At 68.9% G+C, this 55,065-nt stretch carries 55 protein-coding genes and 2 tRNA genes (2 of these 57 only partly in view); 31 read left to right on the top strand and 26 right to left on the bottom strand.

Annotated features, from left to right (window positions below):
* Positions 1-764, top strand: the 3' portion of a protein-coding gene (locus tag BJP32_RS07210) for a patatin-like phospholipase family protein (protein WP_076223476.1). It extends 397 nt beyond the left edge of the window; 764 of the gene's 1,161 nt are visible here — the last part of the coding sequence; the start codon falls outside the window, past its left edge; the stop codon is at positions 762-764.
* A 19-nt stretch (positions 765-783) separates the two neighbouring features.
* On the opposite strand, the gene BJP32_RS07205 is transcribed toward BJP32_RS07210, so the two are convergent.
* From BJP32_RS07205 to BJP32_RS07175, 7 genes are all read right to left on the bottom strand, one after another.
* Positions 784-870, bottom strand: a tRNA-Leu gene (locus BJP32_RS07205).
* Positions 871-920: 50 nt separating this feature from the next.
* Complete coding sequence (locus BJP32_RS07200; protein WP_326969449.1) at positions 921-2,348, bottom strand: M20/M25/M40 family metallo-hydrolase; 1,428 nt, start codon at positions 2,346-2,348, stop codon at positions 921-923.
* A gap of 101 nt (positions 2,349-2,449) precedes the next feature.
* A complete protein-coding gene (locus BJP32_RS07195; protein WP_024354808.1) occupies positions 2,450-2,689 on the bottom strand; it encodes a DUF3297 family protein in 240 nt (79 codons plus the stop codon).
* 66 nt (positions 2,690-2,755) lie between these two features.
* On the bottom strand, positions 2,756-3,661 hold the full coding sequence (locus tag BJP32_RS07190) for a MotE family protein (RefSeq protein WP_076223475.1): 906 nt from the start codon (positions 3,659-3,661) through the stop codon (positions 2,756-2,758).
* Between the two features lie 100 nt (positions 3,662-3,761).
* The gene (locus tag BJP32_RS07185) at positions 3,762-4,376 is read right to left on the bottom strand and encodes a DUF6468 domain-containing protein (protein ID WP_046651704.1); all 615 of its coding nucleotides are present in this window, start codon (positions 4,374-4,376) and stop codon (positions 3,762-3,764) included.
* Position 4,377: 1 nt separating this feature from the next.
* Entirely contained in the window at positions 4,378-5,436 is a 1,059-nt protein-coding gene (gene fliM, locus BJP32_RS07180; protein WP_046651705.1) for a flagellar motor switch protein FliM, read from the bottom strand.
* Between the two features lie 2 nt (positions 5,437-5,438).
* Complete coding sequence (locus BJP32_RS07175) at positions 5,439-6,101, bottom strand: flagellar basal body-associated FliL family protein (RefSeq protein ID WP_003163663.1); 663 nt, start codon at positions 6,099-6,101, stop codon at positions 5,439-5,441.
* A gap of 179 nt (positions 6,102-6,280) precedes the next feature.
* Between BJP32_RS07175 and flgF the strand changes: the two genes are divergently transcribed.
* The 9 genes from flgF to BJP32_RS07130 all read left to right on the top strand — a co-directional run bounded on the left by flgF (position 6,281) and on the right by BJP32_RS07130 (position 13,292).
* Positions 6,281-7,018 (top strand): flagellar basal-body rod protein FlgF, encoded by a 738-nt coding sequence (gene flgF / locus BJP32_RS07170; RefSeq protein ID WP_003163664.1) that lies wholly within the window; start codon positions 6,281-6,283, stop codon positions 7,016-7,018.
* Between the two features lie 14 nt (positions 7,019-7,032).
* On the top strand, positions 7,033-7,821 hold the full coding sequence (gene flgG, locus BJP32_RS07165) for a flagellar basal-body rod protein FlgG (protein WP_046651706.1): 789 nt from the start codon (positions 7,033-7,035) through the stop codon (positions 7,819-7,821).
* A gap of 16 nt (positions 7,822-7,837) precedes the next feature.
* Positions 7,838-8,647, top strand: coding sequence for a flagellar basal body P-ring formation chaperone FlgA (flgA, locus tag BJP32_RS07160; RefSeq protein WP_076223474.1), 810 nt, complete (start codon positions 7,838-7,840; stop codon positions 8,645-8,647).
* An 11-nt stretch (positions 8,648-8,658) separates the two neighbouring features.
* Positions 8,659-9,384, top strand: coding sequence for a flagellar basal body L-ring protein FlgH (flgH, locus tag BJP32_RS07155; RefSeq protein WP_046651863.1), 726 nt, complete (start codon positions 8,659-8,661; stop codon positions 9,382-9,384).
* A gap of 124 nt (positions 9,385-9,508) precedes the next feature.
* On the top strand, positions 9,509-9,985 hold the full coding sequence (locus BJP32_RS07150; protein ID WP_046651708.1) for a hypothetical protein: 477 nt from the start codon (positions 9,509-9,511) through the stop codon (positions 9,983-9,985).
* Between the two features lie 36 nt (positions 9,986-10,021).
* Positions 10,022-10,525 (top strand): hypothetical protein, encoded by a 504-nt coding sequence (locus BJP32_RS07145; protein ID WP_046651709.1) that lies wholly within the window; start codon positions 10,022-10,024, stop codon positions 10,523-10,525.
* An 8-nt stretch (positions 10,526-10,533) separates the two neighbouring features.
* The gene (locus tag BJP32_RS07140) at positions 10,534-11,049 is read left to right on the top strand and encodes a hypothetical protein (protein ID WP_046651710.1); all 516 of its coding nucleotides are present in this window, start codon (positions 10,534-10,536) and stop codon (positions 11,047-11,049) included.
* Positions 11,050-11,112: 63 nt separating this feature from the next.
* Entirely contained in the window at positions 11,113-12,906 is a 1,794-nt protein-coding gene (locus BJP32_RS07135; RefSeq protein ID WP_046651711.1) for a DUF885 family protein, read from the top strand.
* A gap of 17 nt (positions 12,907-12,923) precedes the next feature.
* Complete coding sequence (locus tag BJP32_RS07130; protein WP_046651712.1) at positions 12,924-13,292, top strand: hypothetical protein; 369 nt, start codon at positions 12,924-12,926, stop codon at positions 13,290-13,292.
* Here BJP32_RS07130 and BJP32_RS07125 read toward each other — a convergent pair.
* Complete coding sequence (locus tag BJP32_RS07125) at positions 13,289-13,630, bottom strand: MmcQ/YjbR family DNA-binding protein (RefSeq protein WP_052747932.1); 342 nt, start codon at positions 13,628-13,630, stop codon at positions 13,289-13,291. The two genes, BJP32_RS07130 and BJP32_RS07125, sit on opposite strands and share 4 nt — an antisense overlap.
* Before the next feature lies 1 nt (position 13,631).
* Positions 13,632-14,282 (bottom strand): peptide-methionine (S)-S-oxide reductase MsrA, encoded by a 651-nt coding sequence (gene msrA, locus BJP32_RS07120; RefSeq protein WP_046651713.1) that lies wholly within the window; start codon positions 14,280-14,282, stop codon positions 13,632-13,634.
* A 146-nt stretch (positions 14,283-14,428) separates the two neighbouring features.
* Here msrA and BJP32_RS07115 point away from each other — a divergent pair.
* The 3 genes from BJP32_RS07115 to BJP32_RS07105 all read left to right on the top strand — a co-directional run bounded on the left by BJP32_RS07115 (position 14,429) and on the right by BJP32_RS07105 (position 16,220).
* A tRNA-Ser gene (locus tag BJP32_RS07115) sits at positions 14,429-14,518 on the top strand.
* Between the two features lie 428 nt (positions 14,519-14,946).
* Entirely contained in the window at positions 14,947-15,381 is a 435-nt protein-coding gene (locus BJP32_RS07110; protein WP_040344483.1) for a hypothetical protein, read from the top strand.
* A gap of 332 nt (positions 15,382-15,713) precedes the next feature.
* Positions 15,714-16,220 carry a helix-turn-helix transcriptional regulator gene (locus BJP32_RS07105; protein WP_128719413.1) on the top strand — a complete coding sequence of 169 codons (507 nt, stop codon included), beginning with the start codon at positions 15,714-15,716 and terminating at the stop codon, positions 16,218-16,220.
* Positions 16,221-16,238: 18 nt separating this feature from the next.
* Here the strand turns inward: BJP32_RS07105 and BJP32_RS07100 are convergent, their stop codons facing one another.
* Positions 16,239-17,099 (bottom strand): hypothetical protein, encoded by an 861-nt coding sequence (locus BJP32_RS07100; RefSeq protein ID WP_046651717.1) that lies wholly within the window; start codon positions 17,097-17,099, stop codon positions 16,239-16,241.
* Positions 17,100-17,306: 207 nt separating this feature from the next.
* Here BJP32_RS07100 and BJP32_RS07095 point away from each other — a divergent pair, with 207 nt between their 5' ends.
* From BJP32_RS07095 to BJP32_RS07070, 6 genes are all read left to right on the top strand, one after another.
* Positions 17,307-17,837: a hypothetical protein gene (locus tag BJP32_RS07095; protein ID WP_143255436.1), complete on the top strand. Its 531-nt coding sequence runs from the start codon at positions 17,307-17,309 to the stop codon at positions 17,835-17,837.
* A 156-nt stretch (positions 17,838-17,993) separates the two neighbouring features.
* Entirely contained in the window at positions 17,994-18,755 is a 762-nt protein-coding gene (locus tag BJP32_RS07090) for a spore coat protein U domain-containing protein (RefSeq protein ID WP_003163693.1), read from the top strand.
* A gap of 142 nt (positions 18,756-18,897) precedes the next feature.
* Positions 18,898-19,782 (top strand): hypothetical protein, encoded by an 885-nt coding sequence (locus tag BJP32_RS07085; RefSeq protein ID WP_076223471.1) that lies wholly within the window; start codon positions 18,898-18,900, stop codon positions 19,780-19,782.
* The gene (locus BJP32_RS07080) at positions 19,779-22,448 is read left to right on the top strand and encodes a fimbria/pilus outer membrane usher protein (protein ID WP_083673918.1); all 2,670 of its coding nucleotides are present in this window, start codon (positions 19,779-19,781) and stop codon (positions 22,446-22,448) included. Before BJP32_RS07085 ends, BJP32_RS07080 begins: the two co-directional genes overlap by 4 nt.
* A 2-nt stretch (positions 22,449-22,450) precedes the next feature.
* Positions 22,451-23,404 carry a hypothetical protein gene (locus tag BJP32_RS16900; protein ID WP_083673917.1) on the top strand — a complete coding sequence of 318 codons (954 nt, stop codon included), beginning with the start codon at positions 22,451-22,453 and terminating at the stop codon, positions 23,402-23,404.
* A gap of 261 nt (positions 23,405-23,665) precedes the next feature.
* Positions 23,666-24,778, top strand: coding sequence for an amidohydrolase (locus BJP32_RS07070; protein WP_233126762.1), 1,113 nt, complete (start codon positions 23,666-23,668; stop codon positions 24,776-24,778).
* Positions 24,779-24,799: 21 nt separating this feature from the next.
* Here BJP32_RS07070 and BJP32_RS07065 read toward each other — a convergent pair whose 3' ends face one another.
* Genes BJP32_RS07065 through BJP32_RS07040 form a run of 6 tightly spaced genes read right to left on the bottom strand, consistent with a single transcriptional unit; the run spans position 24,800 to position 33,243 of the window.
* The gene (locus BJP32_RS07065) at positions 24,800-25,570 is read right to left on the bottom strand and encodes a 2,3-dihydro-2,3-dihydroxybenzoate dehydrogenase (protein ID WP_046651721.1); all 771 of its coding nucleotides are present in this window, start codon (positions 25,568-25,570) and stop codon (positions 24,800-24,802) included.
* Positions 25,567-29,457 (bottom strand): non-ribosomal peptide synthetase, encoded by a 3,891-nt coding sequence (locus BJP32_RS07060; RefSeq protein WP_076223469.1) that lies wholly within the window; start codon positions 29,455-29,457, stop codon positions 25,567-25,569. The genes BJP32_RS07065 and BJP32_RS07060 overlap by 4 nt, the downstream gene beginning before the upstream one ends.
* A gap of 9 nt (positions 29,458-29,466) precedes the next feature.
* Entirely contained in the window at positions 29,467-29,730 is a 264-nt protein-coding gene (locus BJP32_RS07055) for a phosphopantetheine-binding protein (RefSeq protein WP_024353927.1), read from the bottom strand.
* Positions 29,727-30,374: an isochorismatase family protein gene (locus BJP32_RS07050; protein WP_076223467.1), complete on the bottom strand. Its 648-nt coding sequence runs from the start codon at positions 30,372-30,374 to the stop codon at positions 29,727-29,729. Before BJP32_RS07050 ends, BJP32_RS07055 begins: the two co-directional genes overlap by 4 nt.
* Positions 30,371-31,999, bottom strand: a complete 1,629-nt coding sequence (locus BJP32_RS07045) for a (2,3-dihydroxybenzoyl)adenylate synthase (RefSeq protein WP_076223465.1) — start codon at positions 31,997-31,999, stop codon at positions 30,371-30,373. Before BJP32_RS07045 ends, BJP32_RS07050 begins: the two co-directional genes overlap by 4 nt.
* Positions 31,996-33,243, bottom strand: a complete 1,248-nt coding sequence (locus BJP32_RS07040) for an isochorismate synthase MenF (protein WP_076223462.1) — start codon at positions 33,241-33,243, stop codon at positions 31,996-31,998. The genes BJP32_RS07045 and BJP32_RS07040 overlap by 4 nt, the downstream gene beginning before the upstream one ends.
* A gap of 147 nt (positions 33,244-33,390) precedes the next feature.
* Here BJP32_RS07040 and BJP32_RS07035 point away from each other — a divergent pair, with 147 nt between their 5' ends.
* Both BJP32_RS07035 and BJP32_RS07030 read left to right on the top strand, forming a co-directional pair.
* Complete coding sequence (locus BJP32_RS07035; protein WP_083673915.1) at positions 33,391-34,062, top strand: winged helix-turn-helix domain-containing protein; 672 nt, start codon at positions 33,391-33,393, stop codon at positions 34,060-34,062.
* Positions 34,040-35,437, top strand: coding sequence for a HAMP domain-containing sensor histidine kinase (locus BJP32_RS07030; protein ID WP_046651726.1), 1,398 nt, complete (start codon positions 34,040-34,042; stop codon positions 35,435-35,437). Before BJP32_RS07035 ends, BJP32_RS07030 begins: the two co-directional genes overlap by 23 nt.
* Here BJP32_RS07030 and BJP32_RS07025 read toward each other — a convergent pair.
* Positions 35,402-36,472 carry a LysR family transcriptional regulator gene (locus BJP32_RS07025; protein ID WP_233126760.1) on the bottom strand — a complete coding sequence of 357 codons (1,071 nt, stop codon included), beginning with the start codon at positions 36,470-36,472 and terminating at the stop codon, positions 35,402-35,404. The genes BJP32_RS07030 and BJP32_RS07025 overlap by 36 nt on opposite strands.
* A 171-nt stretch (positions 36,473-36,643) precedes the next feature.
* Between BJP32_RS07025 and BJP32_RS07020 the strand changes: the two genes are divergently transcribed.
* Both BJP32_RS07020 and BJP32_RS07015 read left to right on the top strand, forming a co-directional pair.
* Entirely contained in the window at positions 36,644-38,749 is a 2,106-nt protein-coding gene (locus tag BJP32_RS07020; RefSeq protein WP_046651728.1) for a TonB-dependent receptor domain-containing protein, read from the top strand.
* Positions 38,750-38,767: 18 nt separating this feature from the next.
* Entirely contained in the window at positions 38,768-40,189 is a 1,422-nt protein-coding gene (locus tag BJP32_RS07015) for a hypothetical protein (RefSeq protein WP_046651729.1), read from the top strand.
* 49 nt (positions 40,190-40,238) lie between these two features.
* Here BJP32_RS07015 and BJP32_RS07010 read toward each other — a convergent pair whose 3' ends face one another.
* Positions 40,239-41,009, bottom strand: a complete 771-nt coding sequence (locus BJP32_RS07010; protein WP_046651730.1) for an alpha/beta hydrolase — start codon at positions 41,007-41,009, stop codon at positions 40,239-40,241.
* Positions 41,010-41,076: 67 nt separating this feature from the next.
* On the opposite strand from BJP32_RS07010, the gene BJP32_RS07005 reads away from it, so the two are divergent.
* Positions 41,077-42,135 carry an iron ABC transporter permease gene (locus tag BJP32_RS07005; RefSeq protein ID WP_052747940.1) on the top strand — a complete coding sequence of 353 codons (1,059 nt, stop codon included), beginning with the start codon at positions 41,077-41,079 and terminating at the stop codon, positions 42,133-42,135.
* A complete protein-coding gene (locus BJP32_RS07000; protein WP_046651731.1) occupies positions 42,132-42,920 on the top strand; it encodes an ABC transporter ATP-binding protein in 789 nt (262 codons plus the stop codon). Before BJP32_RS07005 ends, BJP32_RS07000 begins: the two co-directional genes overlap by 4 nt.
* 86 nt (positions 42,921-43,006) lie before the next feature.
* Here the strand turns inward: BJP32_RS07000 and BJP32_RS06995 are convergent, their stop codons facing one another.
* From BJP32_RS06995 to BJP32_RS06980, 4 genes are all read right to left on the bottom strand, one after another.
* Positions 43,007-44,077, bottom strand: a complete 1,071-nt coding sequence (locus BJP32_RS06995) for a YncE family protein (RefSeq protein ID WP_046651732.1) — start codon at positions 44,075-44,077, stop codon at positions 43,007-43,009.
* Positions 44,078-44,097: 20 nt separating this feature from the next.
* On the bottom strand, positions 44,098-45,237 hold the full coding sequence (locus BJP32_RS06990; protein WP_052747941.1) for an ABC transporter substrate-binding protein: 1,140 nt from the start codon (positions 45,235-45,237) through the stop codon (positions 44,098-44,100).
* 113 nt (positions 45,238-45,350) lie between these two features.
* Positions 45,351-45,758: a helix-turn-helix transcriptional regulator gene (locus tag BJP32_RS06985; protein ID WP_076223458.1), complete on the bottom strand. Its 408-nt coding sequence runs from the start codon at positions 45,756-45,758 to the stop codon at positions 45,351-45,353.
* Positions 45,755-46,396: a peroxiredoxin gene (locus tag BJP32_RS06980; protein ID WP_076223456.1), complete on the bottom strand. Its 642-nt coding sequence runs from the start codon at positions 46,394-46,396 to the stop codon at positions 45,755-45,757. Before BJP32_RS06980 ends, BJP32_RS06985 begins: the two co-directional genes overlap by 4 nt.
* Before the next feature lie 92 nt (positions 46,397-46,488).
* On the opposite strand from BJP32_RS06980, the gene BJP32_RS06975 reads away from it, so the two are divergent.
* Genes BJP32_RS06975 through BJP32_RS06960 form a run of 4 tightly spaced genes read left to right on the top strand, consistent with a single transcriptional unit; the run spans position 46,489 to position 49,988 of the window.
* Positions 46,489-47,445, top strand: coding sequence for an MBL fold metallo-hydrolase (locus BJP32_RS06975; protein WP_076223454.1), 957 nt, complete (start codon positions 46,489-46,491; stop codon positions 47,443-47,445).
* Positions 47,446-47,493: 48 nt separating this feature from the next.
* Positions 47,494-47,907: a TIGR01244 family sulfur transferase gene (locus tag BJP32_RS17645; protein WP_076223452.1), complete on the top strand. Its 414-nt coding sequence runs from the start codon at positions 47,494-47,496 to the stop codon at positions 47,905-47,907.
* A gap of 3 nt (positions 47,908-47,910) precedes the next feature.
* Positions 47,911-49,188, top strand: coding sequence for an FAD/NAD(P)-binding oxidoreductase (locus BJP32_RS06965; RefSeq protein WP_076223450.1), 1,278 nt, complete (start codon positions 47,911-47,913; stop codon positions 49,186-49,188).
* The gene (locus BJP32_RS06960; protein WP_076223554.1) at positions 49,188-49,988 is read left to right on the top strand and encodes a sulfite exporter TauE/SafE family protein; all 801 of its coding nucleotides are present in this window, start codon (positions 49,188-49,190) and stop codon (positions 49,986-49,988) included. The genes BJP32_RS06965 and BJP32_RS06960 overlap by 1 nt, the downstream gene beginning before the upstream one ends.
* 40 nt (positions 49,989-50,028) lie before the next feature.
* Here the strand turns inward: BJP32_RS06960 and adhP are convergent, their stop codons facing one another.
* The 4 genes from adhP to BJP32_RS06940 all read right to left on the bottom strand — a co-directional run bounded on the left by adhP (position 50,029) and on the right by BJP32_RS06940 (position 54,269).
* Positions 50,029-51,063 (bottom strand): alcohol dehydrogenase AdhP, encoded by a 1,035-nt coding sequence (adhP, locus tag BJP32_RS06955; protein WP_040344490.1) that lies wholly within the window; start codon positions 51,061-51,063, stop codon positions 50,029-50,031.
* A 67-nt stretch (positions 51,064-51,130) separates the two neighbouring features.
* Positions 51,131-52,648, bottom strand: a complete 1,518-nt coding sequence (locus tag BJP32_RS06950) for an aldehyde dehydrogenase family protein (protein WP_076223449.1) — start codon at positions 52,646-52,648, stop codon at positions 51,131-51,133.
* A gap of 148 nt (positions 52,649-52,796) precedes the next feature.
* Positions 52,797-53,768: a GAF domain-containing protein gene (locus BJP32_RS06945; RefSeq protein ID WP_076223448.1), complete on the bottom strand. Its 972-nt coding sequence runs from the start codon at positions 53,766-53,768 to the stop codon at positions 52,797-52,799.
* Between the two features lie 75 nt (positions 53,769-53,843).
* Positions 53,844-54,269 (bottom strand): Rrf2 family transcriptional regulator, encoded by a 426-nt coding sequence (locus BJP32_RS06940; protein WP_003163721.1) that lies wholly within the window; start codon positions 54,267-54,269, stop codon positions 53,844-53,846.
* Between the two features lie 124 nt (positions 54,270-54,393).
* Between BJP32_RS06940 and BJP32_RS06935 the strand changes: the two genes are divergently transcribed.
* Both BJP32_RS06935 and hmpA read left to right on the top strand, forming a co-directional pair.
* On the top strand, positions 54,394-54,723 hold the full coding sequence (locus BJP32_RS06935) for a DUF1971 domain-containing protein (RefSeq protein ID WP_083673930.1): 330 nt from the start codon (positions 54,394-54,396) through the stop codon (positions 54,721-54,723).
* Positions 54,724-54,778: 55 nt separating this feature from the next.
* Positions 54,779-55,065, top strand: the 5' end (the start) of a protein-coding gene (gene hmpA, locus BJP32_RS06930) for an NO-inducible flavohemoprotein (RefSeq protein ID WP_046651741.1). 916 nt of this gene lie beyond the right edge of the window; only the first 287 of its 1,203 coding nucleotides appear in the window; it begins with the start codon at positions 54,779-54,781; its stop codon lies beyond the right edge, outside the window.

Below are 55,065 nucleotides of genomic sequence, written 5' to 3'. Positions count from 1 at the left end.
TGAGCCTGCGGCGGCTGGCCTCGACCCTGACCGGCAGCCTGTTCCAGGGCGAGGCGCTGGACGCCCTGATCCACCCCTTCGTCGACGAGGCGCTGATCGACGCCGTCGCGACCGAGCATCGCCGGGGGCGTCGCCTGCTGGTGGCGACGACGGACCTGGACAGCCAGAAGGCCTGCATCTGGGACATGGGGACGATCGCCTGCCACGGCGGCGAGGAGGCGGTCGCCCTGTTCCGCGAGGTTCTGGCCGCCTCCGCCAGCCTGCCCGGCCTGTTTCCGCCGCGTCGTTTCCCGTGCGAGGTCGACGGCGAGCCGTTCGAGGAGATGCACGTCGACGGCGGGGTCGCCGCGCCGCTGTTCCTGATGCCTGAGGCCCTGTTGCGCTGGAAGCGGGTCGGACGGCGCCTGCAGCGCAGCCGGGTGCATATCCTGGTCAACACCGTGCTGGAGCCGGAGTCGCGCACCACGGCCCAGAACGTCGCGGCGGTGCTGACCCGCAGCTTCGACGCCATGCTGCGGTTCTCCTATCGTCAGGCGCTGGGCGTCGCCACGACCTTCTGCGCGGCGCAGGGCCTGCCCATCAGCGTCGCGGCCATCCCGGACGAGCCCGAGCAGGGCGGGATGCTGAGCTTCGACACGGCGACGATGCAGCGACTGTTCGAGGCCGGACGACAACGCGCGCGCGGCGGCGATCTATGGCGCTCGCCCGTCGTCGAACCGCGCGGGTTGATGTCATGGCTGGAGCGGCTGTCGCCGCAGACCTGAAGGCGATCGTCAGAACGGCTGGTGCGGGCGGCCGGGGTCGAACCGGCAAGGGCTTTCGCCCGACGGATTTTAAGTCCGTTGCGTCTACCAGTTTCGCCACGCCCGCTAACCGGACGGGCTGTATAACCAGCCCGCTCAATCCCGCCAAGACGCGCCTTAACGCGTCGACGCCTGCGCCGCGCGCGCGGCCCGGAAGTCCACGTCGGAATCGGCGATCAGGCGCACCAGGGCCGCCCAGGCGGCGACGTTCTGGGTCATCTGGGCCGGGTCGATCTTGTCCAGGGTGTCGTCGGCGGTGTGGTGCAGGTCGAAATAGCGCGTGCCGTCCTGACGCAGGCCGAAGACCGGAACGCCCGCGCGCGCCAGGGGGCCGATGTCGACGCCGCCGAACAGCTCGGCCTCGCCCGACAGCACGCCCAGCGGACGCAGGACGCGCTCGGCAATCTTGGCGAAGTCCGTATTCTGCGAGCCGGGCGGCAGGCCCAGGGCGTAGACGCGGTCGGCGCCGAAGTCGCTCTCGCCGGCGATGACGTGCTTCTCGACGCCCGCGCCGATGTTGCGGACATAGGCGCCGCCGCCGTTGCCGTGGTCGGTCGGCTGGGCGACCTCTTCGGAGCCGTACAGCACCACGCGGATCGTGCGCGCCGGACGGCCCTGCTCGGCGATCAGCTTGGCCGCGGCCAGGGTGATGGCGCCCCCCGCCGCGTCGTCGATGGCGCCGGTGCCCAGATCCCAGCTGTCCATGTGCGAGCCCAGGACGATGATCTCATCCGGGCGCGAGGCCCCGACGATGTCGCCCATCACGTTCTGACTGTGGGTCTCATAGGTGTGGGCGGTGGACTTCAGGCGCAGGCGCACCGTCTCGCCCATGCCCACCAGCCGCGCGATCTGATCGGCGTCCGGCGCGCTGAGCGCAAAGGCGGGCAGCGGCACCTTGCCCTCGACATAGCGGGTGGTGCCGGTGTGCGGCATGCGGTGTTCGTCCGATCCGGCCGAGCGCATGACGAAGGCGACCGCGCCGCGCTTGGCCGCCTCGGTCGGGCCGACGCCGCGAATGCGCGACAGAGGGCCATAGCCCGAGCCGTCCTGCATCCGCACCATCTGGCCGCCGTCGACCACGGCGATCTTACCGGTCAGCGATCCGGCAGGCGCGGCCAGCAAGGCGTCCAGACCGTCGAAGAAGACGACCTCGGCCTCAACGCCCTCGGCCGGCGTGGGAATGGAGTGGCCCAGCGCCGCCACGACCAGCTTCTGAGGACGTGCGCCCAGAATCTCGGCGCTCTCCTCGCCGCGCTCCCAGCCGATCAGGGGAAATTGTTCGATGCGGACGTTCTGGAAGCCGTGGGCGCGCATGTAGTCGGCGGCCCAGGCGGAGGCGTCCTGCTCGGCGCGCGAGCCCGCCGGGCGCGGGCCGAAGCGGGTGGTGATCTGGGTGACGTAGTCGAGGGCGATATTGCCCTTCAGCGCCTGATCGCGCACCTGTTCGGCGGCGCGGATGGCGCGGGCGTCCTGCGCCATGACCGGCGCGGCGACAAGGCCGAGCGCCACAGCGCTGGCGGCCATCAGACGGATAGTGAACGACAAGAGCGCCTCCCAGACTCAAACGACAGGCGCGGACCCTAGCGGGCGAAGACTGCGACCGAAAGTCTCAGCTTCGCCGCTGGGCCGAAATCAAAGGCTCGAAATCACTCGCCCTTGATGAAGGGCTCGACCGGGCCTTGCAGCTTGACGGTCAGGGCCTTGCCGCGACGGTCGACGCGGTTGCCGACGGCCAGACGGACCCAGCCTTCCGAGACGCAGTATTCCTCGACGTTGGTCTTTTCCTCGCCCTTGAAGCGGATGCCCACGCCGCGCGCCAGAAGTTCGGCGTCGTGGAAGGGGCTGTCAGGATCGACCGAGAGGCGGTCAGGCAGGGCGTCGGACATGGAAAGGTCTCGCGAAAAATCGAAGCAGGCTGAATAGCCGCGCAAGGCCTGTGCGACAACCGTCGCCTATTGCACCGACTGACGGGCGGGGGCTGGGGCGTCGGCGGCAGCCGGGGCGTAGGGGCGCGGGCCGGTCTCGGCGGGCGCAGGGGCCTTGGCCGCAGGCTGGGCGGCCGGCCGAGCGGCGGGGCGGTTGGCGGCGGGCGTCGGCGCGCGGCGCGGCGCCGTCTGCTGAGCGGCGCGGGTCGGCGCGGGCGCGGCGGCCGGCTGAGCCGCCGGTTGAGCGGCGGGCGCCGGGGCGGGCGCGGTCGCAGCCTCAGTCGGAGCCGAAGCGGCGGCGGCGCGGGCGGCGTACTGCTGGGCCTGGAAGCGCTTGGCCAGCTTTTCGGTCAGTTCGCGCGCGGCGGCGGGCTGCATCTGGGCCATGATGGCGGCCAGGGTGCGCGGGCGCATGGCCGAGGCCACCGGCAGGCGCACGCTGTCGTCCAGGGTGGCGAAGACGGCCGCCGCCTCCTTGGGCCGCATGGCGGAATAGACGGCGACCAGACGATCAGCCTCGGCCTTTTCCTTCTCATCGACCTGGCCGACCAGGGCGCTGATTTCGCCCTTGAGGGCCTCCAGCGCCTGCAGCTTGGCGTCCAGCTTCTGCTCGGCGGCCACCATCAGCGGCAGGGTGGTGGCGAAGTCGGCGTCGCGCGCGTCCAACTGGTCGCGACGCTTCGACAGCGACTGGATGATCCGCAGTTCAGCCGGAGAGATCCCCGCCTGCTGGGCCAACTGCTCGGGCGTCAGGGCGCAGACGGCGGCGGGCTTGGGCGCGGGCTTGGCCCCCTCGCCTTCTCCGGCGACCGCTTCCTGGGCCCAGGCGGTCGCGCCCTGGAACAGCTCCGGCGCCACGCCCGCGGCGCGCACGGCCACGACGCCGCCGATGGCGACGGCGATCAGGGGCAGAAGGCGGGGCAGCTTGCTCATCGGTCAAACTCAGCGAACGGTTCGGCGCCACGCGCCGGGCAGGGAAAACACTTGGCCCCTCAAGTCGTCCGAGGCCGCGCCTCGGACATAGGGGCTGACATCAGGCGGCGAAAAGGTCGTCGTCCAGACTACGGCGGGCGCGGTTTAGGCTCTGTTGCGCAGCATGGTTAGCGGCCAGGGCCTGCATCACCGGCGAGGCGCGCTCGGGGACAGGCGCGGGCTTCGGCGACGGCGCCTTCATGACCGCGCGGGCGCCCTCGATGCGCTCCATCAGCGAGGCCATGCGGCGCGCGCGCGCCTCGTCGTCCAGCAAGGGGGCGACCGACGAGGCGCGGACGGTCTCGCGCTCGACCTCCATCATCGGCTCCATGTCGGCCAGGGCCTTGGCGGCGGCGCGACGCTCGTCCTCGCGCGTCTCGATGCGGCTCTCGGCCGGGCGGGCAGGCGCGCGGGCGATCAGCACCTCCAGCTCCTGCTTAACCGCGCGGGCCTTGATGATGCGGTCGTGCAGCAGGTCCGTCTCCTGCCCCGAGGCGCGCAGGGTGGCCAGCGCCTGTTCGGCGCGCCCGGCGGCGCTGTTCAGCTCGGTCACGGCGGCGGCGAAGGCCAACTGCCCCTCGCGCAGGGTCTTGAGCTTGCGCTCCAGCTTGATGCCGTAGCCGATGGCCGCGACCAGCAGCAGCATGAGGATGGAGTCGAGGATGATGCCGGTCATGTCAGCTGTTCTCCCTGGCGAGGCGGGCGGCGGCGTCGGTGCTGATGGGGCCTTCGACGCGGACGGCGATGTGCTGCCCCTTGCGGCCCATGCGGCCGGTGGTCAGCGGAATGGAGCCCGCCCGCACCGACACTTCGGACTCAGGCGTGACGTTCAGCATCAGGGTGTCGCCGACCTTCAGGTCCAGCACCTTGGACAGGGGCATCTGCTGCTCGTCCAGCACGCAGCGCACCTCGGTTTCCGTGGTCCAGAGTTCGGTGGCCAGGTGGCCTTCCCAGATGTTGTCGCGGCCGAACTTCTCGCCCATGAACTGCTGCAGCAGCATCTTGCGGATCGGCTCCAGCGTCGAATAGGGCAGCAGCAGCTCGACCCGGCCGCCGCGATCTTCCATGTCGATGCGCAGCTTGACCAGGATGGCGGCGTTGGCCGGGCGCGCGATGGCGGCGAAGCGAGGGTTGGTCTCCAACCGATCCAGGTTGAAGTGAACGGGGGTCAGCGGCTCGAACGCCTGGCGGGCGTCGTTCAGGATGACCTCGACCATGCGCTGCACCAGCACCCGCTCGATGGTGGTGTAGGGCCGCCCCTCGATGCGCAGGGCCGCCGTGCCGCGACGCCCGCCCAGCAGCACGTCCACGATCGAATAGATCAGGTTGGAATCGACCGTCAGCAGGCCGTAGTTGTCCAGCTCCTCGGCCCGGAACACCGCCAGGATGGCCGGCAGCGGAATGGAGTTCAGATAGTCGCCGAAGCGGATGGAGCTGATGGTGTCGAGGCTGACCTCGACGTTGTCGGAGGTGAAGTTGCGAAGGCTGGTCGTCATCAGCCGCACCAGGCGGTCGAAGACGATCTCGAGCATCGGCAGGCGCTCGTAGGAGACCAGGGCCGAGTTGATGATGGCGCGGATGCCGCTGCGCTCGGCGTCGTCGCCGCCGCCCATGTCGAAGCCCAGCAGGCTGTCGATCTCGTCCTGGTTCAGCACCCGCTCGGACAGGGCTGCGCCCAGATCGACCTCTCCGCCGAAGGGGTCCAGTTCCGTCTCGGGGACCAGGGCGTCGGTCATGACTACTGGACCAGCATTTCTTCGATCAGCACGGCGTCCACCTTGCCCGGCGCGGCGATCAGATTGACCCGGCGCAGGATCTCGGCGCGCAGCTGATACGACCCGGCCGACCCGGCCAGATCCTCGGGGCGCAGTTCGCGCAGGAAGCCCTGGAACATGTCCTGCATGCGCGGCGCCTCAGCCTGAAGATGCGAGGCGACGGCGGCGTCCTTCATCTCCAGCGTCAGGCGCAGCTTCAGATAGGTCGGGCGTCCGTCGGCCGACTGAATGTTCACGATCATGTCCGGCAGGGTGTAGAAGGTCACGCCGTCGGGGCCGGCCGCGATCTTGCCCGCGCCCTCGGCCGCCTCGCCTTCCTTGGCGCCGCCCCCGTGGCCGCCGCCTTCCTTCTTCTCTTTCTTCTCTTCCTTGGCCGGAGCGGCATGATCGCCCGCCGCCTCGGCGGATTTAGGCTTCATCAGCAGGAAGGCCGTCGCCCCGCCGCCGCCCAGCACCACCAGGGCCGCCGGGATGATGATGAACAGCAGGGGGATCTTCTTCTTGGCGGGCGCGGCTTCGCCGTCCTCGCCCTCGGCGCCGGGCGCGCCGTCGCTCACGGCGGGCAGGTTCGCGTCGTCGCCGGTCGGCGCTTCGCTCTTCTTCTTGCCCAGCTTCAGTTTCAGCATGCGTAAGCCGCCCCGATCCTCACATGCCGGGTGTGGCCCTGTTTTGGTTAACGAGGCGTTTACGATCGGCAAATCCTGCCGGGCGCCGCAGGAGCGAAAACCGCTCAAATCCCCATTCCACGGGCGTTAACCCTGTTGGCACGGTCGTTGCGACGGGAAACGGCGAAAGGAGCCCGCTCGTGGAAAACGCCGCCTATATCGGACTGTCGCGCCAGATGACGCTTCGCCGCGAGCTGGACATCGTGGCCAACAACGTCGCCAACGCCGACACCACCGGCTTCAAGGTCGAACAGCTGATGGTCGGGACCGAAGTGGGCCAGCGCGCCCGCAACGACAATATCCGCCCCTCGGCCAGCTTCGTGCTGGACAAGGGCGTGGGCCGCGATTTCGGCCAGGGAACGCTGAAGCAGACCGGCCGCGAGCTGGACTTCGGCATCGAGGGCGAAGGCGCCTTCTTCACCGTGCAGACGCCGAGCGGTCCCGCCTATACCCGCGACGGCGCCTTCGTGACCGATCCCGAAGGGCGGCTGACGACCAAGCAGGGCCTGCCGGTCTTGGCCGACGGCGCCGAGATCGTTCTGGACCCGCAGCGCGGCCCCGCCAGCGTCGGCGCCGACGGCACGATCAGCCAGGAAGGCCAGCCGGTCGGCCGCCTGACCGTGGTGCGCTTCGACGCCCTGTCGGTGCTGCAGAAGTCCGGCGACGGCCTGTACCGCAACGCCTCCAACGCCCAGCCGATGGATGCGACCGACGCCCAGGTCCGCCAGGGGATGCTGGAAGGGTCGAACGTCAACACCCTCGTGGAAATCACCAACCTCATCGAGATCAGCCGCGCCTATGAGCGCGTCACCAAGATGATCGAAAACGCCAACGACCTGTCACGCCGCTCCGTCGAGCGGCTGGGCCGGGTTTCGTAAGGGAGAGCTGAGACATGCGCGCGCTTCGCACCGCCGCCACCGGCATGGCCGCCCAGCAGCTGAACGTGGAGGTCATCTCCAACAACATCGCCAACATGAACACGGTCGGCTTCAAGCGTCAGCGGGCCGAGTTCCAGGATCTGCTGTACCAGAACGTCGAGCGCATGGGGGCCCAGTCCTCGTCGCAGGGCACCGTGGTGCCGACCGGCATCCAGATCGGCTCGGGCGTCAAGGCGGGCAGCGTCTATCGCATCACCGAACAGGGCAGCCCCAACCGCACCGGCAACACCTACGACATCGCCATCCAGGGCAAGGGCTACTTCCAGATCACCCTGCCCTCGGGCGAGCTGGCCTATACCCGCGCGGGCAACTTCACCGTCAACGGCGAAGGCCAGCTTGTGACTGACGACGGCTATGCGGTCGAGCCGGCCATCGCCATTCCGCAGGACGCCCTGGACGTCTCCATCTCCAAGTCGGGCCAGGTTCAGGTCACCACCGCCGGCCAGACCGAGCCTCAGGTCGTGGGCCAGCTGGAACTGGCCACCTTCTTCAACGAGGCGGGGCTGGAAGCCATCGGCGACAACCTGCTGCTGGAGACGGCGGCCTCGGGCCCGGCCACGGTCGGAGCGCCCGGCGACGTCGGCTACGGCAATCTGCTGCAACACTACACCGAGGCGTCGAACGTCGACGCGGTCAGCGAGATCACCGCCCTGATCGTGGCCCAGCGCGCCTATGAGATGAACTCCAAGGTCATCACCACCGCCGACGAAATGCTGTCCGTCTCGGCCCAGGTGAAGAGCTGAAGGAAAGGTCTGAGCCATGAAGCGCGCCCTGATCCTCGCCGCCGCCGTCGCCGCATTCGCCGCCCCCGCGCTCGCCACCCAAGCCTTGGCCGGGCCGGTCAATCTGCTGCCCGATCCGGTCGACGACGACGGCCGCATCACCCTGGGCGAGCTGTTCGACGACGCGGGCGCAGCCTCGAACGTCGTGGTCGGCCGCCGCGCCGGCGCCACCGCCGTGCTGGAGGCCTCGCAGGTCCAGATCGCCGCGCGCCGCGCCGGGCTGGAGTGGAGCAATCCTACCGGCCTGCGCCGCATCGTGGTGCGCGAAGGCGGCGCCCTTTCTGGCGGGGCCCTGCCAGCCGAAGCCTCGGCCCGCCCCGCCGCCGCCAGCGTCGGCGCGCCCGCCCGAGCGGGATCTAGCGTCGAGGTTCTGACCTACGCCCGCAGCCTGGCCGCCGGCGACATGATCCAGCCCGAGGACGTGGTCTGGGCCTCGGTCCAGTCACATCTGGCCCCCGCAGGCGGCCCGCAGGACGCCGAGGCGGTGATCGGTCTCCAAGCCAAGCGCGCCCTGCGCGCCGGCTCGCCCGTCGGTCCGCGCGACCTGGCCTCGCCCCAGGTCATCGCCCGCAACGACATGGTCGAGGTCGCCTATATCAACGACGGCGTCGAACTGACCGTCACCGGCAAGGCCACCCGTAACGCCTCGGCGGGCGAGGCCGTGCCGATCCTGAACCTCCAGTCCAACCGCACCTTCGACGCCGTGGCCGTGGCCCCTGGCCGGGCCGTCGCCGGTCCCGCCGCCCAGATCGCCCGCCGCAACCCGCAACAGTTCGCCGCCCGTTGAGCGAGAGTTCCATCATGCGCCCCATCACCGTCGCCGCCCTGTCCTTGTCCGCCCTCAGCCTGGCCGCCTGCTCCACCGCCATCGAAGCGGTGAAGGGGCCGGAGCTGGCCCCCATCGGCTATCCGGCCGCCCTGGTCCCGGTCGAGCAGGCCTATCTGCCCGAGCCGACCTCGGCCAGCGCCAACAGCCTGTGGCGCACCGGGGCGCGCAGCTTCTTCGGCGACCAGCGGGCGCGCCGCGTCGGCGACATCCTGACCGTCGCCATCGACATCAACGATCGCGCCCAGACCCAGAACACCACCCAGCGCAACCGCACCAACAGCGCCTCGGGCGGCGTCACCAACTTCTTCGGCCTGGAGAACAGCCTGGGCCGCGCCTTCCCCGGCGGCTTCGATCCGGCGAACATGATCGGCACCGAAGGGGCGGTGAACGCCAACGGCTCGGGCAGCGTCAACCGCTCGGAACGGGTCAACCTGACGGTCGCCGCCGTCGTCACCGCCGTCATGCCCAACGGCAACCTGGTCATCCAAGGTCGGCAAGAAGTGCGCACCAACCGCGAGGTGCGCGAGCTGACCGTGGCGGGCATCGTCCGGCCCGAGGACATCTCCAGCGCCAACACCATCCGCCACAGCCAGATCGCCGAGGCGCGCATCAGCTACGGCGGGCGCGGCGACATCAGCCGGATGCAGGCGACGCCCGCCGCCCAGTCCCTGGTCGAACGCTTCAGCCCCTTCTGACCCGCGTTCACCGAAACGTGTGATTCCGGCCGCACCGCATCACTGAATCGCGCGCGATCCAGCGGAGCCGTGAACCGTTAACAAGCGACCCGCGTTTGATCTGTCGAACGCGAGTGGACTTGTCATGCGTAAAACCGTCTTTCCCATCCTGGCCGCCGTGGGCCTGGCCGCCGTCGCGGCCCATGCGGCGACCTATTCTCCGTCCTCGTCCCGCAGCGGCGGCGAGGCCGTTCCCGGCTGGCATATGCTGCACGAGGGGACGATGGCCAAACTGGCCTATGGCCTGCCGGATTCGGACCAACTGGCTCTGATGCTGACCTGCGCGCCGGGCGACGGCGTCGCCGTGGTCTACGGCGACGTCCAGCCGCGCAGCGCGGGGCTGATCCTGGCCTCGCACGAACCTCAGCCCATCGACCCGCTGTCGAACGGCGAGGCCTTCGAGACGCGTCTGCCGCTCGGCGACGCGGCCCTGACCGGCCTGGCGCGCGGCGGCCGCATGGCGGTCCAGACCGAGGCCGGGGACCGCCAGCTGACCGCCACCCGCGCTGAGCGGCGAATGGTCCAAGGCTTTCTTAGCTATTGCGCTTCGGGACATGCCTGACCACAGTCCCCCGTCTTCCTCAGCGGGGGCTGAAACATGACCTCAATGCTCGGCCTGGTTCAGGCCACGTTGCTCTCCTTGGCCGTGCAGACGGCCCCTCAGACCGGGGCGCATCCGCCCGCAGAGCGGCCCCAGGCCGCATCGCCCGCCCGGTCCGCCCGCCCGTCCGAGAGCTGGACCTGGACCCTCTACAGCGGCGACGGTCCCCTGGTCCTGGCCAATGAGATTCCCGACACGCCGCGCCTGCGCACCACCCTGGAATGCGCGCCCGGCTCCAGCGTCGTTCGCCTGGCCTTCCATGACGCGCCCGGCGCCGACGGCTTCGCCGTCATCCGCTCCGGCGGCGCCTCGGCCGAGGTCGAGGCCCGCGCGCGACGCGGACGGCTGGAGGCGACGCTGCGCGCCGACCATCCCGTCTTCGCCGCCTTCTTGGCCTCCGGCCGCCTGACCCTCGCCCTCGGCGATCAGACGACCGCCATCAAGATCGATCGGGCGAATCTGTCCAAGCTGCGCCGCTTCGCTGAACTGTGCACCGGATAAGGACGAGGATGCGCCCTGCCCGCTGGCTGACCGCCGCCGCCTTCATCACCATGAGCGCAGCTTTGACCGCAGCTCTGGGCGCCTGCGCTCCCAGCATCGCCCCGCTGAACACGACCGGCGCGCCCTTGCCCGTCGCCGGCTACGACTGGTTCCTGAACGAAGACCCCGACGAGCCGCGCCTGTCCTATGGCCTGGCCCAGTCCGACGACGTTCCGCTCAGCCTCATGTGCGCGCCCGGCTCGGGCAAGATCGGCCTGTCCCTGGCCGCCGATCAGGCGCCGAACCGTCGCGCCATCACCTTGGAGTCGGGCGGCGACACCGAAACCTTTCCCGCGCGCGTCGAGGCGGCCGACATGCACGACGGCGTCCACCTGGTCGCCACGGCGCCCGCCTCCCACCCCGTCTTCCTGCGTTTTCGCCGCGTCGGCTGGCTGGCGGTGTGGAACGGGGACCAGCGCGCGATGATGGCCGCCCAACCGGGTTCGGAAGGCCGCGCGGCGCGTTTCCTGGCGTTGTGCCGCTGAAGGCTTGACCGCAGCGGCGCGGTCCGCTCCCCTCCCCGCCAGTTCTTGGGAGGGCTTTAGTTCATGCGTCATCTTCTTCTCGCCGCCGGTATCGGCCTGTCGGGCCTTGCGGGCGCCGCCGCCCTGCCTGCCCAGGCCGCCGTCGTTCAAGGCCAGTCGTCGGCCGCCGCCGCGCTGGACGCCTTGCTGGTCGATTACGAAGCCTATCTGCGCCAGATCGACCCCATCGGTTCGGGCATGGACGGCGACCGCGCCGCCCTGTCGCGCCTGCCCGACGCCAGCCGTGCGGGCGAACTGGCCCGCCGCGCTCCGCTGAACGCCCTGAAGGCGCGGCTGGACGCCATCGACCCGGCCGCGCTGGACGAAGCCCAGCGCCTGAACCACGCCTTCGTCGGCTATCTGATCGGGCGCGAGCTGGAGCGGATCGAACTGGACCCGTCGCGTCTGGCCTTTGATTCCGAAGGCGGCCCCGGCCAGCTTCTGGCCTATCTGGCGCCCGCTGCGCGCATCGCCACGGCCGCCGACGCCGAGGCCTGGCTGAAGCGGCTGGAGGCCGCGCCCGCCTATTACGACGCAGGGATCGCCAACACCCGACGCGGGCTGGAGACCGGCCTGATCCAGGCTCGGTCAGTGGTCGACAGCGCCCTGGCCCAGGCCGAGCGCGACCTGAAACCGGGCGCGGCGGGCGACGTCCTGCTGCGTCCGTTCAGCGCCCTGCCCGCCTCCATCCCCGCCGCCCAGCAGGAGCAGTTCCGTACCCGCGCCCGCACCCTGGTCGAGGGGCCGATCACCGCTCGCCGCACCGCCTGGCGCGACCTGCTGCGCGACGAATACGCGCCCAAGGCCCCGCAGGAGCCGGGCCTGGTCCACCGCCCCGGCGGCCGCGACCTCTACGCCTTCCTGGTCCGCAGCCACACCACCACCGACCTGACGCCCGATCAGGTGCACGAGATCGGCCAGCAGGAAGTCGCCCGCATCCGCGCCCGCATGGAGACGGAAATGCGCGCGGCCGGCTGGACCGGCGACTTCGCCGGCTTCCTGACCTTCCTGCGCACCGACCCGCAATTCTACGCCAAGACCCGCGAGGAACTGCTGGAGAAGGCGTCGGAGATCGCCAAGCGCGCCGACGACCGTCTGCCGTCCCTGTTCTCCACCCTGCCGCGCCTGCCCTACGGCGTGCGTCCGGTGCCGGTCGAGATGGAAGAGACCTACACCACCGGCCGTTACAACTCAGGCTCGATGGCGACGGGCGTGGCCGGGGGCTACATCGTCAACACCGGCAAGCTGGACCAACGGCCGCTGTATGAACTGCCCGCCCTGACGGTGCACGAGGCCGTGCCGGGCCACCATCTGCAGGTCGCCTTGCAGCAGGAAGCCGCCGACCAGCCCTATTACCGCCGCGACGCCTCGGTCACGGCCTTCAGCGAAGGCTGGGGCCTCTACTCCGAGTTTCTGGGCGAGGAGATGGGCATCTATCGCACGCCCTATGAGCGGTTCGGCCGCCTCAGCTATGAGATGTGGCGCGCCTGCCGTCTGGTGGCCGACACCGGCCTGCACTGGCTGGGCTGGAGCGAGGAACAGGCCCGCGCCTGCTTCCGCGACAACTCGGCCCTGTCGCCGCACAACATCGAGACCGAACTGCAGCGCTACATCGGCGATCCCGGCCAAGCCACCGCCTATAAGATCGGCGAGATCCGCCTGCGCGAAATCCGCCAAAAGGCCGAGCGCGAGCTGGGCGACCGCTTCGACGTGCGGACCTTCCACGACGCCCTGCTGGTCGACGGCGCCCTGCCGCTGGCCCTGCTGGACGCGCGCATGGACCGCTGGATCGCCGAACAGAAAACCAAGACCCGGTAAGAAAGCCTCCCTCCGACATGAATTTCGTCAAGCGCATCTTCGGCTCGGTGCAGCCGCGCTATCTGATCCGCGCCTATGTGCTCAGCGCAGCCTTCATGACCTTCATGACCTGGATGATGCTGTCGCTGGACGGCGCCGAGCCCCTGCATGACCGCGCCGCCACCTTGGCCGTGTTCGGCGTCGGCGCCCTGCTGTTTCCCTTCTCGAAACTGGTCTGGGACGAGATCAAGCGGGTTATGATGGGCGAGACCGTCTTCTTCATGAACGCCTTCATCCTGATGGTCCTGAAGCTGATAGTGAACCTCTTCCTGTGGGGCTTCTCGATCTTCATCGCGCCCCTGGGGATTCTCTACCTGTGGTTCCGGTCGCGGAACGCCGCCGCCTAAAGCCCCAGTTCGGCCCGCGCCTTCTTCGTCAGCTTGGCGGCGATCAGGGCGTGGGCCGACTTCAGGTGATCGGCCAGTTCATCATCCGGCCACGCGCCCGGATCGACCAGATGCACCCACTTCGCCCGCGCCAGATAGGGGGCCGGCGCCGCCCGCCCCTCCTCGGTCAGCACCGCATAGGCGATGTCGGAGACCTTGAACGACAACCCGCCCTCGGCGCCGACGATGGCGAACATCTTGCCCCCGACCTTATAGGCGTCATGGCCCGGCCCGAACGGGTGATCCATCGTCGCCCCCGGCAAGGCCAGGCAGGCCTCGCCCACGCCAGCGCGGTCCATCCTAAGCCCCGACGCCCAGGCCGATCGGGCAGACCACGCCCGTCCCGCCGATGCCGCAATAGCCCGCCGGATTCTTGGCCAGATAGCCTTGGTGATAGCCCTCGGCGAAGTAGTAAGGCCCGGCCGGTTGGATCTCGGTCGTGATCGCCCCGCGCCCCGCCGCGCTCAGCGCCGCCTGATAGGCCTCGCGCGAGGCCAGCGCCTCCGCCTGTTGCGCCTCGTTCAAGGTATAGATCGCCGAACGATACTGCGTGCCCTGGTCGTTGCCCTGACGCATGCCCTGCGTCGGGTCATGGTTCTCCCAGAAGGCCTTCAGCAGGTCGCCGTATGAAATCTGGGCCGGATCGAACACCACCTGCACCACCTCCGTGTGGCCGGTGCGCCCCGAGCAGACCTCCTCATAGGTCGGGTTGGGCGTGATCCCGCCCGCATAGCCCGCCGAGGTGACCCACACGCCCGGCAGCTGCCAGAACACCCGCTCGACGCCCCAGAAACAGCCCATGCCGAACACGGCCGTCTGCATCCCTGCGGGGTGCGGTCCCTTCAGCGCATGGCCCAGCACGAAGTGGGTCTCATCGGTCGGCAACGCCTCGGCCCGACCGGGCAGAGCCGTCTCAGGCGTGGGCAGTTCAGCATTCTTCTTCAACAACATGGCGCGAACTCCGCGAAAACAGCGTCTTCGCCTATATGGAGGCTTCAAGGGCGCTTGCCCATGGGGTCGTCATGCTCTAATCAGCCCCTCCCGTCGGTCCGCTCCCGACGACTCCGCCCCGGACGCATCCGGGCTTCAGGTGGAATGGACAGGTGGCCGAGTGGTTGAAGGCGCACGCCTGGAACGCGTGTATAGGGGCAACTCTATCGAGGGTTCGAATCCCTCTCTGTCCGCCACCACGGCTTTTTCTGCTATACTTTATTTTGTGTTACTGGATTTTGCCTAACGCCCTGCGTGCGGGGATAGACACAAGTCGTTCTATTTCGTGCTCTAGGATAGCGGGGGCGGCCAGAGCCCGACGCTCTTCAGCTCGCGATGGCGTTCGGCGCTTTTACCTTCTGACGCCCGGGATAGACATGATCGCGCGGACTGGGCATTCAGCTTCCGCCAAACGTCTCGTCATGGCTTTTCACCGCCGCGTCGCGCGCGAGCTGACAGTTCTGATCGCCCGATGAGGAGCTCCCGCCGTGAGCCCCCACCAAGCAGAGATAAAGTAAACAACGGTTCATTATAGTAATTAAGCGCGCACTAAGCCTGTCTGATCGGCAGGCGTTAAGGGCGCCCCCTTTATGGTCTCGTGGCAATCAGGAGCCATGAGGACGCCATGACCAAGTTGATGCGGCTGCGCCGCTGTGCGCTTCTTGTCGCCGTCGCCGCCGGCGTGACGGCCTTCGCTTCGCCGCAGATCGCTGCGGCGGGCCCCAGGGCGGGCGGTTCCTACCAACTGCGCGCGGTCGTACCCGTCGCCTGCTGGGTGCGGCCCGACACCACCGTCGTTGCAGAGACCGGCCGGACAGGGTCCGTTATCGAGGCCTGCAACAGCCCTGGAGGCTTCACCGTCTCCGCCGCCTATCGTCCGCTCAAGGCCACAGAGACCGCCCGCATGACCTATGGCGAGCGATCGCTGAACCTGACGAAGACCGGCAATCTGGAACTGCGTCGCTCCAATATGGCGGCCATCCGCACCATCGCCTACCGCTTCGACGAGGTGCAGCTGGACGAACCTCTGGTCCTGGCCCTGACGATTCAGCCGATATAGGCGAAGTTTTTCGGTTCAGACGCGACAAAGCCCCCCGCCGAAGCCTCGGCGGGGGGCTTTGTCATTCTGCGCGCCGCGCCTCATCGACGCGCATCACAGGCCGCCGATCAAGTTTCAAACTTTACAGTTAACGCCCTCGATTTTACATAATGGCGCTGTTCGTTGATCGCGATAATATCAATGAGCGAGACGGGGCTACGGCCCTGGATTGTCGACGGGGAGGGAACGGGGTGGGCCTGCAGGGAACGGCGGAGGCGTGTCGATTCGACATTGAAGCGATCAATGAGGCCGCCTGCTCAGAAGCCTGGAGCAAGAGCTGCAGCCGTGCGGCCATGATCATCACGCCCAGCCTGCACCTTCTGTGGAGCAATGAAGAAGGGCGCCGGCTTCTCACCATCGACCGCGATCTTGGTGAAGTCGGGGGCCGACTGAGCTTCGCCCAGCGCACAGGCGTGTTCGCCTTCGCCGCCTTTCTTGAGAACCTGGGCGACGAGCCTCGAGCCTGGGTTCTGGCTCGACGCGACGGCGGTGGAGACTGCCTGATCATCCGGGCGGTGCGGATCGCGCTGGGCGAAGCCCAAGCCGTCATCCTGGCCTTCAGCGACACCGCGGGATCGCGCCGCCTGTGGGCGGACTTCGGTCCCGCGCTCGACCTCACCTCGGCGGAAACCACTCTGCTGAAGCGGCTGGTCGACGGCGCTACGGTCACAGAAGCCGCGCAAGACCTCGGCGTGAGCCTGGAAACCGCCCGCACGCACGTCAAACGCGCCTACGCCAAGCTGGGCGTCAGCAGCCGCGAAGAGATGTTCGCCAAGATATCGCCCTTCCGGCTGTCCTGACCCGCCTGCGGCTGACGATCAGGCGGCGGGACACTGCGGCGCCGGATCACGCCGGATGCGCACCACCTCATCCGACCGCTGCTCGCCCGCACGCATCGCGGTCGTGCGGCTGACCTCGGACACCCAGCCGTCCGCTATATGGAGGGTGGCGCGGGTGTCGCGCTTCATGCTGTTCGCGGTCCCGGTCGAGCCAGGCGTTTCGGCGCTGAACGAGCGCGTGAGCAGAAGGCCGCATCCGTCGGCGGTGCGCGAAGCCGATTGCACGCCGGATCGCGCCACCTGGTCCGTATTCTGAAGCGGCTGCTCGACACGGCCTTCCGGCAGAGGCTGTCGGGGCTGCATTTCCGCCAGCAAGGCGACATCGCTCAGCAGCAGGGACAGCAGATCCTCCGGCGGCAAGCGGTCCAGCCCCGCCGCCAGGACATCCCCCTGCTCCTGTTGCAGGCCCAGTTCGCTCAGACGCGTGCGGTACGCCTCCCGCACGGCGGGCCAGTCCGCAAAAGCCACAGGTCGTCCAGAGGCGTCAGCGGCGACGACCACATCCACGCCGACCCAAGCCTGAAGAAGCCGCTCCAGACCGGGATCGCGGCTGTCGGTCAGGGAGGCTTCCAGCAACCGAAACCGGAGGGTCATCTGTTCCGTCGAGGCCGCCAGGGTCTCCAGCTCGAACTTCTGGCGGTTGACCTGACGCGCCTCGCCGCCTTCGGCGTAGGACGTCAGCTCGGTCTCGCTGACGAACACGCGCAGATCGCCGACGGCGTCGGGCCGATGCTGAACCTCAAGGGCCGAGATCGGGGCGTCGGCAGGCCCGGCGGCGGCCGGCGGATCCTGAGGGACGGCCAGCGCCAGGACGTAAAGGGCCGCGAAAAGCATCTTCATATCAGGCTCCCCCAACGACCTCGACACGAGGCTGGGTCGCTCCAATTCGCTCACGCGGCGAATTTCATCGAATAATCATGAAATTAACCATTCTTTCTTTTGGCGCGTACCCCAAATGGGGGACGATTAACAAAAGCCTAACGTGCTCCTTAGCCCTCGAACGAGGGGGCGGCGACATACGCCGGGGAGCAGATGCGAACAGCCTGTTTGCTTGCAGCCGCAATGCTGGTCGCAGCGGGAACGGCGGCCGAGGCCGCCGACGCCGGGCGCAAGTCCCTGGTGCTGGAAGCCGTGGGCCGGATCTCGCCGCGGTGCGATATCGGGGCCTTGGGCGGCGTCGACTTCGGCGACCTGCGGCGCAGCGGACTGGCCGTCGAGACGCGCTTCGGCCTGAGCTGCAACGTCCCCTTCGACATCAATCTGCGCTCCGCCAACGGCGGACTGGCGCATGAAACCCTGCCGCGCGGGCAAGGCCCGTACAGCGGCCTGGCGGCCTATCGCCTGGCCATCAACGTGCCCCTGGAAAGCGGAAACCCGGGCCGCGGCGGACGCGGCGGCTCGGCGACCGGCGATTTCACCAGCCGGCAGCTGCAGGCGGGACAGGTAATCTCGAGCCGAGGCGGGGTCGCTTTCGACGGCGGCCGCCTGAACATCGAGATGATGGAGCCCGAAGGCGCCGGCCTGCTGGCCGGACGCTACTGGGAAACCGTGGAGATCAGCCTCGTGCCGAGGCTGTAGAGACCGGCGATGAACGCGAAGCACATCGAGCGTCGAGTGGATGCCTGGCGCCCCCGCGGGGCAGCTGAGCGGACTGTGCGGAAGCTCGGCGTGTGCGGCGCGGCCAAAGCGGGTGTGACTGGCGCAATCCTGCGCACTTCTTGGAGGAAGACTGAAATGAAAGCCTATCAACTGATCGCCGGCGTCGCTGCGCTGGCCCTCTCCGCGACCGCCGCTTCGGCCGGCAGCTTCAGCCAGAGCGCGGCTCACCTGCCGATCATCGGCAGCATCAGCGGCTCGGGCCAGGGCTCGGCCCTCGTCGGCCAAGGCGCCAACGCCGTGTCGACCTTCTTCGGCGGCGAGGAAGTCGCGTCGTGGATCTCGGCCTCGGGCAGCGTCGCCAACAACATCGGCACCGCCGGCAACGCCCAAGCCAGCTTCACCCTGCGCGGCGAAGTCTCGCAGGACTGCTCCTTCTACTCGGGCAACATCAACACCGTTCTGAACTTCGGCCAGATCGGCATCAACACCCTGGACAACGGCGGCGTTGACGACGCCTTCGACATGGTCAGCGCGGCCAACGCCTCGATCGAGACCAACACCGCGGGCTGCAACACCCGCAACGAAGTGCGCATTACCAAGACCAACGGCGTCGCCGGCATGAAGTCGAACTACGCCGGCGCCTTCGACGGCGCCCAGTTCCAGGCCAACCTGCCGTACAAGGTGGATGCGACCTGGACCGGAGTTCCCGCCGGCGCCGGTTCGGCGACCGCTTCGACGCAAACGCTGACGGTCGACACCACCGAAGCCGGCGACCTGAAGGTCCAAGGCGCCTGGAAGTCGCACTTCAACGTCAACATCAACGTGCCGGTCCCGAGCAAGTCGCTGGTCTCGGGCACCTATCAGGACACCCTGACGATCGAACTGGCCGCCATCTAAAACGGCCCGGCAAGATGCGAAGAAGCCCGCCCGGCCCTGTCGGGCGGGCTTCGAGCATCAGTAGGGCGTCATTTGCGTATCAGCGGCACGAATTCTGCATGACGTCGGTACACGAGTCTGCAGACCGAGGGGGAAGGTGAATATGGGACTAGGGCTGAAACAGCGGGCCGCGCCTCGCGTCGAACGACAGAAAAAGAAGTCCCGCATCGGACTGGTCCTGGCCGCCACCCTATTCCTGGGGATCACCGCCACCGCCGTCGAGGCGATGCGCGTCTCGCCCATGGTCGCGGAAATCTCGTCGCGCGGCGCCGGATCTTCCGCCCGGATCGAGGTGCAGAACCTGGCCGCCAAGGGTCTGCCCTATGAAACGCGCATCACGCGCATCTCCTTCGACGAGAACGGCAAGCTTGTGGAAACCCCGGCCGATGAGGACTTCCTGGTCTTCCCGCCGCAGGGCGTCGTGCCCGTGCGCGGACGCCAGGTGATCCGGGTCCAGTGGGTCGGCGACCCCGACATCGACGTGTCGCGCGCCTATTACGTCGGCATCCGCCAGCTTCCCGTCGAACTGGAGGAAGGCGCCAGCGGCGACCTCGCCGCCCAGGTGCAGGTCGTCTACCATATGAAGTCGCTGGTCACCGTCGCGCCTCCGGGCGCCGCCGCTGACGTCTCGGTCGTCAGCGCCCGCGCAATTGAAATCGACGCCGCCCCGGCCGCCCCCGTCATCGACGAAAGCGTCGGCGGCACGGGCGAGGCCGCCCCGACGCCGAACGCCGCCAAGGTTCCCGGCGTCGAGGTCCGCGTGCGCAACGCCGGCCGCCGCTACGCCCTGATGAGCGGCGCGACCTGGTGGGTCGAAGGGCGTGGTCCCGACGGCGCGCGCACCGAAATCCGCCTGGACGCCTCGACCGTCAACGAGGCCGTCGGCGCCGGCTATCTCGAGCCCCTGAAGGGCGATCGGACCTTCTACCTGCCCACCAGCGTCGCCTTCTCGCCTGATGCGCCGATCAAGGTGCGCTTCAGCCAATGAAGCCTCGGCTAGTCCCTACGGCGATCCTGGCCTCGGTTCTGGTCTCGAACGGCGCAGCGCCCGCCAGCGCGGCGCCGCTGAGCGAAGACGCGCCCATCATCACGGCGCCGCCTCGGTTCGAAGAGCCGCCGCAGGCGCAGACCCCGGCGCAGGTTCAGGCCCAACCTCTGCAGAACCCGCCGCCGGGCGCGGCCCAGAGCGCCGCCCAGACCGCCGCCCAGACCGCCGCCCCGCCGGCAGCGGTCGTGCGTCCTGACATCAATCCCTACAACCGCGACATCACCCTGACCGCGCCGCTGACGTTCAACCGGCGGCCTCTGGGCGAAGTTCCTGTGACCCTGACGCGCGATGATCGCTTCATCGTCGATTCAGCAGGCTTCCTCGAACTGATCACGCCCCTGCTCACCGACGAGGCCGCTGCGGCGCTCACGGCGCGACTGGCCGGCCAACAGGGTTTCGAAGGCGAGGAATTGGCCGCTCAAGGGGTGTCGCTCGAATACGACCCCACAGCCCTGTCGCTGCTGGTGGTGCGCATCGCCCCTAATCTTCGGCGCCTGGAAGTCCTGTTCGAGCGCGGCGGTCCCGAGGCGGAAGGCCTGGCGCCCCTGCCCTTCTCCGCCTTCCTGAACGCGGCGACATCATGGAGCTATCGCCACGCGACCGGCGACGCCCCTGCGCCGAACGTCTATCTGAACGGCGCCGGCCGCTGGCGCGGCCTGGTTCTGGAGGCCGAGGTTCAGGGCCGCGAGACCCTGGGGTCCGGCGACTATGAATGGCTGCGGCGCTACGCCCGTTTCGTCTACGACCAGCCTCAGGACTACCGCCGCTGGACCGTCGGCGATCTCAACCCCGAGTTCCGCGGTCTGCAGGGCTATGCCGACGTGGGCGGCGTCGGCGTGACGCGCCAGCGGCGCCGCTTCGACCCCTATCGTCCGAACGTGTTCCGCCAGGACCGGCAACTGCTGCTGCAGAGCGAGTCCACGGTGCGTATCCTGCGCAACGGCGCCCTGGTGCGGGAACTGCGCCTGGATCCCGGCCAGTACGACCTGTCCAACCTGCCGGTGCAGACCGGGAGCAATGACCTGGAAGTCGTCGTGGTCGACGGATCGGGCGCTTCCCAATCCTATCGCTACAGCGCCTATATCGACTCGATCGACCTCGATCCCGGCGAGTACGAATACGGCGGATATCTCGGGGTGGCCGGACGTCCCAGCTTCGGCCAGCCGGACTATTCGGACGGCGACCTCGCCTTCACGGGCTACTGGCGCAAGGCCTTCATCGACAAACCCGCCCTGGGCGTCGGCCTGCAGGCCAGCGAACGGGTCCAGATGGCCAACGCCCAGACCCAGTTAATCCTGCGCAACGGCTCTCGCCTGAACTTCCAGGTCGGCGCCAGCAACAGCGACACGGCCGGCGGCGGCTACGCCCTTGTCGCAGCCTATGATTTCTATATCGACCGCCCCACGACGTCGGACTTCTTCACGGTTCAGTTCGAACATGTGTCGGAAGGCTTTGCGACGCTTTCGGACCCGGACGCCTCCAACCCCATCGCCTGGCAGGCCTACGGCCAGTACTCGCGCGTCTTCTCCGATCGCCTCTACGGCAGCGTGGGCCTGGCCTACAACAAGTCGCGGGATAGCGCGGGCCTGGGCGATTCCTTCCGCTCGGACCTGACGGCCAACTACGCCATCAACCGTCAGTGGAGCGCTCAGGCGGGAGTGAACTACCTCAAGTACGAAGACACGCCCGGCGGCCGCCGCGACCGCGACGGCTGGGGCTTCACCTTCGCCCTGACCTGGCGGCCGTCCAGCGACGTACGCGCCGACGCGCGCTACGATTCCAACCTGAACAGCGCCTCCGCCTCCTTCTACAAGATCCCGGAGAACCTGGCCGGTTCGATCGGCTATTCCGCCATCGCCACCTATGACGACGGTCCCGCCAGCCTTCTGGGCGGCGTCGACTATGTCGGCAACCGCTTCAACGCCTCGATCTCGCACGCCGGATACGGTCAGGACTTCGGCTCGATCAGCGACCAGCAGGTCACGACCGCCAGCGTCTCTACCGCCATCGCCTTCGCGGGCGGCAAGGCCGCCATCGGCCGGCGCGTCGCCGACAGCTTCGCCATCCTGTACGGCCACCCGAGCCTGGAAGATCGTCCGGTCATCGCCGGCGAAGTCCTGCGCGACGGCCGCTATTCGGCCGCCAGCGGCCCCCTGGGTCCGGTGCTCTATCCCTACCTGGGGTCGTATGTGAACGATTCCGTCTACTACGACGTCATCGACGTGCCCGCCGGCTATGACATCGGCGAGGGCGTACGGCGGGTGCGGCCGGCCTATCGCAGCGGCTACGCCTTCGAGATCGGTTCGGACGCGTTCGTCAGCGCCGTGGGCTCCGTCACCGGGCGCGGAGCCGCGGGCCCGGCGCCGTTGTCGCTGATCGGCGGACGCGTGATCGCCCTGGACGAACCCGACGCCGCTTCCCAGCCCTTCTTCACCAACAGCGTCGGCCGCTTCGCCGTCCAGGGGCTGAAGCCGGGCGGGCGCTATCGCGTCGAACTCTTCACTGACCCCAGGGGCGGCTTCGACTTCACCGTCCCGGCCGACAACGACGGCCTCTACAATCTGCGCGTCGTCCACGTCGACATCGCTGCGCCTGAAGGAGATTGAGCATGAGCGTTCTTCAAAAACGTGCGTCGTCCGCCTTCGCCGGCATGGCGCTGATCGCGTCGCTCGCGGCGGCCGGAGCCGCCACGGCGCAGGCGTCGCGGCCCGCCGCCCCCGGCTGTCAGGTGCGGATCGAGCCGCAGCAGGCGCGATGGGAGATCCGCGGCTATGATCCCTATGGCGACGATGCGGCCTTCGCCACTTTCGACATCGCCTGGTCCAACGACGGCGCGGCCCCCTGCGAGGGCGAGGTGGAAGTCACCACCGTAGGCCAGCCGTTCGGCTTGCGGCCGACCACCGGACCGAGCGGCCGCTGGTCCACCCTGCCCTACAGCCTGACGGACGAGTTTTCGGCGGCGAACCTGACCCCGGTCGCGGGCCGATCCCAAGCCCGCCCAGGCGGCGCGGCCTTGACGCTTCAGCCCGGCGCGCGCGTCCTGCGCCGCTATCGTCTCGAAGTCGATGTCGATCAACTCAGCCAGGACGGCCTGTTCGAACAGCCGGTGCAATTCGCCTTCCGCGCCAAGGACAACCGCATTTCAGCGGACAAGCTGCTGGCGCTTGCGCTCAACGTCCAGCCGTCGGCCGTCATGGGCCTGCGCGGCGCATTCACCCGCACGGACGGCGGCGGCCGGATCGAACTGGGCGAACTGGCCGAAGGCGGGACCAATCTGCCGCTGCAGGTGTGGGTCAAGAGCACCGGCGGCTATCGCGTCGCGGTGTCGTCGCGCAACAAGGGCCGCTTGGTGCTGGCCGAGGACTCGTCCTGGTGGGTGCCCTATCGCCTGAGCCTGGGCAACCGTCCCATCAACCTGGGCACGGGCGGCCAGGTGGAAAGCCGCACGGGCACCGGCCTGGGCGAAGACGCCTATGACCTGCAACTGCAGGTGGGCGAAACCTCGCGCCGCCGAGCCGGCCTCTACTCTGACCTCATCGAGTTGACCGTGGCGCCGATCTAGGTGGGAGCACGGCATTGCCGGGAATTGAATAGCTCATACTCCGCTCGCTCCTGCTCGGGGCGATAAGTCGCGGAAAATGTAGTTTTCGGCTCCGCTCCCTGTCCGCCGCCTCAATCAATATCCGCCTCATCGCCCTGCGCTCAGGGCAGGCGGCCGCTATGTCGTTTCGAAAGCGGCGATGCTAACCTCGTCGCCTCCCCTTTTCGACGGATGCGCGACCCCATGACGCCCTTGCCTGCCCTCGCCGCCCTGGCATCTGAAATGACTGCCTGGCGACGGGATATCCACGCCCATCCGGAACTGTCCGGTCAGGAATCGCGCACCGCAAAGCTGGTGTTCGACGTGCTGGAAGGGCTGGGCCTGAAGCCCGAGGGCGGCGTCGGCGGCGAAGGCGTGGTCGCCGTCATCGAAGGGCGCGAACCCGGCCCGTCCATCGGCCTGCGCGCCGACATGGACGCCCTGCCCATGAACGACGACAGCAACGTCCCCCACGCCTCGACGAGGCCCGGCGTCTCGCACGCCTGCGGCCACGACGGCCATACGGCGACCCTGCTGGGCGTGGCGCGCCATCTGGCCGCCAATCCGCCTGCGCGCGGCCGCGTGGTGCTGATCTTCCAACCGGCGGAAGAGACGGGTCTGGGCGCCGTCGCCATGATCAAGGACGGCCTGTTCGACCGCTATCCGTGCGACGAGGTCTACGGCTATCACAACATGCCGCTGCTGCCGCTGGGCGAGGCGGCGGTCCACACCGGCCCGACCATGAACGGCTATAAGGTGTGGGAGATCGACATTCAGGGCGTCGGCGGCCACGGCGCCGCCCCGCACAAGACCAAGGATCCGGTGCAGGCCGCCGTGCGCGTAGCCTCGGAAATCTCGTCCATCGTCGGTCGTCACGTCGACCCGATGGAGCCCGCCCTGATCACCGTGACCAAGCTTCAGGCCGGGTCGTCGCACAATGTCGTGCCGCACGAAGCCAGTCTGGCGGGCACCCTGCGCGCCACCTCATCCGACGTGATCGAAACGATGTGGCAGAAGCTTCAGGACATCTGCGCGGGCGTCGGCGTCATGACCGGCTGCACCGTCGCGGTGCGCGAGACGGCGGGCGTACCGCCCGTCTTCAACGCCGCCGCTCAGGCCGATGTGGCGGCGGCGGCGGCGGGCGGCGTGTTCGGCGCGGACAAGGTGCATCGCGACCTGAAGCCGTACCCGTTCACCGACGACTTCGCCTATATGTTGCAGATCGCGCCGGGCGCTTACTTCTTCGTCGGACAGGGCGGGACGATGGTCCACCAGACGGCCTATGACTTCAACGACGACCTGCTGCCGAACGTGGCCTCGGTCTTCGCCCGGATCGTCGAGGCGAAGCTGTCCTGAAGGCAGGTCAGGGCGGCGGGATCAGGCGCGCAGCGTGGCCCCGCCGTCGACGTAGAGATCCGTCATGGTGATGTGGGCGGCGCGGTCGGACAGCAGGAAGACCACCGCCTCGGCGATGTCTTCGGGCGTCGCCAGCTTTTGCAGCGGAATGCCCGCCTTGAACGTCTCGGACGAACCGGCGATGACGCGCGCGGCGCCGTCCTCATCGGCCCACATGCCGGTCTGCATCGACGTCAGGGTCGAGCCGGGGGCGACGATGTTGCAGCGAACGCCCTTGGGCCCCAGCTCCAGCCCCAGACAGCGGGTGAACATGGTCGCCGCCGCCTTGGACGCCGCGTAGGCCGCCATCGCATGACGCGGCACGCCCGCCGCGTTGGAGCTGACTGTGACGAAGGCCCCCTTGCCCCGCTCGCCCATCCGACGCGACGCCGCGCGGCCCAGATGGAAGACCCCGTCCGCATTAACGGCGAAGACGCGGCGCCATTCGGCGTCGGAGGTCTGGTCCACCGTCACATTGGACAGGACGCCCGCCACGCTGGCGACGAGGTCGATCGGGCCGTCTTCGGCCTCGATGCGGTCGAACAGGGCCTCCACCGCCGCGCCGTCGGACACGTCCAGCGGCTCGACGCGCACGCCGTTCAGGAAGGCCAGACCCGACAGGGCGGTGGACGGCAGGTCGGTGGCCACCACGCGCGCGCCCTCCTCGACCAGCAGGCGCACCACGGCGGCGCCGATGCCGCCGCCCGCGCCCGTGACCACGGCCAGACGGCCGGACAGTCCGCTGTCTCTCATCGTGTCGTATCCTCTGCGGCGGTCATGCGGGCGTCCAGCGCCGGGGCGATCAGGGCTGTCGCCGCCGGGCCGGTCAGTTGCGGGTGAAGGAAGGGAACTTCGACCACGTCCAGATCGGCCGCATAGGGCCGCCACAGGCCGGGCGTCAGGTCGCGCTCCTTGTGATCCAGCGCTGCGCGGACGTGGGTGGTGCGGCCGCCGAAGGGCTTGTGATGGTGTTCACGCACCAGACGGTTGGTGTCCAGCACCACGCGGATCACCCCGTCCAGCGCCGCCTCGGGCAGGCCGCCCAGGGCGCTGTCGCCCGCCTTCAGGAAAGCGAGGATGGCCGCCCGGCTGCGTAGGTCGGGATACTGGGTCGGGTCGTATCCGGCGATAGCCAGAAGGGCGCGCATGGCGTCGACCGGATCCGGGTCCGGCTCGGCGCGCCAGCATTCGGCCGGATAGGAGTCCAGCATGGCCATCAGCCCGACCTTGACCCCGCGCCGCTCCAGCTCGACCGCCGCCGCCTGGGCGATGATGCCCCCGACGGACCAGCCTGCGATATGCACCGGCCGCGGCGCCCCCAGCGCCAGGATGTGGTCGACATAGACCGACGCCAGCGCGTCGATCCCGTCCGGCAGGGCGTTCTGCGGGTCCAGCGCGGGCGACTGCACGCCCCACACCGTGCGGCGCGGCGACAGGGCGCGCGCCAGCGTCCGATAGCCCCACGACAGCCCCCCCGCCGGGTGGATCAGGAACAGCGGCGGCAGGGCCGGATCGCCCTCGGCCAGACGGATCAGCACGCCCAGCCCGTTGTCGAAGTCCAGCGCCTCAGCGTCGATCAGGGCGGCCAGTTCCTCCACGCGCGGCCGGTCGAACAGGGCGCCCAGCCCCGGATCGCGCCCCAGCCGCTCGCGGATCAACATCATCAGATGCACCGCCAGCAAAGAGTCGCCGCCCAGGGTGAAGAAGTCGTCGTCGGCGCCCGCCGGTTCGGCCCTGCCCAGCGCCTCGGCGAACAGTTCGGCGATGATTTTCTCGTTCGGCGTCTCGGCCGCGCGGCCCGCCGCCGCCTCGAACACCGGGGCGGGCAGCGCCTTGCGGTCCAGCTTGCCGTTGGCGGTCGTCGGCAGGGCGTCCAGCGCCATGATGGCGGCGGGCACCATATAGTCGGGCAGACGGGCGGCCAGCTTGGCCTTCAGGGCGGCGGGGTCGTAGCCCTCGGCCGGGACCAGATAGGCGACCAGACGGCGCTCTCCCGGCCGGTCTTCGCGCGCCAGCACCACCGTTTCGCGCGCCAGGCCGCTGGCGATGACGGCGGCTTCGATCTCGCCCAGTTCGATGCGCAGGCCGCGGATCTTCACCTGATGGTCGCTGCGGCCCAGATAGACCACCGCGCCGTCGGCCCGCCTGCGCGCCACGTCGCCGGTGCGGTACAAGCGCTGGCCCGGATGGTGCGGGTCGGGGATGAAGCGGTCCTCGGTCAGGTCGGGCCGGTTCAGATAGCCGCGCGCCAGTTGCACGCCGCCCAGATGCAGATGGCCGCCCATGCCGGGCGCCACAGGGCGCAGGCGCTCGTCCAGAATGACCAGCCGCGTGTTCCATACCGGCCAGCCGATCGGCATGGGCCGGGACGTATCGTCCGGCCCGGCGGCCCAATAGCTGACGTCCACCGCCGCCTCGGTCGGGCCGTAGAGGTTGTGCAGTTCGGCGCTCACCGTCTGGTGGAAACGGTCGCGCAGTTCGGCGGGCAGCTCCTCGCCGCTGCAGAAGACGTGGGCGACCGCGATCCCCTTCGCCGCCGGATCGGCCAGAAAGGCCGACAGCATGGAGGGGACGAAGTGCAGGTCGGTGATCGCATGGCGGCGGATCAGTCCGGCGATGGCGGCTGGATCGCGGTGCGCGCCGGGCGGGGCCACGACCAGTTCTCCGCCCGAGATCAGCGCCAGGAAGAACTCCCACACCGACACATCGAAGGTGGCGGGCGTCTTCTGCAGGATGCGGGTGTGGGCGCCGATCCCGTATTCAGCCTGCATCCACAGCAGACGGTTGACGATGGCGCGATGCTCGACCAGCACCCCCTTGGGATCGCCGGTCGACCCCGAGGTGTAGATGACATAGGCGGCGTCCTCGCCCGCCTGAGCGACGGCAGGCGCAGCACCAGCCAGCGGCCAGTCGGCGGGCGCCAGCAGGGCCTCGGCGAAGGCGCCGCTGATGTCCTCATGGGCCAGGACGACGCTCGGCCCGGCGGCGCGGACGATGGCGGCGATGCGCTCGGCCGGATGCTCCAGATCCAGCGGCAGATAGGCCCCGCCCGCGCGTAAGATCGCGACCAAGGCGATGACCAGCTCCAGCGAACGCGGCAGGGCTACGGCGACAAGGCTCTCGTGCCCCACGCCGCGCGCCGCCAGCGCCGAGGCCAGCGCGGCCGTGCGGCGGTCCAGTTCGGCGTAGGTCAGGGTCTGATCGCCGAAGGTCAGCGCCGGGGCGTCCGGCGTCGCCTTCATCGCCGTCACCAGCAGGGCGGTCAGCGTCGTGTCGGGCACCGGGTGGGCGGTGGCGTTGAAGGCTTCCAGTTCGCACACAGCCTCGCTCGGCGTGGCGATGGGAACCTCGCCCAGCGTTTCGGCGTCCAGCGCGTTGGTCAGGAAGGCGGCCAGGCGCTCTGCGTGGGCGGCGGCCTCCTCCAGCGTGTAGAGGTCGGGGTTGGCGTCGACCTCCAGCGTCAGGGTCGGGGCGGCGTCGCCGCGGAAGGTGAAGCTGATGTCGTCCACCGGACCTGTGCCCAGCACCTTCAGCGTCGTGTCCAGCCCCGCAAAGCGCGGCGGCAGATCGAACGGCAGGACGTTGACCAGCGGCCCGTACAGCCGCCGCGCCCCGCCGATCAGGCCCAGGTCGCGCCGCAGCTGCTCGCTGCGATAGCGACCGTGGCGGCGGGTCTTGATCAGCGCCTTGGAGGCCAGGATCAGCTGCTCGTCCAGCGGCGCGTCCTCGTCCAGCGTCAGGCGCAGCGGCGGCACGTTCATGATCATGGCGGGCGTGCGCGCCGAGGCGCTGCCCATGCGGCCCATCCACGGCACGCCGATCACAGCCTCCTCCGCGCCCGAGAAACGGCGGACATAGGCCGCGCCGATGGCGGTCAGCACGTCAGGCCATGGCAGGTGCCCGGCGTCGGCGCGCGCGCGCAGGCGGGCCGTGACCTCGGACGGCAGGGCGCGTTCGATGCGGTGGAAGCGGTGGGCGGTCGTCGCCTTGCCGGGCGCCAGAGAGGCGACCTCGGGCGCGTCGCCCATGATCTCGCGCCAGTAGACGGCGTCGGCCGTGCGCTTGTCCGAGGCGCGATAGACGGCGTCTTCGTCCCAGACTTTAACGATGGGGTTGAAGACCGGGCCGGGCGCCGGGCCGCCGCGCGCGGCGTTGTAGAGCTCGGCCACGCGGTTGGTCAGCAGGGCCATGCCGAAGCCGTCGGTGGCCAGATGGTGAACGCGCAGGCTCCAAAGGAAGCGTTGCGGCCCCATCAGGAACAGGATGTTGGCGGCCAGCGGGTCGCGCGTCGGGTCCAGCGGCGTCTCATGGTCGCGGCGCATGGCGGCCATGGCCTCGGCGACCGGATCGGCGGCGACGGACACGTCGACGATCTGCAACAGGGGACGATGGGTCGGGTCGAGGGTCTGGAACACCTCGCCGTCTCGTTCGACGAAACGCAGCGACAGGGCCTCGGCCTCGGCGGCGGTCTTGTCGACGGCGGCGCGGAAGGCCTCGACGTCCAGATCGCCCCGGATGTCGAGATAGTGGGCCGTGTTGAAGATCGGATTGGCCGGGTCCAGCCTCTGGGCGAACCACAGGCCGGATTGGGCTTCCGTCAGCGGGTATTCCAGCGCCGCCGCCATGCGTCCGTCGTCCATGATATCAGGTCAGGCGTCGTGACCGGCGGCGCGCAGGCGCGCCTGAACCACGCTCCACCAGCCCGCGAGCGTGGTGTGCTCGGCCAGTTCGCTGAACTCCAGCGGCACCGCCTCGCTCCACGCCAGCGACAGGTTGAGGGCGCGCAAGGAATCGACGCCCAGGTCCATCAGATTGTCGTCGTCCAGAATGGAGTCCGGCGTTTCGTGCAGCACGGCGGCGACATCGGCGCGCATGCGCTCCAGCGTCAGATCCTGCGGGGTCAGCTTGGTCATGTCAGTCGTTCCAGAACGCGCGCCGTCGAAAGGGCCACGGCGCAGGTGTCGGCGGCCCAGGCCACCGCGCCCATATGCTTGTCGCGCGAGAAGTCGCCAAGCGCATCGGCGACGAAGAAGGGTTCGATATCGCGCTGAAACGCCTCGGCCGCCGTCAGCTGGCAGCCGATGTGGGCGTAGACGCCGCAGACGATCAACTGGTCCCGCCCCCGCACGCGCATCAACGTCTCGAGGTTGCTGCGCTGGAAGGCGCTGTAGCGGTGCTTGACCAGAGGGAAGTCGCCCGGCGCCGGGGCCAGTTCGGGCAGGATGTCTTCATGCTCGGGCGTGCGGCTCATGCCCGGTCCCCACAGGTCAGCCTGAAGCCCCCGGTCGCGGCGATCCTGATCGCCATGCTGGGCGGTGTAGAAGACGGGCACGCTCGCCGCCCGCGCCGCCGCGATCAGGCGGGCGATATTGGCGATCAGGCCGGGCAGCGGCTCTGCGCCCGGCGCATAGGGGCGCATGAAATAGCGCTGCATGTCGTGGACCAGCAGGGCGGGGCGATCGCGCTGCAGCGTCCACTGGGCGCGCGAGGCGGGAATCTCCGCCTCGGTCGGCAGGGCGTAGGCCGGGACGGTCGGCAGGCCTTTAGAGACGCTCACGCCTTGCCCTCTTCTTCCAGAATGCGCTGGCGAAGGGCGGCGCGCAGTTCGCGGCGGCTGACCTTGCCCACGGCGGTCACGGCGAAGTCGTCGACGAAGACGATCTGGTCCGGCACCTTGAAGTCGGCGATGTCGCGCTTGCGCATCCACGCCTTCAGCTCGACGCCGCGCGGCGGGGCGCCGTTGGGGATGACGAAGGCGCAGATGCGCTCGCCCAGATAGTCGTCCGGCACCGACACCACGGCGGCGTCGAACACGGCCGGGTGGGCCAGCAGATGGTCCTCGACCTCCTCGGCCGAAATCTTCTCGCCCGCGCGGTTGATGTGGTCGGTGGCCCGGCCCATGACCACGAGGTAGCCCTCGGGCGTGCGGCGCACCACGTCGCCGGTGCGATAGAAGCCGTCGTCGGTGAAGGACCGCTCATTGGCCGCCGGTTCGTTGTGATAGGCCCGGATCGTATAGGGCCCGCGCGTCAGCAGATTGCCCGGCTCGCCCTCGGCCACCGGCGCGCCCGCGTCATCGACGATCATGATTTCATCGTCGGGGCTGATGGGGCGTCCTTGCGTCTCGACGATCAGGCTCTCGGGGTCGTCCAGCCGGGTGTAGTTGACCAGACCCTCGGCCATGCCGAACACCTGTTGCAGGGTGCAGTCCAGTTCGGTGCGCACGCGCCGCGCGGCCTCGGGCAGGAACTTGGCCCCGCCGACCAGCAGCACCTGAAGGCTGGACAGGTCGTGCGCCTTCCGGGCCGCCGCCTGCATCCACAGCAGGGCCAGAGGCGGCACCAGGCCGGTGATCGTCACCCCCTCGCGCGCGATCAGGGGGAAGCAGACGTCCGGCGACGGCGACGGCGCCATCACCACCGTCGCCCCGACATAGAGGGCGCCCAGATAGCCCGGCGAACTCATCGGGAAATTATGCGCCGCCGGCAGGGCCGTCAGATAGACGCTCTCCGGCTCCAGCCCCGAGATGTCGGCGCTTTCGCGTACGCTGTAGAGATAGTCGTCGTGGGTGCGCGGGATCAGCTTGGACAGGCCGGTCGAGCCGCCCGAAATCTGCAGGAAGGCCACGTCGGACGGATCGGCGTCGTCCGTCGGCAGGGAGGCCGGATCGGCGCGAAAACCGTCGAAGGATGCGAACTCCTCGGCCTCGCCGACGACGACCACATGGCGCAGAGCGGGAACCTCGGCCTGAACGGCGCGGGCCAGGGCGCGATAGTCGAAGCCTTCATGCCGGTCGGCCACCACATAGGCCGACGCCTCGGCGCGCGTCAGGAAATGGACGATCTCGGTCGAGCGGTGCGCGGGCAGCGCATAGACGGGGATCAGCTTGGCCCGGAACAGGCCGAACACCACGCTGAGGAACTCGGGCAGGTTCGGCAACTGCACCACCACCCGGTCGCCGGGCTTCAGGCCCAGCGCCAGAAAACCGGCGGCGGCCGTCTCGGCCTTTTGCAGCAGCTCGCCATAGGTCCAGCGTTGGTCCATGCCGACCACGGCGACGGCGTCAGGCTGCGCCTCCGCCCGGCTGCGCAGCAGTTGGGAGAAGGTTTCGCCGCGCCAATAGCCCTTGGCCCGATAATGCGCCGCCATGTCGTCCGGCCAGATCTGTTGCAAGGGAATCATACGCTCGCCTCATCCACGCCCAGGGCGCGCAGGACGGCCTGGAACTTACCCGACGTCTCGTCCGCCTCGGCGGCGGGATCGGAGCCTTCGACAATGCCCGCCCCGGCATAGAGACGCGCCTGATCGCCGCACGTCTCGGCGCAGCGCAAGGAGACGTACCACGCGCCGTCACCGAAGGCGTTGGTCCAGCCCACGGCCCCGGCATAGAAGCCCCGGTCATAGCCTTCAAGCGCGTGGATCATCTCGGCCGCCTGATCGCGCGGCGAGCCGCAGACGGCGGGCGTCGGATGCAGCAGGGCGGCCAGTTCGGCGGCTGAGGTTTCATCGGAGCGATGCAGCCGCCCCTCGATGCGGGTGCCCAGGTGCCACATGGTCCGCGTCGATACCAGCGCAGGGCCGGGCGGCGCGCGCAGGTCGCTGCAGTATGGCGCCAACAGGTCCATGATGGCCTCGACCACCAGGGCGTGTTCGCGGCGGTCCTTGTCGGATGCCAGCAGGCCTTGCGCCGCCGCCTCGTCCTGCACCACGTCGGTGCTGCGGCGGGCCGATCCGGCCAGTGGATGAGAAAAGACGGCCGGGCCGCGCTTGGACGCCAACAGTTCGGGCGTGGCGCCGACCAGACGGCGCATGGCCCCGCCCCGCCCTTCACCGAGCGGCGTCAGGAAGCGCGCGGCGGTCGGGTCAGCCTTCAGGTCGCGCCACAGGGCGAAGGGGTCGATCGCGCCGTCGCCCTGAACCTTCAGGCTGCGCGACAGCACCACCTTGTCGACCGGCTCGGCGCGGCCCTGAGAGGCGCGCATGGCCTCAAGCGCCTGCGTCACCGCCGCCTCATAGGCCGCGCGCGAAGGCTCGGGCGTCAGGGCGCGGATCGCAGGGCGAGACGCCGTAGAAGACATGTCCCAGATGCGGTTGGCGGCGCGCTCGGGCAGGAACAGGCAGTCGTCGGCGCTGCGGTCGAACGGCAGGGCGCCGACCAGCAGGCGCGGCGACGGCTCATCGGTTTCCGGGGCGACCGGCAGATCGGCGAAGAAGCGGCGCACGCGCTCGCCCAGGGTCGCCGCCGGTCCCGGCGTCAGGCGCTGCTTCAGGCCCGTGGTGAAGAGCCGCAGCTCCGGCGTGCTCAATCCAAAAGCCCAGTCCATGTCGTCCTTCGGCGCGGCGGCCTCATGCCGTTCGGATGCGCCGCCGCCGATCTGAACCGACAGATCGGGCGCGCCCCAGAACTCCGCTACTCTCGACTCCATGCTGATCCCTGCCGCACTCAAGCTGTTGCATATCATTCGCAACAAACTGGCCTATAGCCGAGCAACCTTCGCATTGTCTTGCGGCGAGATTAATTCCAAGCCGGTCTGGTCGTTTCGTCGCAGAGGTTTAGAAGAGCGCTCATGCGAATGCTTGTCATTGACGATGATGCCCGAACCCGCGCCTTCGTGGCCGAAGGCCTGCGCCAGCAGGGGCATACGGTCGATGAGGCGGGCGACGGCGAGGCCGGTCTGCACATGGCGATGGAGGGCGCATACGCCGCCATCGTCGTTGACCGCATGATGCCGGGGCTGCTCGGTCTGGAAGCGGTCCAGGCCATGCGCGCGGGCGGGCTGAAGACGCCGGTGCTGATGCTGACGGCGCTGGGCTCGGTCGACGACCGGGTGGCGGGGCTGAACGCGGGCGCCGACGACTATCTGGTCAAGCCTTTCGCCTTCAGCGAACTGAGCGCGCGGCTGCAGGCGCTGGTGCGGCGCCCCCCGCTGGCCGAAGCCACGACGCGGCATCGGGTCGCCGATCTGGAGGTCGACGTGGCCGCCCACCGGGCGACCCGCGCGGGCCGGACGCTGGACCTGACCCCGCATGAGTTCAAACTGTTGGAGCGGCTGGCGCGCAACGCCGGTCACGCCGTAACGCGCACCATGCTGCTGGAAAGCCTGTGGGGCTTTCACTTCGACCCCCGCGCCAATCTGATCGACGCCCACATCAGCCGCCTGCGCGCCAAGGTGGATCGCGGCTTCGACCAGGAGCTGATCCACACCATCCGGGGGGTGGGCTATGTCCTCAAGGCCCCGGACTGAGCCGAAACGCCCGTCGGTCTGGTCCACGGCCAGCCTGCGCTACGCCGCCGCCTTCTCGGTCCTGTTCGGCCTGGGCGCAGCGGTGATGATCACGGGGGTGGACTACGGCCTGATGCGCTTCGCCGAGGCCGAGGTGCGCGACGGGCTGAACCATCAGATGGACGTCATGCGCGCCGACGCGAACCGGCACGGCACGGCCCAGCTGGTGCGGGAGCTGAACGCCGAGGCCCGCAACCGCGACGCCCGCCGCTATCTGCTGCTGGTCGAGGCGCCGGACGGCAGCACCTTCTCCAACGGCCTGACGCGGCTGGCGGTCAATGAGACCGGCTTCCGCCGCAACCTGCCCAACAAGGCGCGCCCCGCGCGCTGGCCCGACCAGACGCCGAACATGCTGGTGCTGAGCGCGCGGGCCTCCGACGGCGGCCTGCTGGCGGTCGGACGCGACATCCAGCATCTGGACGAGCTGCGCGGCGGCATCCGCCGCTACGCCCTGATGAGCGGGATCGTCCTGATCCTGCTGGCTCTGGCCGGCGGCTGGTTCGCGGGACGGCTGTTCCTGCGGCGTTTGGAAGACGTCAACCAGGCGGTCGGCCGCATCATCGCCGGCCAGGATTCGGCGCGCCTGCCCGCCGTCGGCCTGGGGCGGGAGTTCAACGAACTGTCGGCCAACCTCAACCGGATGCTGGACCGGCAGGAGGCGGCGCTGACGACGCTGAAAACCCTGTCCGAGGGCGTGGCCCACGAACTGCGCGCGCCGCTGAACCGGGTCCGCAATCGGCTGGAGGATCTGGCCGCCAATATGGACGACGCCCAGGCGCGCGAAGCCGCCGTCGAACGCGCGCTGGAGGAGACGGACCAGGTCAGCGCCCTGTTCGAGGCCTTGCTGACCCTGGCGCGAATCGAGAGCGGCGACGCCGCCTTGCAGACCGAACGGCTGGATCTCGCCGCCCTCGCCGCCACGGTGGCCGACATCTACAGCCCCTTCGTCGAAGAGGCGGGCGGGCGCCTGACCGTCGCTCTCGCCCCTACAGGAACGGTCGAGGCCGACCCCGCCCTGATCCAGCAGGCCCTGGCCAACCTGATCGAGAACGCCGTCTTCCATGGCGGCGGCCGGATCGAGGTCTCGACGTGCAGCGAAAAAGGCCGGGCGGTCGTCCGCGTCGCCGACCACGGCCCCGGCGTGCCGGAAGCCGAGCGCGACAAGATCCTGCGCCGCTTCTATCGCCTTGGTCAGGGCGGAAGCGGCCATACGTCCGGCGCGGGCCTGGGCCTGGCCATGGTGGCCGCCGTGGCGCGCGCGCACGGCGGCGAACTGCGGCTGGACGACAACCGGCCCGGACTAGCCGTGGAACTGGCGCTGCCGACCGTCTCCTGAACCGTCTGCGCCGTCAGCCCCCACCGGTGCGGGGCCTGGCTCGAATTCAGCGAAGAGGGCGTCGATCAACCACTGGGTTCCGGCGTCCCCGTCCGAGCGTTCGTGCCAGACCAGGTGGTAGTCGAACGGCCGCATCTCCTGCGGCGCTGGAAAGGTGCCGAGGCCATGCGTCGCCGCGAAATGCTCGGCCGCCCGACGCGGCAGCAGGGCCACCGCTTCGCTGGTCTGCAACAGATAGGGAACCAGGGCGAAGCTCTCGGCCCGCACCAGGACGCGGCGCTCGGCCATGTCCGGCAGGTCATCCGCCACCCAGTCGCCGAATCCGTCCCCCGCCGAGGGGACGACATGGGGCCAGCGCAGCAGTTCGGCGTGCGTCGGCGTCGCCTGATGCACAGGATGATCCGGCCGCGCCAGGCCCAGATGAGCCTCGCGAAATAGCCAGCGCGACTTCAGCCCCGCGCCCTCAGGATTCCATCCCGTCAGCACCAGATCCAGCCGGCCGTCCTCCAGCCGCCGCAGGCTGGCGTCCGACAGAGGCTCGACCGCCAGCTCCACCCCCGACGCCTCGTGCTCGATACGGGCCAGGGCCGGCGTCAGAACGCTGAGCAGGCCGAAGTCGGTGGAGGCCAGGCGGAACACCCGCTTCATCCGCCCGACGTCCAGGCCGGGGTCGCGCAGCAGGCTCTCGCCCGCGTCCAGCCAGGCGCGCAAGGGACCGGACAGGGCCTCGGCGCGCGGCGTCGGCATCATGCCGCGCGGCCCGCGCACCAGCAGAGGGTCGTCGAACTGATCGCGCAGCCGGGCCAGGATGCGGCTCATCGCCGGCTGGCCGATGCCCAGACGCTCGGCCGCGCGCGAGACGCTGCGCTGCTCGATCAGCACCTGAAGATGCTGAAGCAGGGTGAAATCGACGCGGTGGGGAAGTCGCCCCGACATATGGCCTCGCTGCATGACGCCCGGCGCGTCGGCCTCCGCTGTATTAAGAACGCCTCTTAATTGCAACATATCGACATAGGCCTTTGCTCCCCGGCCCATCGCGCCTCCGACGGCCGCGCCCTCATGCGGCTGGGCGAATAGGCCCCATGCCGAATCCGACATTGAGACAATATTGCGAATGATTATTAGGAGCGAGCCGCTCGCACGGTCGAGCTTTCCTCCCCTCCTCGGGCGCTCGTCGCCCGCCAACGCACGCCTTTGGGGGCGCAGATGCACCTATCGAAACGCCGCATCGGGCTGGGCCTGATGACAACTACCCTGCTCGCCACATCGCCGGTCCTGGCCGAGACGATTCCCGCCGATCTCTCAGGCGTCGATCCGCAGGCCACCGCCGTCGGCGACGTGATCGTGACCGCCTCGGGCTCGGCCGTCGACGTGCGCGACGCCCCGGCCTCGGTCAGCGTCATCACCCGCGACGAGATCGAGCGCCAGCCGGTCCAGAGCCTGGGCGAACTGCTGGGCCGTCTGCCCGGCGTGACCGGCGGCGTCAGCCCGACCGGCGCCATGTCCAAGATCACCATCCGCGGCCTGCCGGACAACTACACTCTGGTTCTGGTCGACGGGCGTCGCGTCGGCAACTCGCGCGACATCAGCTATCGCCCCGACCTGGGCCGACAGGATCTGAACTGGATCTCGCCCGACATGATCGAGCGCATCGAAGTGGTGCGCGGGCCGATGTCGTCGCTCTACGGCTCCGACGCCATGGGCGGCGTCATCAACATCATCACCCGCAAGATCGCCCCGACGTGGCGCGGGTCGGCCAACACCAGCTACACTTGGTCCGAGGATTCCGAGCGCGGCGACGCCTATCAGCTGGGCGTCAACGTGGCCGGTCCGCTCACGGAGAACCTGGGCCTGCGCCTGGGCGCGACCTACGCCCGCACCAATCCGGACGAAGTGAACCTCTCCGGCGCCAACGGCACGGGCGGCGTCGTCAACAAGAGCCTGAACGGCGTGCTGAACTGGACGCCCGTCGAGAACCACAACCTCTCGTTCGAGGCCAACTATGGGGTGGAGGAGCCTCTGGCGCCCAAGCTGCTGGTGCCGAACCGCAACGGCGTGCTGACGCCGCAGGGGGCCTTCGGCTCGGAAACCGAACGCACCAACTTCCGCGCCAGCCACGAAGGCGAATGGTCCTTCGGCAAGACGCGCCTGGACGTCTATCGCAACGCCTTCGAGAACAAGGCCATGGGCGAATACGGCGGCTCCGGCGAATTCGAGGAGTGGATCGTCGACGGCCTGTGGAACTTCGAGAAGAATTTCGTCTGGCGGCACAAGTTCGCCCTCGGCGCCCAGTACCGCCAGGAAGAGCTGACCAACACCGACACCATCGGCACGGTGCCGATCGACTATGACGGCAACGTCATCACCGGGGCCACGCTGAAAGGCGACACGGCGGCCGTCTTCGCCGAGGACCAGATCACCCTGCGCGAAAACCTGCTGCTGACGCTCGGCGGCCGCCTGGACAGCCACGACAAATACGGCGAGCACTTCAGCCCGCGCGCCTATCTGGTCTGGCGCCCGGCCGAGGCCTGGACCCTGCGCGGCGGCGTGTCCAAGGGCTTCCGCGCCCCGTCCCTGAAGGAGAACAGCGCCGGCGCCGCGACCCAGTCCGGCGGCAACGGCTGCCGGGGCCTGATCGGCATGGCCGCCAAGGACAAGAACGGCGACCCGATCCTGGACGGAAACGGCAATCCGCTGGTCTACACCTCGGGCGGCTGCTGGATGGCGGGCAACCCGAACCTCAAGCCCGAGGAAAGCACCAGCTACGAGTTCGGCTTCGCCTATGACGGCGCCGCCTTCAGCTTCGCCGCCACCTATTTCCACACCGACTTCGAGAACAAGATCCAGTACGCGCCGCTGGGCTATTTCGAAGGCCGCTGGTGGACCAAGAACGAGAACGTCCAGCGCGCCCGCACCAAGGGTCTGGAGCTCAGCGGTTCTGCGGCCCTGCCCTACGACCTGACCCTGCGCGGCAACGCCACCTGGATGATCGAGGCCAAGAACCTAGACACCGGGGCCAGCCTGATCACCACGCCGGAATGGTCGGGCTACGCCTCGCTGGACTGGCGGGCGACGGACCGCCTGGGGCTCATGCTGTCGGCCCAGTACACCGGCGAACAGCTGAGCGGCGGCTCGACCCTGACCAACGCCCGCACCGAGTTCGACCTGACCACCGCCTATGAGGCGTCCGACACGGTGACGCTGCGCGCCGGCGTCTCCAACCTCTTCAACGAGAAGGTCAGCGGCACCGCCGGCGATGGCTACTACTCGCCCGGCCGCCGCTTCTTCGTTGGCCTGACCACCCGCTTCTGATCCGGAGAAACTGCGATCATGACGACCCTACGCAAATCCCTTCGCGGCGCCGCCCTCGGCGCGCTTTTGGCGGCTTCGGCCGTCGCCGTGCCGACCCTGGCTTCGGCCCAGGCCCTGTTCTCGGCGCCCGAACGCCTGGACGGCGGCCAGGTCGGCTTCTCGTCCGGCGAGCGCGGCAGGCCCGTCCTGCCGGGCGGCCCGGTCGTGGCCAATGGCCGCGGCTTCCATCCGGGCCAGAGCATCGTCCTGATGTACGGCCAGACGCCGCTGTCGACCGGCCCGATCACGGCGAACGCCGAGGGCGGCTTCGAAGCGCGCCTGACGCTGCCGGCGAACGCCCAGCCCGGCAACCACCCGATCGTGGCGGTGTCGCAGTCGCCCTACAACGCCGTCCTGGCCGATCTGAAGATCTCGCCGAACGTGCCGCTGTCGAATGAGGCGGCCTATCGGATCACCAACATCCAGCCTACGCGCGGCCTGTATCAGACCGCCTATAGCGCCAAGCGCAACGCCGTCTTCGCCACCTCGGCGGTCGGCCGCCCGCCGGTGCGCCAGTCGGAGCTGCTGCGCCTGAACGCCGACACCCTGGCGGTCGAGGCCCGCGTCACTCCGGCCGCCGCGCCGGGCCGCACCGGCCGCGACGGCCAGCCCCAGGACGGCGGCGTCTTCGCCGTCTACGGCGTCGGGGTCGATGACGCCAACGACACCGTCTGGGTCTCGAACAGCCGCCAGAACACGGTCGCCGTCTATCGCCAGTCGGACCTGTCGCTGGTGCGCCAGTTCGAGCCGGGCACGGTCAACCACGCCCGCGACGTCGTCATCGACGAAGAGCACGGCAAGGCCTACGCCAGCGCCACCTTCGAGCCCGAGGTCGTGGTGTTCGACACCGCCGCCCTGACGGTGGCCAAGCGCATCAAGATCGACTCGACCGTGCGCGGCGAGACCTTCTCGGCCGCCAGCGTCTCCTACGACCGCGAAGCGCGCCGCCTGTATGTCGCCTCCAACTCGACCAATGAGGTCGCGGTCATCGACGCGGCGGCGGACACGGTGCTGAACGTCTTCCCCGTGCCCGGCGCGCGCAGCGTGATCGGCGTCTCGCACGATCCGCAGACCGACCGCATCTTCGTCGCGGGCCAGGGCACCGACAACCTGGTGGTGCTGAACGGTTCGGACGGCTCGGTCGTGGCCGACACCCCGGTCGGCGCGGGCGCCCTGAACGTGGTGTTCGAGCCGAAGTCGCGCCGCGCCTTCGTCAGCACCTTCGGCGCGGGCACGGTGACGGTGACGGACGTCGACGGCCGCATCGTCGCCAATCTGCCCGCCCCGCCGGTGGCGAACCACGTCTCGGCTGACGGGCGCGGCAACGTCTATGTCGCGGTCAAGTCCGGCTGGACCACGGACGGAAACGACTCCGTGCTGCGCATCCGCCCCGCACGTTGATCCGAACAGCCCCCGCGCCCGGCGCGGGGGCTTTTTCTCGCCGCCCCGTCTAGCCTCGATAGGGCGCCGCGAACCGCAGGACGGCCGGTAGGGCCGCATAGGGCGTCGAGCCGTGGTCCTCGTCCTCCAGCACCCGCAGGCTCGCCCCACGGGCCTCCAGATCGCGGGCGTTGGAGACCATGCGCCGAGCCAGGTGCGCGGGCGGGAGCCCCTCCATCTCCTCACGGGCGCCGACCGCGACCAGCAGGTTCGCGCTCTCGGACTGGGCGGCGACCACCGCCGGGTTCCACCAGATCGACGGGCTGATCGCGGCGTAGCGGGCGAAGGGCGCTCCAGCCGCTCGCGCCTCCAGGACGAAAAGGCCCGACATGGAATGGCCCATCAACACCGCCTGCTCGAGATCCGCGCCCAGGGCCGCCAGCTGCGGCAGCACCTCTGTCGTCAGCCGCGCCAGCAGGGCCGCGCCCTGCGGCTCCGGCGCCTGGCCCTGCGGTCCCGGCGTGAAGGCGTAGGCGGCCACGCGATCAGCCACGCCCGACAGGCTGACGCCCGCCGTCATCATCACATCCACCCGCGTCTTGGTCGAGCGCCGCAGCAGCCGTCCGGCGACCTGGGCGGCCGTATCGAAGAAGGCCTCGCCCTCCAGCAGCACCAGAACCGGCCAACCGCCGGGCGGCCGTTCGCCCTGCGGCGTCGCCACCCGCACGTCCACGGCGGGCGCGCCATCGACAGCGGGCAGGCGGATGGCGTAGGGCTGGGTCGTGTCGGGAGCCGCGTCCTTCTGGGACGGGTCGGCAGGGGCGGGCGAGGTCAGCGTCATACGGCCACCCTAGCCTATCTGGCCATTGATATGTATTGCGACGCATTCTCTGAGTGGAGTTCGTGAATTGGCGAACGCTGAAAACGCCGTGCCCGAGGCGGTTGTCGCCTATTCCAGAAGCGTGCGGACCAAGCTGTTCGCCATCGCCGTTCTGGCCGCGCTGGCGGCGGCGGCCCTGCTGCTCGACATCGCCACCGGCCCCTCGTCGATCTCGCCCCTGACGGTGCTGAAAGGGGTGTTCGATCCGTCCAGCCTGACCACGGCCCAGCAGGCCATCGTCTGGCAGGTGCGCCTGCCCTACGCCCTGATGGCGATGATGGTCGGCGCGGCCCTGGCCCTGGCGGGCGCCGAAATGCAGACGGTGCTGAACAATCCGCTGGCCAGCCCCTTCACGCTGGGCGTCTCCTCGGCCGCCTCGTTCGGCGCGTCGCTGGCCATAGTGCTGGGTCTGGGATCGTCCTTCATCGGGGCGGACTGGCTGGTGCCGCTGAACGCCTTCGTCTTCGCCTTCGGTTCGGTGCTGGCGCTGCAGGCCCTGGCGCGGATGAAGGGATCGGGGATCGAGAGCATCGTCCTGTTCGGCATCGCGCTCGTTTTCGCCTTCAACGCCCTGACGGCGCTGGTGCAGTTCCTGTCCTCGGCCGAGGCGCTGCAGCAGCTGGTGTTCTGGACCATGGGGTCGCTGTCGCGCGCGACCTGGAGCAATGTCGCCGCCCTGGCGGTGGTGCTGGTCGTGGTGACGCCCTTCTCGCTTCTGTCCTCGCGCGCCCTGACGGCGCTACGGCTGGGCGAGGACCGGGCCATGAGCTTCGGCGTCGACGTGAAGCGACTGCGCTTCCTGTCGCTGCTGCGGGTCAGCCTGCTGTCGGCGACGGCCGTGGCCTTCGTCGGCGCCATCGGCTTCATCGGACTGGTCGGGCCGCACATCGCCCGCCTGCTGGTCGGCGAGGATCACCGCTACTTCCTGCCCGCCAGCGTGCTGGCCGGGGCCGTCATCATGTCGCTGGCCTCGGCGGCGTCCAAGATCATCGTGCCGGGCGTGCTGATGCCCGTCGGCATCGTCACCGCCGTGATCGGGGTGCCGGTCTTCCTGCTGCTGATCTTCCGCAACGGAGGCCGGGCATGAGCGAACTGTCGATCAGCGGCCTCGACGCCGGCTACGGCGGCCAACCCATCATCAGCGGCTTCAGCCTGCCGCCCCTGACTGCAGGCGAAGTCGTGTCCGTCGTCGGCCCCAACGGCGCGGGCAAAAGCACCCTGCTGCGCAGTCTGGCGGGCCTGATCCCGGCGCACGGCTCGATCCGGTTGGACGAGGCCGAACTGACCCGGCTGTCGCTGGCCGACCGGGCAAAGCGCGTCACCTATATGCCGCAGACCCTGCCGCAGGGCGTAGCCTTGACGGTGCTGGAGACGGTGGTCGCCTCGATCCGCGCCACGCCCCTGCGCGGCGCCGTCTACACCGACGCCCAGGCGGCCGAGCGCGCCTATGAGGTGCTGCAACGCATCAACGCCGAGGCTCTGGCGGGACAGCGCCTGGACCGGCTGTCGGGCGGGCAGAAACAACTGGCCGGTCTGGCCCAGGCTTTGGCGCGCGAGCCGCGCCTGCTGCTGCTGGACGAGCCCACCAGCGCCCTGGACCTGCACTATCAGCTGCGCGTGCTGGACCTGGCGCGCGAGGCGGCGGCCGAGCGGGGCATGACGGTGATGATCGTCCTGCACGACCTGCAGGCGGCGGCGCGCGTCTCGGACCGGATCGCCGTCATGGCCAAGGGACGGCTGGTCGCCTTCGGAACGCCGGACGAGGCGATCACGCCCGATATCCTGGCCGAGGTCTATCGCGTCTCGGCCCGCGTCCAGCGCTGCGACCGCGGCGCGCTGCAGGTCATGATCGACGACGTGCTGACGGGCTAGGCGTCCCGTCCGCCAATCTTTTCAAGCCAAGAAAAAGGCCCGGCTGCATCTGCGGCCGGGCCTTTCCTTATTCAGTCCCGATCGGATCAGGGACGGATCAGCGTCACCACGTCGCCGGTCGGGTCGACCGGAACCGGCGTGCCCGCCGGGGCGCCGCGCGGCAGGCCGCGGGCCTTGTTCGAGACGTAGACTGCGTTGGTCGCGCGGTCGATGGCGATGGTCTGGGGGAAGGTGCCCGTCTCAAGATTCGCCTTCACCGCATAGGTGTCGGAATCGATCACCGTCACCGTGCCCGCCTGACGGTTGGCGACGTAGATCTGCTTGACCGCGCCGTTGTAGGCGACGCTCAGGGCGCCCGCGCCGGTGGCGACCTTGTGGATCAGGGCGCCGGTGTCGGCGTTCAGCACCGTCAGCTCGCCCGATTTCTGGTTGGCGACGAACAGGCGACGGCCCTCGGAATCGACGGCGACGTTGATGGTCGAGTCGCCATGCGACGGCCATTTGCCGACCGTCTCGCCGGTGGCCAGGTCGATGGCGGCGACTTCGTTGCTGCTCATGCCCGTGACGTAGAGGCGGTTGGTGGCGGGATCGAGCGCCGCGCCGGTCAGGCCGCCGACCGTGGCGGCGATGGTGCGCTCGATCGTATTGGTCGCGCCGTCGATGACCCAGATCAGGTTCGGCTTGGAGGCGTCGCCCGCCTCGCCGCCGACGACGCTGATGTAGACCTTGTTATTCGCCTCATCGACGACGACCTGGCGAACGTGGGCGCCCTCTTCGTCGCCGTTGCGGATGGTGGCGATCACTTCTCCGGTGCGGGCGTTGATGGCCGTGATCACGCCCGCGCGGGTGTCGGTGCCATACAGAACTTGAGTGCGGGTGTTCAGGTTCAGGCCGTAGAGCGGGTTGGCCGAGACGTCGACCGAGGATTCCGGAGCCAGCGTCTGGCCCTGCAGGCGGACGATCTGGGCCTGGTTTGCGCCGCGCGGGCCGACGGCGGCGACATAGAGGTCGTTGTCGGCCGGGTTGAAGACGATCTCGTACAGGCCGCCGGGGGCGACCTTGACGGTCTTCTCGATCGTCTGGGCCGAGGCGGTCGACGCTATCGCCAGGGCGGCGAAGGCGGCGGCGGTCAGAATGCCGTTGCGAAGGGTGATCATGGCGGTTCTCCGAGGTGAAATCAGGCGGCCGGGACCAGGTCGGTCCAATAGTCCCCGCGATAGGGGACGGCCAGAAAGTCCTTGTTGATCGCGTCCAGCGTCGCGCGCGGGTCCAGGTCAGCGAACAGCTCGGGCTGGATCCACTTGGCCAGGACTTCGGCAGCGACGATGTCGATGGGCGAGTTGATCAACTGGTGCGACAGGCCGTGCACCCTGCCCTCGCGCACAGCCTTCAGGGTTGACAGGCCGCGCCGCCCGGCCACCCGGCGCAGCGAGGCGCGCGAGGTCTCGACGTCGTATTTCGGGCCGACGACGAAGCCGCCGGTCTTCTCCAGATGCGGGCCGCCGGTGGCGATGTAGATGTCGGGATCGCGCTCGACCAAGAACTCCAGGTTCAGCTTGCCCGACGGCTGTTTCAGCACCTCGGCGCCGATGTTGCGGGCGCCGACGAAGGTCAGATAGTCGCCGATGTTCCCGGCGCCCACCGAGTTGCAGCAGTCCGGCCCGTTGCCCGCGTGCGCCTCCAGGAAGACGGTCGGCTTCTGCTCGTCCCTTAGACCGGCCACGCGGTCGGAGATGGTCTTCAGCCTGGAGGCGCGGAAGGCGTTGTAGGCTTCCGCCTGTTCCTCGCGGCCGATCATGGCCCCCAGCAGGGACAGGCTGCGCGGCTGGTTCTCGAACGGGTGCTGGAAGAAGTCGATATAGGCCACGCGCACGCCCGCCTGCTCCAACTGGGCCGTCTGGGCGTCGGTCGGGCCGGAATCCAGCGACACCAGGGCCACCTGCGGCTGGGCGCCCAGCACGGCCTCGACGTTGAAGGCGGCGGCCGAGCTCGGCGTCTTGGGCAGGCTCGCCAGCGTCGGCGACTTTTCCAGATAGGCGGCGTAGATGTCCGGGCTGAGGCGGTTCACGTCGCCCGCCCAGGCGGCCAGCAGGCTGACCGGATCAGGATGGATCAGCGACAGGGCGATCAGGAAGCGGCTGTCGTCGATCGACAGCTTCGTCACCGGCGGGGTGATCGCCAGCGGCCGGTCGCGCAGGTCGGTCAGCAGCGAGGACGGGCCGGCCGCGTCGCGGCGCGTACAGGCGGCGGCCCCGGTCGCCATCAGGGCGGCGGCGCCCATCAGCAGGGCCCGACGTCCCAACCTCACCTCGACCATCGACCCGTTCTCCGCCCATTCATCAGCGACGCCAGCGGCGTTTCGCCTCGACGCTTAATGATAATCAGTGTCAGCTTCAATCGCTGATTTGTCGCATGAGGCGACGCGATTGTTCAGCGCGGCGGGATGATCCGGGCGAAACGGGCGGCGTCCCCGCGGGGAAGCGCCTGGTCCGGCGCCGCTTCCTGACGCACGGCCTCGGTCAGGGCCTTGGGATCGTCGCAGAAGATGCGGTGCAGCATGGCCATGACGGCCTCGGCGCGTTCGTCGGCCAGCGAATAATAGATGGAGCGCGACTCGCGCCGGGTCTTCACCAGCCCCGACTGGCGCAGCTCGGCCAACTGTTGCGACAGGCCCGGCTGGCGCAGGCCCAGCTCCTGTTCCAACTGACCGACCGAACGCTCTTGCTGAGCGATATGGCACAGGATCAGCAGGCGATTGGCGTTGGCCAGTTGCCGCAGCAGTTCAGCCGCCTCGGGCGCGGCCGCCTTCAACCGTTCCAGATCGCCGCCGGGGGTCATCGCGACGCCGGTTGATAATACCAGGCGTCATCGCCCGACAGCACATCGCCCAGGTCGGTCGGCGCCGCCTGAAGCAGGGGCGCGCCCGGCGTCCAGCCCTCGGGCGCCGAAGCCCCTTCCCGATCCGCCGCCTGCAGGGCCGTGACCAGCCGCAGCAGCTCCTCGATCGAGCGACCGACGTTCATCGGGTACCAGCTGATCGCCCGCACCACGCCGTTCGGATCGATGACGAAGGTGGCCCGCACCGAGGCGCTGTCAGGCGCCTCCGGGTCGATCATCCCATAGGCCTGGGCGATGACCATGGAGGGATCTTCGATGATCGGAAACTCCACCGTCACGCCGAAGCGGTCGCGGATGTCCTTCAGCCAGGCCAGGTGGGAATAGAGGCTGTCGACCGACAGACCCAGCAGCTCGCAGCCGATGGCGTTGAAGTCCGCCTGACGCCGAGCCAGGGCGATGAACTCGCTGGTACAGACCGGGGTGAAATCCGCCGGGTGCGAGAAGAAGGCCAGCCACCGCCCGCGATAGTCGCTCAGCCGACGCTGGCCGCGCGTCGTGCGCGCGGTGAAATCCGGCGCCGCCTCATTGATCCGCAGCGGCCGCAGGAAAGGCGTGTCCGTCATCGAGTCGGTTTCCATGCCATAGGGCTACGCGCAGTCGGGGTGCAGCGCACCTTGAAAACAATTACTTGTATATAATATGTAAATATCTAATTGCTTGATAAAGATCAATGCGGAGAAACGCCGTGACCGACGCCCATATCGACCCCGCCCGCGATCACGCCGCGGACTTGATCCAGGCCGCCCTGACTGAAGTCAGCCGCCGCCCGGTCGTTAAATCCTTCTTTGACGAGGCCACCTTCACCGTCAGCCATGTCGTGCGCGACCCGAACTCCAGGGCCTGCGCCATCATCGACAGCGTGCTGGACTATGATCCCGCCTCTGGCCGCACCTCGACCGCCTCGGCCGACGCCCTGATCGCCTATGTCGAGGCCGAAGACCTTGAGGTTCACTGGCTGCTGGAGACCCACGCTCACGCCGACCACCTGTCGGCCGCGCCCTACCTGCAGGAACGCCTCGGCGGCCGCCTGGCCATCGGCCGCGACATCATCAAGGTGCAGGACGTCTTCGGCAAAGTGTTCAACGAAGGGACCGAGTTCCGCCGCGACGGCAGCCAGTTCGACCAACTTTTCGACGACGGCGACCGCTTCGCCATCGGCGAGCTTCAGGCCACGGCCCTGCACGTGCCCGGCCACACTCCGGCCTGTCTGGCCTATGTGATCGGCGACGCGGTCTTCCCCGGCGACACCCTGTTCATGCCCGATTACGGCACGGCGCGCTGCGACTTCCCCGGCGGCGACGCGCGGACGCTGTATCGCTCGATCAAGCGGCTGCTGTCCCTGCCCGCCGCGGCGCGCGTCTTCCTGTGCCACGACTACAAGGCGCCGCCCGCCCGCACCGAGTTCGCGTGGGAGACGACCATCGGCGATCAGTGCGCCTGCAACATCCACGTCCGCGACGGCGTGACCGAGGATGAGTTCGTCCAGATGCGGACCGCCCGCGACGCCACCTTGTCCATGCCGCGCCTGATCCTGCCTTCGGTTCAGGTCAACATGAACGGCGGCCGCATGCCCGAGCCGGAAGACAACGGCGTCCGCTACCTGAAAATGCCCATCAACGCGCTCTGATCCCCAAGCCCTTTAAAGCCCTTTTCCTCAAAGCCAGAGAACCGCCTCATGGACATCCGCCCCCTGGAAGACCGCCTGCACGTCTCGCCGCAGATCCTGCCTGAGGAGGTCCAGACAGCGGCCGATCAAGGCTATCGCGCCATCATCTCCAACCGCCCCGACGCCGAAGAGCCGGGCCAGCCGATGACCGAGGACATCCGCGCCGCCGCCGAGGCCGCGGGCCTGACCTTCGTCCACATCCCCATTCGCGGCGGAGCCATGACGCCGGACGACGTGGCGCGCTTCAAGGCGGCGCTGGCCGAACTGCCCCAGCCCATCCTCGGCTACTGCCGCTCGGGCACCCGCACCACCTATCTGTGGGCCCTGTCGCAGGCGGGCGAGCGCCCGGCCGAAGAGATCGTCGCCCTGGCCGCCGCCGCCGGCTACGACGTCTCGCCGCTCGGCCCGCGTCTGGAGGGCTGAGGCATGGCCCATCCGCAAGCTTCCGAGACCTGCGACGTCCTGATCGTCGGCGGCGGCGCCGCCGGGATCGCCACGGCGGCCAGCCTGCTGCGCCGCCGCCCCGGCCTTGACGTCGTGATCGTCGAGCCGTCCGAGCGCCACTACTACCAGCCCGGCTGGACGCTGGTCGGCGCGGGCGTCTTCACGCCCGAGCGCACCATGCGCGAGACCTGCCGCCTGATCCCCACGGGCGCCCGCTGGATTCAGGACAGCGTCGTCGACTTCGTGCCCGAAGCCGATCAGGTGCGCCTGTCGGACGGCCGTCGCATCGGCTATCGCGCCCTGGTCGCCGCGCCAGGCATCAAGCTGGACTGGGACGCCATCCCCGGCCTGAGTGAGACGCTGGGCCGCAACGGCGTGACCTCCAACTACCGCTTCGATCTGGCGCCCTATACGTGGAAGCTGGTGCAGGAGCTTAAGGGCGGCCGCGCCCTGTTCACCCAGCCGCCCATGCCGATCAAATGCGCGGGCGCGCCGCAGAAGGCCCTCTATCTGTCGGCCGACCACTGGCAGCGCACCGGCGCCCTCAAGAATGTGGACATCGAGTTCCACAACGCCGGCGCCGTGCTGTTCGGGGTCAAGGACTATGTCCCCGCCCTGATGAAATACATCGAGCGCTACGGCGTCGACCTGCGCTTCAACTCGCGCCTGACCGCCATCGACGGCGAGGCGCGCCGCGCGACCTTCGCCGTCACTGACGCGGACGGTGCCGTCAGCGAAGTCGTCCGCGACTTCGACATGATCCACGTCTGCCCGCCGCAGACCGCGCCCGACTTCATCCGCGCCAGCCCGCTGGCGGCCGACAGCGGCTGGATCGACGTCGATCAGGCCACCTTGCACCACAACCGCCTCGACAACGTCTTCGGCCTGGGCGACGCCTGCTCGGCGCCCAACGCCAAGACGGCCGCAGCCGCCCGCAAACAGGCGCCGGTCGTGGCCGAGAACGTCATCTCCATGCTGGACGGCAAGGCGCTGAAGGCGGTCTACGACGGCTACGGCTCCTGCCCCCTGACGGTCGAGCGCGGCAAGATCGTGCTGGCCGAGTTCGGCTATGGCGGCAAGCTGCTGCCCAGCTTCCCGGCGTGGATGCTGGACGGGCGTCAGCCGACGCGACGCGCCTGGCACCTGAAGGCGCAGGCCCTGCCGGAAATCTACTGGGTCGGGATGCTGAAGGGCCGCGAATGGCTTTGCGCCCCCGACTGCGTCGAGCCGGGCGTCGCCCCGCGAACGAGGGCCGCGTGATGAGCGAGTCACTCAGCCTTTTGCAATATGGCCTGGGCGCCGGGGCGGGGTCGCTGGTCGGCTTCACCCTGGGCCTGGTGGGCGGGGGCGGCTCAATCCTGGCCGTGCCGCTGATCGTCTATCTGGTGGGGGTGAAGGATCCGCACCTGGCCATCGGCACCAGCGCCTTCGCCGTGGCGGCCAACGCCTTCGCCAATCTGCTGAACCACGCCCGACACGGGGCGGTGAAATGGAAGATCGCCCTGCTGTTCGCGGCGGCGGGCGTGGTCGGGGCGGCGCTGGGCTCCAGCCTGGGCAAGGCCGTGGACGGGCAGAAGCTGCTGGCCCTGTTCGCCGTGCTGATGCTGATCGTCGGCGCCCTGATGCTGCGCGGCCGCTCTGCGGCGGGCGACCCGGACGTGACCCTGACCGCACGCAATGCGCCCAAGCTGATCGGCACAGGGGCGGCGACGGGGATGCTGTCGGGCTTCTTCGGCATCGGCGGCGGCTTCCTGATCGTGCCCAGCCTGATGGGCTCGACCGGCATGCCCATCTATTACGCCGTCGGCTCGTCGCTGGTCGGCGTGACCGCCTTCGGCCTGACCACCGCCTTCAACTATGCGCTGGCGGGATGGGTGGACTGGCCGCTGGCGGCGGTCTTCATCGGCGGCGGCGTTCTGGGCGGGTTGGCGGGCGCGCGGCTGGCCAAACTGATGTCCAGCCGCAAGGGCCTGCTGAACAGCGTCTTCGCGGGCCTGATCTTCGTGGTGGCCCTCTATATGCTGTATCAGAGCGCCGTAGCCCTGAATCTGATCGGCTAGGCCTGCGGGCCGCCGCGCGAAACGACGGCCCGCAGCCTTTCTATCCGCCGATGGACATGACCACGCGGCCTTCGATCTGGCCCTTGTGCATCCGGGCGAAGATGTCGTTGATGTTGTCCAGCGGCTCGATCGTGTTGATCGACTTCACCTTGCCGTCGGCGGCGAAGTCCAGCGCCTCCTGAAGGTCCAGACGCGTGCCGACTATCGAGCCGCGCACCGTCGTCCCGTTCAGCACCATGTCGAAGATCGACAACGGGAAATCGCCCGCCGGCAGACCGTTCAGCGCCACGGTCGCCCCACGCGACGTCATCCCCAAGGCCTGTTCGAACGCCTTGGGCGAGACGGCCGTGACCAGCACGCCCTGAGCGCCGCCGTCGGTCTGGCGCTTGATGTCGGCGGCGGGATCGTTGGAGGTCTTGGCGTTGACCGTCACCGTCGCACCCAACCGCCGAGCCAGATCCAGCTTGGCGTCGTCGATGTCGACCGCCGCCACGTTCAGCCCCATGGCCTTGGCGTACTGCACGGCCAGATGGCCCAGACCGCCGATGCCCGAGATCACCATCCAGTCGCCCGGCTTGGTGTCGGTCATCTTCAGGCCCTTGTAGACCGTGACCCCGGCGCACAGGATCGGCGCGATCTCCTCGAAGCCGATGTTGTCAGGCAGATGGCCGACGAAGTTCGGATCGGCCACCACATATTCGGCGAAGCTGCCGTTGACCGAATAGCCGGTGTTCTGCTGCTCGTGGCACAGGGTCTCCCAGCCGCCGAGGCAATGTTTGCAGTGGCCGCAGGCGGTGTAGAGCCACGGCACGCCGACGCGGTCGCCTTCCTTGACGTGCTTGACCCCGGCGCCGACGCCCGAGACATAGCCGACGCCTTCGTGGCCCGGAATGAAGGGCGGGTTCGGCTTGACCGGCCAGTCGCCCTCGGCCGCGTGCAGGTCGGTGTGGCAGACGCCGGTGGCCTCGATCTTCACCTGGATCATGCCGGGGCCGGGCGTCGGGATCGGCGCGTCCTCGATCACCAGCGGCTTGCCGAACTCCCGCACGACGGCGGCCTTCATGGTTGCAGCCATGGTCTTTCCTCCTGGGTTGCAATCGCAAGACAAAAGGCGCGAACCGGAGTCCGCGCCTTGATGGAAATCAGAAGAAGCCCAATTTGTCCGGGCTGTAGCTGACCAGCAGGTTCTTGGTCTGCTGATAGTGATCCAGCATCATGCGGTGGTTCTCACGCCCGATGCCGGACTTCTTGTAGCCGCCGAAGGCCGCGTGCGCCGGATACTGGTGGTAGCAGTTGGTCCAGACGCGGCCCGCCTGAACGGCCCGGCCCGCGCGATAGGCGGTGTTCATGTCGCGCGTCCACACCCCGGCGCCCAGGCCGTATTCGGTGTCGTTGGCGATGGCGATGGCCTCTTCCAGCGTCTTGAAGGTGGTCACGGCCAGGACGGGGCCGAAGATCTCCTCTTGGAAGATCCGCATGTCGTTCGTGCCCTTGAACACGGTCGGCTTGACGTAATAACCGCCCGCCAGATCATCCTTCAGCACCGCCTGATCGCCGCCGGTCAGCACCTCGGCGCCTTCGTCCTTGCCGATCTTCAGATAGGACAGGATCTTCTTCAGCTGCTGGTCCGAGGCCTGGGCGCCGACCTGGGTGGTCGGGTCCAGCGGGTCGCCCTGCTTGATGGCCTCGACGCGGGCGATCGCCTTCTCGATGAAGGCCTCATAGATGTCTTCGTGGATCAGGGCGCGGCTGGGGCAGGTGCAGACCTCGCCCTGATTGAGCGCGAACATGGCGAAGCCTTCCAGCGCCTTGTCGAGGAAGGCGTCGTCAGCGTCCATCACGTCCTTGAAGAAGATGTTCGGCGACTTGCCGCCCAGCTCCAGCGTCACCGGAATGATGTTCTGGGTGGCGTATTCCATGATCTTCTGGCCGACGGCGGTCGAGCCGGTGAAGGCGATCTTGGCGATGCGCGGATTGGTGGCCAGGGGCTCGCCGACCTCGATCCCCGTGCCTGAGACGATGTTCAGCACGCCCGGCGGCAGGATGTCCTGGATCAGCTCGGCCAGCAGCAGGATGGAGGCCGGGGTCTGCTCGGCCGGCTTCAGCACGATGCAGTTGCCCGCCGCCAGAGCCGGGGCGATCTTCCACGCCGCCATCAGGATGGGGAAGTTCCACGGAATGATCTGGCCAACCACGCCCAGCGGCTCATGGAAGTGATAGGCGACCGTGTCGTTGTCCAGCTCGGAAATGCCGCCTTCCTGCGCCCGGATGCAGCCGGCGAAATAGCGGAAGTGGTCGATGGCCAGCGGGATGTCGGCCGCGAGCGTCTCGCGCACCGGCTTGCCGTTGTCCCAGGTCTCGGCCTCGGCGATGGCCTGCAGGTTCTGCTCCATACGGTCGGCGATGCGGTTCAGGATCAGGGCCCGCTGGGCGACGCTGGTCTTGCCCCAGCCGTCCCTGGCCGCGTGGGCGGCGTCCAGCGCCAGCTCGACGTCGGCCGCGTCCGAGCGAGCCACCTCGCACAGGACGCGGCCGTTCACCGGGGAGGTGTTCTCGAAATAGCGGCCGTTGACCGGCGCGACCCACTGGCCGCCGATGAAGTTGTCATAGCGCGCCTTGTATTTCGGCGTCACGGCGCGAACGAATTCGGGTTTGGTCATGGGAACGGCCTCCTTGCGGTTTCCTTGGGCGCCGATTGTCGGCGTCGTTTGAAGCAAGGTCGGTCGGCCCGGCGGCCTGTTCCAGACGCCGCCCGGATGGTGCGGCGCACACCTGTCGCAGACTTGCGACAGTTTCCGTCGGGATCGGTCAGTTCAGATCGATCAGGCCCAGACGGTGCAGCTTGCGGTGCAGGGTGGCGCGGCTGACGCCCAGCGCCCGCGCCGCCGCCGAGACATTGCCCCCGGTGCGGGCCAGGGCGCGGCGCACCGCCCCACGCTCGGCCTCCAGCAGGTCGATCTCGGCCCCGCCGGGCGTCAGCAGGTCCGAGGCCGGCAGCTGGGCCGCGATCCGTTCGTCGGTGATGGACAGGGACAGCCGCGCCGCCCGCGTGGCGCCGACGACCAGGTCGTCGCGGTCGACGGCCAGCAAGGCCGCCGCATTGCGCTCGCTGGCCCCGCCCGCCAGCACGATGCGCGCATCGGCGAAGGCCTGGCGGAAGGTCTGGGCCTCGATCGCCCGCGCCGCATCGGCCACGGCCGCCGAGATCAGCCCCAGGATGGCCTCGGTCGCGTCGGCGCGGCACGACGAGACGTCCAGCGCCCCGGCCAGCCGCCCCATATGGTCGTGGATGGGATGGGTGATGCAGCTCAGCCCCGTGTTGCGGGCGTGGAAATGCTGTTCGCGATGGATGGTCACGGCGCGATGCTCGGCCAGGGCCGTGCCGATGCCGTTGGTCCCCTCGACCGCCTCGGACCAGACGGCGCCGGGCCACAGGCCCCAGCGGTGGAAGGTGTCGTCGTCCGCGGCCGCCCCGCGTCGCTCGACCGGCACCCCCTCGGCGTTGGTCAGCAGGACGCAGCACCCCACGCCGCCGACGGCCAGAAACAGCCGGTCCAGCACGCCTTCGGCCGCGCGCGTCATCGCCTCCATCGCCTGACGCGCCTCGCGCAGCTGCTGTTCGGTGATGGTCTCGACCGCGCCGTGTTCGCTGGGGTCCAGGCCGTACAGGGTCACGGACCGACGCCACGACGCCGCCAAAGCCGAGCGCGCCCCGGCGCCCTCGTCGTCCAGCGCCTGACGGATCAGGCTGGCGTGTTCATCTCGCACTCTATCGCCCATGGCCGCAGCCTCCCAGGGTCAAGGTCGACCCCGATCAGACCCCCAAGAGCGCCGAGCGTCAATGCGACCTTTGCTCTAGGTCTCAGCCCGCTCGAACAGACCGGCCATGTCGACGCGGCGGCTGAGCAGGCCTTCCAGGGTGTAGCCGTCCAGCACCTTCATGAAGGCGGCCAGGGCCTGATGCAGGGCGCCCGTCAGGCCGCAGGCCGGGGCGATGATGCAACTGCCGCAGTCGACCAGATCGAAGCCGTCCTCGGTATGGCGCACCACGGCGCCGACGTTGATCTGATCCGGCGGACGCGCCAGCCGCACCCCGCCGAACCGCCCGCGCACGCTGACCAGATAGCCCGCGTTCACCAGGTCGCTGACCACCTTCATCAGATGGTTCTGCGAGATGCCGTAGGCCTGGGCGATCTCGGCGATCGAGCACAGCCGATCCTGGCGCGCGCCCAGATAGAGCAGCACCCGCATGGCGTAGTCGGTGTAGCGCGTCAGGCGCATTCAGCCTCTCGTGAGCCTTGGCGATCAGCGCGTCATCGCGCCGCAGAAAATTATATGCATCCTCGTTGCATGTTTCAAACGCGGGCTATAGATGCATTATCAATGCATCAATGAAGCGAAGGCGATGAACGGCCGCTCGCACAGTCAGACATCACAGCCGACGGACGGCCCCGACGCCGCTTCTGCGCCAGCGCCCTATCGCTCCACCCCGGTGTTCGACGCCGCCACCTTGCCCGCCGCCCTGCGAGCCGATCACAGCCTCAAGGCCGGAACCTGGGGGCTGATCCAGGTGCTGGAGGGCGAAGTTCGCTTGACCTATAGCGACCCGCACATGACCACCGTCCTGAAGCCCGGAACGCCGGGCCGCATCGGGCCGCAGCAGGTTCATTTCGTCGAGCCGCTGGGGCCGATGAAGATGCGCGTCGAATTCTACGACCGGCCGCCCGACGGCTAGGGCGCGGCCTCCCCCCTTCCTCCCCTTCCACATCGCAACGCCTAGGAGTTTCCTGATGGCTCAAGCCCTCAGCGAGCGCACGATCGCGCTTGTCAAAGCCACTGTCCCCGCGCTCGAGGCCCACGGCCTCGACATCGTCCGCGAGATGTATTCGCGGATGTTCCAGAACCCCGAGATCCGCGACCTGTTCAACCAGTCGCACCAGGGCGACGTCGGCTCGCAACCGCGCGCCCTGACCGGCGCCATCCTGGCCTACGCCAAGAACATCGACAACCTGAGCGCCCTGGCCGCCGCGGTCGAGCGCATCGCCCAGAAGCACGTCGGCCTGCAGATCCTGCCCGA

This window comes from Brevundimonas sp. ZS04 (assembly GCF_001956865.1).
GTDB classification, from domain to species: Bacteria; Pseudomonadota; Alphaproteobacteria; order Caulobacterales; family Caulobacteraceae; genus Brevundimonas; species Brevundimonas diminuta.
This window is presented reverse-complemented; position numbering and strand designations above follow the sequence as displayed.

Excerpts from the sequence above, each read along its gene's own strand:
- BJP32_RS07195 (WP_024354808.1), bottom strand. The coding sequence starts at position 2,689 with ATGTCCGACGCCCTGCCTGACCGCCTCTCGGTCGATCCTGACAGCCCC.
- BJP32_RS07190 (WP_076223475.1), bottom strand. The coding sequence starts at position 3,661 with ATGAGCAAGCTGCCCCGCCTTCTGCCCCTGATCGCCGTCGCCATCGGC.
- BJP32_RS07185 (WP_046651704.1), bottom strand. The coding sequence starts at position 4,376 with ATGACCGGCATCATCCTCGACTCCATCCTCATGCTGCTGCTGGTCGCG.
- fliM (WP_046651705.1), bottom strand. The coding sequence starts at position 5,436 with ATGACCGACGCCCTGGTCCCCGAGACGGAACTGGACCCCTTCGGCGGA.
- BJP32_RS07175 (WP_003163663.1), bottom strand. The coding sequence starts at position 6,101 with ATGCTGAAACTGAAGCTGGGCAAGAAGAAGAGCGAAGCGCCGACCGGC.
- flgG (WP_046651706.1), top strand. The coding sequence starts at position 7,033 with ATGCGCGCGCTTCGCACCGCCGCCACCGGCATGGCCGCCCAGCAGCTG.
- flgA (WP_076223474.1), top strand. The coding sequence starts at position 7,838 with ATGAAGCGCGCCCTGATCCTCGCCGCCGCCGTCGCCGCATTCGCCGCC.
- BJP32_RS07150 (WP_046651708.1), top strand. The coding sequence starts at position 9,509 with ATGCGTAAAACCGTCTTTCCCATCCTGGCCGCCGTGGGCCTGGCCGCC.
- BJP32_RS07145 (WP_046651709.1), top strand. The coding sequence starts at position 10,022 with ATGACCTCAATGCTCGGCCTGGTTCAGGCCACGTTGCTCTCCTTGGCC.
- BJP32_RS07140 (WP_046651710.1), top strand. The coding sequence starts at position 10,534 with ATGCGCCCTGCCCGCTGGCTGACCGCCGCCGCCTTCATCACCATGAGC.
- BJP32_RS07135 (WP_046651711.1), top strand. The coding sequence starts at position 11,113 with ATGCGTCATCTTCTTCTCGCCGCCGGTATCGGCCTGTCGGGCCTTGCG.
- BJP32_RS07130 (WP_046651712.1), top strand. The coding sequence starts at position 12,924 with ATGAATTTCGTCAAGCGCATCTTCGGCTCGGTGCAGCCGCGCTATCTG.
- BJP32_RS07125 (WP_052747932.1), bottom strand. The coding sequence starts at position 13,630 with ATGGACCGCGCTGGCGTGGGCGAGGCCTGCCTGGCCTTGCCGGGGGCG.
- msrA (WP_046651713.1), bottom strand. The coding sequence starts at position 14,282 with ATGTTGTTGAAGAAGAATGCTGAACTGCCCACGCCTGAGACGGCTCTG.
- BJP32_RS07110 (WP_040344483.1), top strand. The coding sequence starts at position 14,947 with ATGACCAAGTTGATGCGGCTGCGCCGCTGTGCGCTTCTTGTCGCCGTC.
- BJP32_RS07105 (WP_128719413.1), top strand. The coding sequence starts at position 15,714 with ATGATCATCACGCCCAGCCTGCACCTTCTGTGGAGCAATGAAGAAGGG.
- BJP32_RS07100 (WP_046651717.1), bottom strand. The coding sequence starts at position 17,099 with ATGAAGATGCTTTTCGCGGCCCTTTACGTCCTGGCGCTGGCCGTCCCT.
- BJP32_RS07090 (WP_003163693.1), top strand. The coding sequence starts at position 17,994 with ATGAAAGCCTATCAACTGATCGCCGGCGTCGCTGCGCTGGCCCTCTCC.
- BJP32_RS07085 (WP_076223471.1), top strand. The coding sequence starts at position 18,898 with ATGGGACTAGGGCTGAAACAGCGGGCCGCGCCTCGCGTCGAACGACAG.
- BJP32_RS07080 (WP_083673918.1), top strand. The coding sequence starts at position 19,779 with ATGAAGCCTCGGCTAGTCCCTACGGCGATCCTGGCCTCGGTTCTGGTC.
- BJP32_RS16900 (WP_083673917.1), top strand. The coding sequence starts at position 22,451 with ATGAGCGTTCTTCAAAAACGTGCGTCGTCCGCCTTCGCCGGCATGGCG.
- BJP32_RS07070 (WP_233126762.1), top strand. The coding sequence starts at position 23,666 with ATGACTGCCTGGCGACGGGATATCCACGCCCATCCGGAACTGTCCGGT.
- BJP32_RS07065 (WP_046651721.1), bottom strand. The coding sequence starts at position 25,570 with ATGAGAGACAGCGGACTGTCCGGCCGTCTGGCCGTGGTCACGGGCGCG.
- BJP32_RS07060 (WP_076223469.1), bottom strand. The coding sequence starts at position 29,457 with ATGGACGACGGACGCATGGCGGCGGCGCTGGAATACCCGCTGACGGAA.
- BJP32_RS07055 (WP_024353927.1), bottom strand. The coding sequence starts at position 29,730 with ATGACCAAGCTGACCCCGCAGGATCTGACGCTGGAGCGCATGCGCGCC.
- BJP32_RS07045 (WP_076223465.1), bottom strand. The coding sequence starts at position 31,999 with ATGATTCCCTTGCAACAGATCTGGCCGGACGACATGGCGGCGCATTAT.
- BJP32_RS07040 (WP_076223462.1), bottom strand. The coding sequence starts at position 33,243 with ATGGAGTCGAGAGTAGCGGAGTTCTGGGGCGCGCCCGATCTGTCGGTT.
- BJP32_RS07035 (WP_083673915.1), top strand. The coding sequence starts at position 33,391 with ATGCTTGTCATTGACGATGATGCCCGAACCCGCGCCTTCGTGGCCGAA.
- BJP32_RS07030 (WP_046651726.1), top strand. The coding sequence starts at position 34,040 with ATGTCCTCAAGGCCCCGGACTGAGCCGAAACGCCCGTCGGTCTGGTCC.
- BJP32_RS07025 (WP_233126760.1), bottom strand. The coding sequence starts at position 36,472 with ATGGGCCGGGGAGCAAAGGCCTATGTCGATATGTTGCAATTAAGAGGC.
- BJP32_RS07020 (WP_046651728.1), top strand. The coding sequence starts at position 36,644 with ATGCACCTATCGAAACGCCGCATCGGGCTGGGCCTGATGACAACTACC.
- BJP32_RS07015 (WP_046651729.1), top strand. The coding sequence starts at position 38,768 with ATGACGACCCTACGCAAATCCCTTCGCGGCGCCGCCCTCGGCGCGCTT.
- BJP32_RS07010 (WP_046651730.1), bottom strand. The coding sequence starts at position 41,009 with ATGACGCTGACCTCGCCCGCCCCTGCCGACCCGTCCCAGAAGGACGCG.
- BJP32_RS07000 (WP_046651731.1), top strand. The coding sequence starts at position 42,132 with ATGAGCGAACTGTCGATCAGCGGCCTCGACGCCGGCTACGGCGGCCAA.
- BJP32_RS06995 (WP_046651732.1), bottom strand. The coding sequence starts at position 44,077 with ATGATCACCCTTCGCAACGGCATTCTGACCGCCGCCGCCTTCGCCGCC.
- BJP32_RS06990 (WP_052747941.1), bottom strand. The coding sequence starts at position 45,237 with ATGGTCGAGGTGAGGTTGGGACGTCGGGCCCTGCTGATGGGCGCCGCC.
- BJP32_RS06985 (WP_076223458.1), bottom strand. The coding sequence starts at position 45,758 with ATGACCCCCGGCGGCGATCTGGAACGGTTGAAGGCGGCCGCGCCCGAG.
- BJP32_RS06980 (WP_076223456.1), bottom strand. The coding sequence starts at position 46,396 with ATGGAAACCGACTCGATGACGGACACGCCTTTCCTGCGGCCGCTGCGG.
- BJP32_RS06975 (WP_076223454.1), top strand. The coding sequence starts at position 46,489 with ATGCGGAGAAACGCCGTGACCGACGCCCATATCGACCCCGCCCGCGAT.
- BJP32_RS17645 (WP_076223452.1), top strand. The coding sequence starts at position 47,494 with ATGGACATCCGCCCCCTGGAAGACCGCCTGCACGTCTCGCCGCAGATC.
- BJP32_RS06965 (WP_076223450.1), top strand. The coding sequence starts at position 47,911 with ATGGCCCATCCGCAAGCTTCCGAGACCTGCGACGTCCTGATCGTCGGC.
- BJP32_RS06960 (WP_076223554.1), top strand. The coding sequence starts at position 49,188 with ATGAGCGAGTCACTCAGCCTTTTGCAATATGGCCTGGGCGCCGGGGCG.
- adhP (WP_040344490.1), bottom strand. The coding sequence starts at position 51,063 with ATGGCTGCAACCATGAAGGCCGCCGTCGTGCGGGAGTTCGGCAAGCCG.
- BJP32_RS06950 (WP_076223449.1), bottom strand. The coding sequence starts at position 52,648 with ATGACCAAACCCGAATTCGTTCGCGCCGTGACGCCGAAATACAAGGCG.
- BJP32_RS06945 (WP_076223448.1), bottom strand. The coding sequence starts at position 53,768 with ATGGGCGATAGAGTGCGAGATGAACACGCCAGCCTGATCCGTCAGGCG.
- BJP32_RS06940 (WP_003163721.1), bottom strand. The coding sequence starts at position 54,269 with ATGCGCCTGACGCGCTACACCGACTACGCCATGCGGGTGCTGCTCTAT.
- BJP32_RS06935 (WP_083673930.1), top strand. The coding sequence starts at position 54,394 with ATGAACGGCCGCTCGCACAGTCAGACATCACAGCCGACGGACGGCCCC.